Origin of the sequence: Bradyrhizobium sp. SZCCHNR1053 (assembly GCF_032381235.1) — a bacterium.
Lineage (GTDB): Bacteria > Pseudomonadota > Alphaproteobacteria > Rhizobiales > Xanthobacteraceae > Bradyrhizobium.
Genome location: NZ_JAUHJM010000008.1, coordinates 1 through 57,671, shown reverse-complemented (window position 1 = coordinate 57,671; position 57,671 = coordinate 1). Strand labels below are relative to the sequence as shown.

Genomic DNA, 57,671 nt, shown 5'->3' with positions numbered 1-57,671 from the left:
GGCCCTCTTCGGCCAGCCGCATCAGCGCGTCCCGGATCGGTGTCGAGCTGAGGCCGAACTCGGCTTGCAGCGCCGGCCGCGACAATGGCGCTCCCGGCGGCAGCGCCAGCGCGATGATCTGGTCGCGCAACCGCTCGAAGACCTGCGGTGCCGCGCGCCGGCTCGGATCGAGCCGTTCGGGCGGGAGAACCGCAGCAGGCGTCGCGGGCAATGCCATTTGGTCGGACGTCCGGCTCGAATGTCGCAGGGCAGAACAGCCCTTGTCAGAGATGCACTAATGCATTAGTGCATCTCTCCGCCGGCCGTCAAGAAGGAGCCGGCACGCGAGGAGGGATGTCCCATGTTCGAGAAGTTCGGGCGCTCGGCCGCACGAGCCGCCGGCCTGCTGGCCGCGCTGCTGGTCGCGGCGGCCTGGAATGACGCCGCACAGGCCCAGCAGAAGACCGAGGTCTCGCTGTCGCGCCAGCCCGGCATCTTCTACATGCCGAGCCACATCATCGAGAAGAACAAGCTGATCGAGAAGCATGCCGCGGCGCTTGGCGTGCCCGGCGTCACCACCAAATGGCTGACCTTCTCCGGCGGCGGCGCGCAGACCGATGCGCTGCTGTCGGGCAGCGTCGACATTCTCAACACCGGCACCGGCAATCTGCTGTTGTTGTGGGACCGTACCCGCGGCGGCGTGAAGGGTATCGTCGCGACCTCGGCCCAGCCGATGACCCTGATCAGCCGCGATCCCAACATCAAGTCGATCAAGGACTTCGGTCCCAGCGACAAGATCGCCGTGCCGACCGTCAAGGTCTCGACCCAGGCCATCGTGCTGCAGATCGCGGCCGCCGAGGCGTTCGGCGCCGATCAGTGGAACAAGCTCGACGCCAACACCGTGCAGCTCGGCCATCCCGACGCCTATACGGCGCTGTCGAACCCGCAGCACGAGGTGCACAACCATTTCTCGATCCCGCCCTACACGTTCCTCGAATTGAAGAACGTCCCCGGCGCGCACGTCGTGATGAATTCGCCCGACGTGATGGGTGGACCGCTCAGCCAGGCGCAGTTCTTCACCACGACGAAGTTCGCGGACGCCAACCCGAAGATCATCCAGGCGGTCCGCGACGCCACCAAGGAGGCGCAAGACCTGATCCGCAGCGATACCCGGACGGCGGTGGAGATCTACAAGGAGATCACCGGCGACAAGACCTCGGTCGAGGATCTGCTCGCCTGGCTCAAAGAGCCCGGCATGATGGAGTGGAACCTGGAGCCGCAGGGCACGATGAAGTTCGCCGCGCATCTCGCCAAGATCGGCACCATCAAGACCCAGCCCAAGGCCTGGACCGACTACTACCTGCCGGTCGCGCATGATCTGAAGGGCAACTGATGTCTGCGCTGCTCGACGTCGATGGCGTCACTTTGCGCTACAAGACCTCCAGCGCCGTGATCACGGCGACCGAACGCGTCGGCTTCTCCGTCGACCGCTCCGATCGCTTCGTGCTGCTCGGACCGTCCGGCTGCGGCAAGTCGACCCTGCTGAAGGCGGTCGGTGGCTACATCAAGCCGAGCGAGGGTCGGATGCGCATCAACGGCCGCGAGATCACCGGTCCCGGCGCCGACCGCATGATGATCTTCCAGGAGTTCGACCAGCTGCTGCCGTGGAAGACCGTGCTCGCCAACGTGATGTTCCCGCTGCTGACGGCGCGGCGCATGCCGCGCAAGGAGGCCGAGAGCCGAGCCCGCGCCTATATCGAGAAGGTCGGGCTGACGCGCGTCGTCGATGCCTATCCGCATACGCTGTCGGGCGGTATGAAGCAGCGCGTCGCGATCGCCAGGGGCATGGCGATGGAGCCGGACATTCTCTTGATGGACGAGCCGTTCGCGGCGCTCGACGCGCTGACGCGGCGGACCTGCCAGGACGAGCTGTTGCAGCTCTGGAACGAGACCAAGTTCACGGTGCTGTTCGTCACGCATTCGATCGCGGAAGCCATCAAGATCGGCAACCGCATCCTGTTGCTGTCGCCGCATCCGGGGCGGGTCAAGGCCGAGGTCATCGACGTTGACAAGGTCTCGGCCGAGGATGGCAGTGCCGCACGCCTGGAGAAGCAGATCCATGATCTCCTGTTTTCTGAACCCGCAACGGCACATTGAGGGCCGCTCCCATGGCTGACGCAAAGATCATCCTGCGCGACACGGCTGCGGCGAGCGCGTCCCCGGCCGAGGTCGAGCGCAAGCTCGGCATGCTCGAGCTGCTCTGGAACGACGGCTTCGTGCGCAAGACCCTGATCATCGTCGTGCTCGCCGCGATCTGGCAGGCCTACGGCAGCTATCTCGACAATCCGCTGCTGTTCCCGACCTTCTCCGACACCATCGCTGCGCTCTGGGAGAAGGTCCGTGACGGCACCATTCCGATGCGCGCCTGGACCTCGCTGAAGGTGCTGTTCATGGGCTATGCCGCCGGCATTACGCTGGCGGCCATCCTGACCATACTCGCGATCTCGACCCGCATCGGCACTGATTTCCTCGAGACCGTCACGGCGATGTTCAACCCGCTGCCGGCGATCGCGCTGCTGCCGCTGGCGCTGATCTGGTTCGGGCTCGGCAGCGGCAGCCTCGTCTTCGTGCTGATCCATTCGGTGCTGTGGCCGGTCGCGCTCAACACCCATTCCGGCTTCAAGAGCGTGTCCAACACGCTGCGCATGGTCGGCCGGAACTACGAGCTGAGCGGCTTCTCCTATGTCATTCGCATCCTGATTCCGGCGGCGTTCGGCGCCATCCTCACCGGCCTCAAGATCGGCTGGGCGTTTGCGTGGCGGACCCTGATCGCGGCCGAGCTGGTGTTCGGCGTGTCCTCGGGGCAGGGCGGCCTCGGCTGGTTCATCTTCGAGAACCGCAATTTGCTGGAGATTCCCGCCGTTTTCGCCGGCCTCTTGACCGTGATCGTGATCGGCCTCGTGGTCGAGAACCTGGTCTTCCGCACCATCGAGCGCCGGACCGTGCTGACCTGGGGGACGCAATCATGAGCGAGCGCAAGCAACCCGATCAGCTGCGCAGCGCGCGCTGGTTCGCACCCGACGATCTCCGCTCCTTCGGCCATCGCTCGCGCGTGATGCAGATGGGCTACGCCCAGGAGGAATGGAAGGGCCGGCCGGTCATCGCCATCATCAACACCTGGTCCGACGCCCAGCCCTGTCACATGCACTTCAAGCAGCGGGTCGACGACGTCAAGCGCGGCGTGCTGATGGCCGGCGGCTTCCCGATCGAGCTGCCGGCGCTGTCGCTGTCGGAGTCGCTGTTGAAGCCGACCACGATGCTCTATCGCAACATGCTGGCGATGGACGTCGAGGAGCTGTTGCGCAGCCATCCCGTCGACGGCGTCGTGCTGATGGGCGGCTGCGACAAGACCACGCCGGCGCTGCTGCTCGGCGCCACCAGCATGAACCTGCCGGCGATCTATCTCCCCGCAGGACCGATGCTGCGCGGCAATTGGAAGGGCAAGACGCTCGGCTCCGGCTCCGATGCCTGGAAGTACTGGGACGAGCGCCGCGCCGGAAAACTGTCGGACGCCGACTGGAATGCGATGGAGGCGGGCATCGCGCGCAGCCACGGCACCTGCATGACCATGGGCACGGCCTCGACCATGACTGCGATTGCCGAGGCCATCGGCATGACCTTGCCCGGCGCCTCGTCGATTCCCGCCGCCGATGCCGAGCACATCCGCATGAGCTCGGAGTGCGGCCGCCGCGTCGTCGAGATGGTGTGGGAGGACCTGACGCCGTCGAAGATCCAGACGCGGCCAGCGTTCGAGAATGCGATCGCGGTCGCGATGGCGATGGGCTGCTCCACCAACGCGATCATCCACGTGATCGCGCAGGCACGCCGCGCCGGCGCCGATATCGGCCTCGACGATTTCGAGGCCGCGAGCCGCAAGGTGCCGGTGCTCGCCAATGTCCGGCCGAGCGGCGACACCTATCTGATGGAGGACTTCTATTACGCTGGCGGGCTGCCCGGCCTGATGAGCCGGATGAAAGAGCATCTCCATCTCGACTGCCTCACCGTCAACGGCCGCACGCTGGGCGACAACATCACAGGCGCCGGCGTCTACAATGACGACGTCATCCGCCCGCAATTCAACCCGATCTACCGCGAGGGCGCGCTCGCCGTGCTCAAGGGCAACCTCGCGCCGGATGGCTGCGTCATCAAGCCCTCCGCCTGCGAGCCGCGCTTCCTCAGGCACACGGGCCCGGCGCTGGTATTCGACGACTATCCCTCGATGAAGAAGGCGATCGACGATCCCGATCTCGACGTCACGGCCGATCACGTGCTGATCCTGCGCAATGCCGGCCCGCAGGGCGGGCCGGGCATGCCGGAATGGGGCATGCTGCCGATCCCGACCAAGCTCGTGCGCGAGGGCGTGCGCGACATGGTCCGGCTGTCCGACGCCCGCATGAGCGGCACCAGCTATGGCGCCTGCATCCTGCACGTCGCGCCGGAGGCCTATGTCGGCGGTCCCCTGGCGCTGGTGAAGAACGGCGACCGCATCACGCTCGACGTCGCCGCGCGCACAATCAATCTTGATGTGCCTGAGGACGAATTGGCGCGCCGTCGCGCCGCCTGGACACCGCCAACGCCGCGCTTCGAGCGTGGCTATGGCTGGATGTTCGCCCGCCACATCAAGCAGGCCAATGACGGCTGCGATTTCGACTTCCTCGAGACCGGCTTCGGCGCCGCGGTCGGGGAGCCCGCGATTTATTAGTTCATAGCGCCGCGTTAGCCCGCGCTGTTCCGCGCACCCGGTGCGCTCCCTCCCCCCTTGCGGGGGAGGGTCGGGGAGGGGGGTACCCCAAGCGACACCGTTGATGTGGATCCCCACCCCCAACCCCTCCCCGCAAGGGGGAGGGGAGAACTGCGAGCACCGACCGCATGACCAGACTCAGCACCGCCACCCGCAACAAGCTCAAGACCGTTTCGACCGCGACCGTCGCCACCGCGCTGTTCAAGCGCGGCCTGCGCATCCAGTGCATCCAGAACGTCCACCCGCTCAATCCGGGGCAGCCGACCATGGTCGGCGAGGCCTTCACCCTGCGCTATATCCCGGCGCGCGAGGACCTCAACACCATCGAGGTGTTTCGCGACCGTGCCCATCCGCAGCGCAAGGCCGTGGAGGAATGCCCGCCCGGCGCCGTGCTGGTGATGGACAGCCGCAAGGATCCGCGCGCCGCCTCCGCCGGCGCGATCCTGGTGAGCCGCCTGCAGCAGCGCGGCGTCGCCGGTGTCGTCACCGATGGCGGGTTTCGCGATGCGGCCGAGATCGCCAAGCTCGGCATCCCCGCGTTTCATCAGCGCCCGAGCGCGCCGACCAATCTCACCCTGCATCATGCGATCGAGATCAACGGCCCGATCGCCTGCGGCGACGCGCCGGTGTTTCCCGGTGACGTCATCCTCGGCGATTCCGACGGCGTCATCGTCATCCCCGCCCATCTCGCGGACGAGATCGCGGAGGAGACGTTCGAGATGACCGCGTTCGAAGATTTCGTCGCCGAGCAGGTCGCGAACGGCCGCTCCATCCTCGGCCTCTATCCGGCGACCGATCCGCAGACGCCGGCGGATTTCGCCGCGTGGCGCGCGAAGAACGGCAGGTAACCGTCACACACTCCGCTGTCGTCCCGGCCTTGAGCCGGGACCCAGAAACACAGGCGGATGTGACTACGAAGAAAGCAGCTCCAGCCTGCCGAACAACCGGGGACGGTGGCTATGGGTCCCTGCGTTCGCAGGGACGACACTGTTGGTCGGGCGAGATCCCGCTACACATCTCGCTGTTGCTGTCAGTCGCCGCGCTCACGCGCTTCTATCCGCCAAGCCCACCGCCCACAGCGCGAACGCATAGGCGATCGCGACTTCGTCGAGGCGGTTGAAGCGGCCGGAGGCGCCGCCGTGGCCGGCGCCCATGTTGGTGCGCAGCACGACAGGGCCGCCACCGGTCATCGTCGCGCGCAGCCGCGCGATCCATTTCGCCGGCTCCCAATAGGTGACGCGCGGGTCGGTCAGGCCGGCCATCGCCAGGATCGCCGGATACGGCTTGGCGGCGACGTTGTCGTAGGGCGAGTAGGACAGGATGGTGCGAAAATCTGCCTCGCTCTCGATCGGGTTGCCCCATTCGGGCCATTCCGGCGGCGTCAGCGGAAGGCTGTCGTCGAGCATGGTATTGAGCACGTCGACGAACGGCACCTCGGCGACGATGCCGGCGAACAGCTCGCCCGCGCGGTTGGCGACCGCGCCCATCAGCATGCCGCCGGCGCTGCCGCCATGGCCGACGATGCGCTTGGCGCTGGTGTAGTTCGCCGTGATGAGGGCCCGCGCGCACGCCGCGAAATCGTCAAAGCCGTTGGTCTTCTTCTCGCGCTTGCCGTCGAGATACCAGCCCCAGCCCTTGTCGGTGCCGCCGCGGATATGGGCGATGGCATAGACGAAGCCGCGGTCGACCAGCGACAGCCGGTTGGTGGAGAACGACGCCGGCATGGCATGGCCGTAGGACCCGTAGCCGTAGAGCAGCAGCGGCGCGGCGCCGTCGGCCTTGAAGTCGCGCCGATGCAAGAGCGAGACCGGCACCTCGGCGCCGTCGTCCGCCTTCGCCATGATGCGCGTGGTGACGTAGTCCGCCGGATTGTGCCCCGACGGGATTTCCTGGCGCTTGCGCAACGTTCTAGCGCGCGTCACCATGTCGTAGTCCCACACCTCCGACGGCGTCGTCATCGACGAATAGGCAAAGCGCAGGTTGGTGGTGTCGAACTCGTAGGAGCCCATCGCGTCGAGCGAATAGGCGCCCTCGTCGAAGGCGATCGCGTGTTCCTCGCCGGATTCCAGGTCTCTGATCACGATCGACGGCAGCGCGTTGGCGCGCTCCAGCCGCACCAGATGGCCGGCATAGAGATCGTGGTCGAGCACATAGATGCCGGCGCGATGCGGAATGAGGTCGCGCCAATTGGCGCGCTCGGGCGCGGCCAGCGGCGCGGTCACGATCTTGAAGTCGATCGCACCGTCGGCGTTGGTCAGGATGTAGAGCTCATCACCGCGATCCGCGATCGAATATTGCACGCCGTTCTCGCGCGCCGCGACCAGCCGCGGCGGTGCCTCGGGAGCATCGAGGTCGATCAGGCTCTGCTCGGAGGTCTCATGATCGCCGCCGGCGATGACGCAGAACCGGCCGGAGGTCGACTCGTGCACATGGGTGAACCAGCCGGTGTCCTTCTCCTCATAGACCAGCAAATCGTCTGATTGGTTGGTGCCGAGCTTGTGCCGCCACACCTGCATCGGGCGGTGATTGTCGTCGAGCTTGACGTAGAAGAAGCTCTTGCAGTCACGCGACCACACCACGCCGCCGTCGGTCTCCTCGACGAGATCGACGAGATCGTTTCCACCGTCCCAGTCGCGGACGCGGATGGTGAAATATTCCGAGCCCTTGGTGTCGGCGCTCCAGGCGGCCAGCTTGTGGTCGTGCGAATGCCGGCTGCCGCCGAACTTGAAATACTCATGCCCGCGCGCCAGAGCATCGCCGTCGAGCCCGATGGTCTCCGCCCCGCCGTTGCGCGGCGTGCGGCAGAACAGCTCGTGCTGGCCGCCCTCGCGGTACTTTCGGAAGTAGGCGTAGGGCCCGTCCGGCGATGGCACCGAGGAATCGTCCTCCTTGATGCGGCCGCGCATCTCCGCGACGAGCTTCTTCTGCAGCGGTGCGGTGTGGCCGAGCACGGATTCCGCATAGGCGTTCTCGGCCTCGAGATAGGCGCGGATGTCGGCGTCGAGCAGCGACGGATCGTGCAGCACCTCCTGCCATCGCGCATCCTTCAGCCAGGCATAATCGTCGCTCACGGTGATGCCGTGGCGGGTGAAGGAATAAGGGCGGCGCGGCGCCACCGGCGCACTTGTGCTGCTGTCGGTCATGTCGTCCTTTACGGGGTCACGCTCTCGCCGAGCCATTGGATCGCGGCGTCGAGGCCGCCGCGGCCATGCGGAATCTTCAACGCCACCAGCGCCATTTCGATCACACCGAGCGTGCCCAGCACCATCGGCGCGTTGACATGGCCCATATGGGCGATGCGGAACGCCTGGCCCTGGAGGTCGCCGATCCCGGTGCCGAGCACGACGCCGCACTGCTCCTTGCAGTAGGTCTGCAGTACGGCCGGATCATAGCCGCCGCCGACCAGCACCGTGGTCACGGTGTTGGAACGCTCCGCGGCGTCTGCGATATTGAAGCCGATCACCTGGCCCTCGCTCCACTTCGCCACCGCGCGGCGCACGGCCTCGCCGAGCAGCTCATGGCGGCGGAACGCATGCGGCAGGCCTTCGGCGAACAGCATGTCCATCGCCTGGCGCAGCGCGAACAGCAGGTGCACCGGCGCGGTGCCGCCATATTTGCGATAGTGCTCGGTGCCCTCGCGCTCGCTCCAGTCCCAATACGGCGTGCGCATGTTGGCGCGCTTGTGCGCCTCGAGTGCGCGTGCGTTCGCCGCGACGAAGCCGAGGCCGGGCGGCGTCATCAGGCCCTTCTGCGAGCCGGACATCGCGACGTCGATGCCCCAGGCATCCATCTCGAACGGCATGCAGCCGAGCGAGGCGACGGTGTCGACCATATAGAGCGCCGGATGGCCCGCGGCCTTGATGGCGCGGCCGATCGCCTCGACATCGTTGACGACGCCCGAGGCGGTGTCGATCTGCGCCACCACGATGGCCTTGATGGTGTGCTCCTTGTCGGCGCGCAGCCGCGCCTCGACCTCGGCCGGGCGCACCGCGCGGCGCCAGTCGCCCCTGAGAACCTCGACCTCGGCGCCCATCGCGCGCGCCGCATGGCCCCAGCCGATCGCGAAGCGGCCGCTCTCCAGCACCAGCAGCTTGTCGCCGCGCGACAGCACGTTGGAGAGCACGGCCTCCCAGGCGCCATGGCCGTTGGCGATGTAGATGTAGGTCTTGCCCTTGGTCGCGAACAGGCGGCCGAGATCGGACATGATGCCGTCGGTCAGCTCGACCATCTGCTTGGAGTAGATGTCGAGCGCCGGGCGGTGCATCGCCTGCAGCACCTCGTCCGGCATCGTGGTGGGTCCCGGGATGGCCAGAAACTCCCGGCCCGCGCGAACGGTCATTGTCAGTGTCCTCGGCGATGTGGTTTGGCGGTTGAGGGTGGTGGCGGGCTCTCGCACACGGCTGGCCCATGGTCGTTTTACGTGGCGCGGCGCATTAAGAAAAGCCGGAGAAGCCGGGGGGCTGGCATGCCGCCGGCAGGCGGGCGCGTCAGGCCGTCAGCGCCTCGTCTCGCGGCAGCCGGCGGCCTCGGCCTCCTCGACCGAGCAGAACCAGCGCGTGCCCTTGGCGACGTGCATCTTGATCTGAGCGTACCAACGGCTCTTCGGCGTGTGATAGATGCACTCGCCGGCGCCGTTGACGTTGCCCTTGATGGTGCAGTCCGGTGACGGCGCGACCGGTCCCGAGGCCGAGGCGAGCAGGATGGCTTTCGCGCTGTCCGGTGGCTTGGTGGCGCCGAGGATCGTGGTCTTCTTGTTGCGCACGCGCCAGTCCCACGGCGCGATGAATGCACCCTGCCACATGCCGGCCTTGGCGGCGCGCGCCTCGGCCTCGTCGGGCTCGTAATCGTGCGAGATGGTGCGATAGGCCAGCGCCCAACCGCTGCGCACCAGCCATTTCTGGATGTCCTCGCCGTCGACGTCGCAGCGCGCGACCTGGCGACCGCGCCGATCGATCGAACGCGGATGACAGGTCCAGCTCTTGCCGTCGGCGTGCTTGATCAGTTCGTCACGCGCGGCCACGCCGCAGGTCCAGCGCTCGCCGTTCTTGTTCAGGCAGAGCTGATCGACGGCGGGCGCGTCGATGCCGCCGAGCCGGATGCGGGTGGTCCCGATCGTGATCCCGTCGGCCTCACGGATCTTGGGAATCCCGGCGATGTCGGCCGCGGACGCGACGGACGGCAGCAGTAGGAGGAGCGCGAGCAGGGCTGGTTTCATCGACATGAACGGGCGCGGATCGTCCTTGGGAAGGGCTGGGGCAATTGTGCGGCGGATCGCCCGGTTGTTCCAGCGCCGTGATTGCCTGACCTGCTCAACTTCACGCGATGGTGGGGACGTTTCGACTCGAGCTATCACAACAACGGTGGTGCGCTCCCCTCCCCGCAAGGGGGAGGGGAGTGGACCGACACCGTCGACACAGAGCTTCGGCCTCACCGCACCACGACCCTTCGCGCCAGCGCCAGGCCCATCAGCACGAAGGCGGATGTCACCTCGGGGCCGCCGACCAGGATGCGGGTCGGGGTCTTCATCTTGTTCCATTCATAGGCGCGGTACGGATGCCGCCGGCCGCCCTCGCCGAACGACGTCACGATGCAATGCACCGCGGGCGCGAAGCTCGCCGCAGCGCCGCCGAGATGTCCAAGCGCAATCAGCGCCAGCGCGGCGTCGAACGGGTTCATCTCGCGGCCGATCAGCTCGTCCTCGACATAGCCGAGCACGCGCAGACGAATGAGCTCGAACGCGCCGTCGGGATCGATCGCCCGCCGCGCGGCGGGCGGCAGTGCCATGAAGGCGTGGTAGCAGCGGCCGAAATAGGCGCAATACAGCTCCGGCAGATAATAGATGTGCGCGCGCGGGTCGGCGAAGGCGCCGCTCAGCACCAGCCGCTGCTGGAAGCCGACGATTCGCCTGACGACGTCGAGCCGGGCTTGCGTCTCCAGGACCTGCCAGCGTGCGAGGTTGCGGAACGACACTTCGAGCACGTCGAGATTCAGCGTCGGATCGAGATCGTTGCCGTAGGGCCGCTCGCCGGCCAGGCTGTCGATCCAGGTCGCGACGCCGCCTTCATAGTCGATGTTGTCGTTGATCGGCACCGTCACGCGCGGCTCGTTGCCGCCGGCGCGCACCTGGTAGCCGGCATAGAAATCCAGCAGCGGCTGGCTCAGCATCGGATCGTCCGAGCCGGCCTGCGTCGCGGCCGAGAACGAGCACGCCGTGGTGTCGCAATCCGGCACGTAGACGCCGAAGCCGAGGTCCTGCTTGATCTGGGTGAAGAAGCGCGAGAAGCGCGGATGCGGCGGCGGCGCCAGCGCGGTGACGACGTCGTAGCTCTTGCCGTCCGCGCCGCGCACCTCCTCGCGGCTGACGGTCAGGCAGAACTCGACCATGGCCGAAATCGCCGTGCGCGCCGCGGTCGTCTGCTCCGACGAGGCGAGGCCCGTCTCCAGATAGCTCAGCAGCGCCTCGGTGAAGAACGCGTCGTAATAGGCCGAGCGGTGGCGGATCTGCACCGGCTCCCACATCGGCTCGGCGATGCCGCGCCACGGCGGATTGATGACGGCCGCCGCCGGCGATCGCGCGATGAAGACGCGGGCGAGGTTGAACAGCAATGTCGAGTTCTTGTAGCCGCGCGCGTCCAGCCCCTGCAGCGCCATCAGCACCTCGCGGCCCTTCATGTCGGGATCGCCGATCAGGTTGAAGGCGGCATAGGTCGGGATGAAGCCATTGCGGCTGAACGAGCCGAGCAGGTCGGCGCCACAGGCCCGGATCACGCGGTCGATCTCGCCTTCCGGCGGCATGGCCGCCGCCGCGGTCCGGCGCGGCGGGGCAGGGTGATGCAAGGCGACGCTGTCGACCAGATCGGCGATCGGGCGGCCGACCTGCTCCCAGTCCGGCGTCGGATTGTCGCGGGCGAGAACCAGCGCGTCCCGCAGCGCATTGAGAACAGCGGGATCGTTCAACTCGGGCAGGCCGGCACGGCGCAGCAATGCGCGCAGCGCGGGGTTCCCCAGCGCGGTCCGGTAGAATTTCGACAGATGCGGGTCGCCGCTGCCGGGCCGGCGCAGGATGGGATCGCAGACCTCGTACAGCGAGGGCCCATCCTTCCGGGCCGTCAGTGCGCGGCAGGCCGCGCCGGCGAAATACTGGAAACTCAAGCGAGGACTCGCGGGTTGTCGGAGGCGGGACGAACGGCATGCGCTGCTCGAAACGCCCGGCAACGGCGCGTCACGCGCATGCATGGGGCAAACTGACACGCTGGACGGCCAAAGACAACGTGACGGCGGTCACGGCGCGAGGCGGATTGGGCGGCAATATGGCTTCCCGGCGGTCCGCCCAGGGCCCTTTGGAGATCGGCGCCATGGTTAAATTTGCGTTTCTCTTCAAGTGCTTGAAAAGTCAAGGCTGTTCCGATGTTGCTTGGGATGCGGGTTCGGGTTAAGCCTTTCCTCGTTGCGGTGCCGCAAATTGCGCGCAATTCGACGACACATCGTCTCGCAACCCCTCAAACCTCAGAGGCGCCAGCGCGACCAAAGGGTGCGCCCCTTTGGCCACGCTTGGGCAGGCTCGGACCAGGATTGACGTGATGACCGCAAGGCAGCCTTCTCTCTCCCGCCGATCGGCCGTGATCGCCGCCGCGCTTCTCTGCACGGTGTCGCTCGCGATCGGTGCGCATGCTGCCCTCAACAAGCGTTCGCTTGAGGCGCCCAAGGCGGCAGCCTCCGAGCAGAGCAGCGTGGCGACCGGCAACGGCGCGCGCCTCGCGCTGGTCATCGGCAATGGTCATTACCCCGATGCGAATGCGCCGCTCGTCCAGCCGATCAACGATGCCCGGGCGCTGACCGGCGCGCTGCGCCGTGACGGCTTCGACGTCGATGTCGTCGAGGATGCCAACAAGGACGACATGATCCGCGCGGTCGAGCGCCTCAAGGCCAGGATCAAGCCCGACTCGGTCGTGATGCTGTTCTTCGGCGGCTACGCCATCCAGGCGGGACGCGAGAGCTACATGATCCCGGTCGATGCCAAGATCTGGAAGGAGGCCGACGTGCGCCGCGACGGCACCAGCATCGAGGGCCTGCTCGATACGGTCCGCGAGCAGGGTGCGCGCGCCAAGCTGGTCGTGATCGACGCCGCGCGCCGCAATCCCTATGAGCGCCGCTTCCGCGCCTATTCGCACGGCCTGGCGCCGATCAATGCGCCTGCCAATGCGCTGATCCTGTCGTCGGCGACGCCCGGCAAGGTGCTGGACGATCCGAAGGGCCAGAACAGCGTGCTGGTCGGCGAGCTGCTCAATCAGCTCGGCAAGAGCCCGAGCGCCGAGGCGGTGTTCAACAAGACCCGCAACGCCATCGCGCGCAGCTCCGACGGCGAGCAGGTGCCGGCCGTGTCGTCCTCGCTGGTCGAGGACATCCGCTTCAGCGCCGACGTCGCGAACGCCGGCAGCTGAGGCGGCGGTTTTCCATCTCTCGTCCAACGCATCTGACGCTCGGAGCGTCTGCCCCGCTCTCACCAAGCTGACGGTCAGCTCCCCTCCCCCTTGCGGGGAGGGGTTGGGGGTGGGGGTTCGCAGGCGCCGCGCGTCGTTGGCTTGAGCCTTCCCTACAAGCCGCTTTGGCAGGGATAGCGGTTCCCCGCATGGCCCTGTCCTAGATCGCTGAAGATTTCCCTGGAGCTCGCGCGCTCATCACGTCGAGTGCGACTCGGAGAACCCCCACCCCCGACCCCTCCCCGCAAGGGGGAGGGGAGCGGACCGCGTCTGGCGCGGTCTCCCCGCTATGTCCCGCAGGACTCGGCCGTGTCCGTCAATTGCTCGCCATCACCGGCCGCACCGGGTCGCCTTCGCGCAGCAGCGCGCCGGCGCGGGTGACCACGACGTCGCCCTCGGCGAGGCCGTCGCGGATCTCGACCTGGCCGCCGGCCATCAGGCCGATCTCGACCCGCTTGGTCTCGATGCGCTGGGCGCGGACCACCTGCACCACCGTGCCGTCCGGGTCGTACAGCACGGCGGTCAGCGGCACCGCGACGCCGCAGCTCTGGCCGATCTTGATCACGGCACGCCCGAACGAATTCACCAGCAGCCGCGCCGTGCCGTTGATGCCGATGAAGGCCTGGCCGAGCTGGCTGTTCGGCTCGACGGTCGGCGCGACCCTTCGAATCTTGCCTTCGACCTCGCCGGCCCCGACGATGCGGATCCGCGCCGTCTGGTTGACCGCGAGCTTGGCGAGCTGCGCGCTCGGCACCAGGCCGACGAGATCATATTCGTTGCGGGCGAGAATGGAGAACAGCGCCTCGCCGCGACCGGAGGCAAACGCGCCGATGGTGGCGCTCGACGACAGGATGGTGCCCGCCACCGGCGCCTGGATCATGATCGTGCCGCCCTCCGGCGGCGTCAGCCGCGCCAGGTTCTGTCCGGCCGTGACGGTGTCGCCGGCATCGACCAGCACCTCCGCGACCTTCAGTCCGGGACGGTCGGGCCTGACCGCGGTCTCGTCGCGCGCCAGCACCATGCCGGACACCTCGACGGTGTTGTCGAAGCAGGCCTTGGTCGCCTTGAGCACGCTGACCGCGGCGCCCCTCGGCGCGGTGTCCTCGGCCGCCGCCGCAGCCTGGATCATCGCCAGCAGGCCGGCGGCGGCGAGCATCGGCATCCGGCGCATCGTGGCGGCAATTGCGGCATGTCCCATGCGAAACCGATCCTCGCGAAAACCCATTCATTGAACGGCCGTGGTCGAGATAGCAGACGCGCAGCCGCCGGGCCAGCCGACCCGCGTCCCTGGTAGTCGCGCCAGGACGCCGCGACGTTCAGCCGACGCCCCCCGAACTTCTCGGCAGCGTCCACGTTGACGCTGCCGATGTCAGCCATCTCCACTTGAGACTCACGCTCATGCTTCGGCCCTGGATACCGCTTCTGCTCTGCGCCGTCGTCGTCACGCCTGCGGTCTCCGCCGAGCTCACCGCCGACGCCGTCAACGGTGCCGAGCTGCGCAAGCGGCCGCCGGCCGAGGAGAAGATGGACCCAGTGGCGATCCGCGCCCAGGTGCTGCTCGATCGCGCGCGCGTCTCGCCCGGCGAGATCGACGGCCGCTTCGGCGACAATGCGCGCAAGGCGCTCGCCGCATTCGCGCGCGCCAAGGGGCTTGTGGGCGATCAGGGCCTTGCCGGTGATGCGAAGCTGACGCCCGAGCTGTGGGATGCGTTGCTGCGCGGCGACCAGGCGCCTGCCATCGTCTCCTACACGATCACCCGCGACGATGTGAAAGGGCCGTTCCTGAAGAAGCTGCCGCAGCACATGGAGGACATGAAGGACCTGCCGGCGCTCGGCTACACCTCGCCGCGCGAGGCGCTGGCCGAGAAATTCCACATGAGCGAAGCGCTGCTGTCGGCGCTCAATCCGAAGGCCGGCTTCGACAAGGAGGGCGAGCAGATCTCCGTCGCCAATGTGATGAAGCCGGACGACGCCGCGCCGAAAATCATGCGGCTCGACATCAGCAAGGACGCCGGCACCGTGCAGGCGTTCGACCGGGACGGCAAGCTGGTGGCGGTATTTCCCGCCACGGTCGGCAGCGAAGAGAAGCCGACGCCGGTCGGCAGCTTCAAGGTGATCTCGATCGATGCCAACCCGAACTACCGCTATAACCCCGACTACAAGTTCAAGGGTGTGAAGGCGCGCAAGCCGTTCACCATCAAGCCCGGCCCCAACAACCCGGTCGGCGCCTATTGGATCGGCCTGTCGGTCGGCATCGGCTACGGCATCCACGGCACCGCCGAGCCGTCCAAGGTCGGCAAGTCGGAGTCGCATGGCTGCGTGCGGCTGACCAATTGGGACGTGCGATTCCTCGGCGACCACCTGGCGAAGAAGGCGAAGGTGGAGCTGCATTGAATGTTCACAATCATTCCGGGGCGGTTGGATTGCTTCGTCGCTTCGCTCCTCGCAATGACGGAGCACGTCAATCTGCATCTGCGCGTAGCGGCCGATTTATCCAGTCATCTCAACTTGATCTGGGCTGTCCAGATGTTCGGTAAAAAAGAAATCGCTTGCGCCGTCGGGCAAATCAGGACGAGATTTCCGCCCGTCCCGCCTCATTGACGAGGGGCGCTTCGCGAACGTCACGATGCGTTGGGGTGGGATGCGATGGCCGCGATGTGGCGCAGCGTGCAGGGCACGCCGACGTACGCCATGCCGCGGACGGTGAAGTCGCAGGGTCCTGGCCTCCCGACGCTGAGGTCCGCGCAACGTGCGTGATGCGCGCGTTGTCGTTACGGTGACAAACAAGCCCGGTCACCGGGGAGACTGCGTATAAATCGTAAAGCCATCGCGCAGGGAGGGCCGGGTCATTCCGGCTGTACCTGTGGTTCTGCCGCCTGCATTTTTTCTCGCAGGCGGACCGCAGGCCTCAGCCGAGGCCTGGCTCTCCCTGCGCCCTCTGCTTCAAGAGGGTGTCCCGATGATCACAGCTCGGATGCGAAATGCGTCGCGAGAACGCGGTCGTGCGGCAGCGTGGGCTGTTTGACAATCACATCAGAAGAACAGGTCTGAGGCATCACCTCGCAAACGACCGCGACGGCGCCACATGCAGTGCGTAGGCGTCGGCCGCCTCGCTCACGCGCGGATAGAGCTCGGTCACCAGCGGATCGTGGCCCGGAATGAATCGATCCGGATGCCCGGCGAGGCGCTCGATGATCTCCCAGCCCTGGATCATGTCGCCGATATTGAGCACGATCGGAAACGGGCTGCGGCGCTGCAGGTTGGCGTAGTAGTGCGCGGCGTCGGAGGCGAGCACGACCGGGCCGCGCGCGGTCTCGACGCGCACCACCTGCAGCCCGTCGGAATGGCCGCCGACCCGGTGCACGGTGACGCCGGGCGCGCCCTCGCCGTCGCCGTTGTGGAAGGTGACGCGGTCGCCATAGACGTGGCGCACCATGGTGGTGACGTGCTCGACGGTGAACGGGTAGCGCAGCATGCCGTTGCACATGCAGCGGCCCGTGGCATAGGCCATCTCGCGCTCCTGCAGGTGAAAGCGCGCGTTCGGGAAGCGGTCGAGATTGCCGGCGTGATCGTAGTGCAGATGGGTCACGATGATGTCGCGGATGCCGGCCGCCGCGACGCCGAAGGAAGCGAGCGCGTCGATCGGATCGCGCGTCAGGGTGCGGTGGCGGATCTCGGCCTCCGCGGCGTTGAAGCCGGTATCGACCAGGATGTCGAGCTCGTCACGGCGGATCAGCCACACGAAATAGTCGAGATCCTGCGCCGTGCTGTCGTGCGGATCGGGCTGCAGGAAGTTCATGTGCGGCGTGCGCGGCGACATCGTCGCATAGCGCAGCGCGTAGATCTCGGCAGCGTTCCCCATGATGGCCTTCTCGTTGGTTGGGCACGGCCGCCATCGAGCCATCGGCAGGGATCGAGGTCAATCGCATCGAGGTCAATCGCGGTGCTCGTCGAACCGGACGGCGCGCTGCCGCGACACAGCGTGAGGCATCTCACATTTCAAGCCATTGGGATCGTTGCATGGTCCGCTCGTGTCATGACCCGCAGCTCGCAAGAGGCTCCTGCGGGCGGTCGCCGCCTCAGACGATTCTTCAACCTCTGCAAGCGGTTGACGTGCCGTCACGGCGATTTGATAATGCCTGACGCGTGGGATATGGTCGCCGCGGCGCAAGCTGGACGGCGCCTGATTGCTGACCGCTGGACCGCCATCGTGATGACTTTCCGCCTGCTGTTGCCGCTCGGCCTGATGTTCTCCGTCGCGTTCTCGGCCGTGGTCTCGGCCGTGGTCTCCTGGCCCGCGCGCGCGGCCGGCGACCGTTTCGCGCTGGTGATCGGCAATGCAAAATATCCGGATGCCGAGGCGCCGCTCAAGGAGCCGGTCAACGATGCCCGCGATCTCACCGACGAGTTGAAGCGCGACGGTTTCAGCGTCGAGACGCTGGAAAATGCCGGCGGCGACGCGATGCGCCGCGGCCTCGATCGGCTCTATGGCAAGATCAAGCCGGGCTCGGTGGCGCTGCTGTTCTTCTCCGGCTACGGCATCCAGTCGAGCCGGCAGAGCTACATGATCCCGGTCGACGCGCAGATCTGGCAGGAGGCCGACGTGCGGCGCGACGGCATCGGCCTCGAGCAGGTGCTGCAGGAGATCAACAGCCGCGGCGCCGGCGTGAAGATCGCGCTGCTCGATGCCTCCCGGCGCAATCCCTATGAGCGCAGGTTCCGCACCGCCTCGGCCGGCCTCGCGCCGGTCATCGCACCGAGCGGTACTTTGGTGATGTACTCGGCGGCGCTGTCCGCTGTCGTGACGGATGGCGGGCGCGATCGCAGCCTGTTCGTGCAGGAGCTCCTGAAGGAGATCCGCGTTCCCGATCTCACCGCCGAGGAGACGCTGAACCGCACCCGCGTCGGCGTCACCCGTGCGTCGCGCAGCGAGCAGGTGCCGTGGATCTCGTCGTCGCTGGCGGAGGACTTCTCCTTCGTGCCGGGCAATGGCGTCAGGCCGACGCCGCCGGCCGAGAGCAGTGTCGCACCTGCACCTGCGCCTGCGCCGACCCCGACACAGGTCGTGGTGGCGCCGCCGGTACCGTCACCGCTGCCGCCGGCTCCGCCCGCGCCGCAGCCGACGCCGGTGCAGAAGGTGGATACCCCGCCGCCCGCGCCGCCGATTGCTCCAGTGCCGCCGGCCCCGGCGCCATCTCCTGTGATCGCGAACGTGGCGCCCGCCGCTCCGGCTGCGCCCGCGGCCCCCGCCGCTCCGGCAGCGCCCGCGCAGGATCCGTTCGCCGACGATCCGACGATCAAGAGCCTGAGCGCCAAGATCGCGGCCAATCCGGAGGATGCCGGCGCGCTGTACCGGCGCGGCCAGGTGTATGCGAGCAAGGGCGCCTACGCGCAGGCGATCCGCGATTTCGACGACACCATCCGGATCAATCCGAAGGACGTCGAGGCGCTCAACAACCGCTGCTGGGCCCGCACCGTCGTCGGCGAGCTGCAGCCTGCGCTGCGCGATTGCAACGAGGCGCTGCGGCTGCGGCCGAATTTCGTCGACGCGCTCGACAGCCGCGGGCTGGTCAACCTCAAGAGCGGCGCGGTCAAGAACGCGATCGCCGATTTCGATGCGGCGCTGAAGATCAATCCGCGGCTGACGTCGTCATTGTACGGCCGGGGCCTCGCCAAGCAGCGCAACGGCGCCGCGCAGGAGGGCGCGCTCGACATCGCCAACGCCAAGGCGATGGACCCCAACATCGTCCGCGAGTTCGAAGCCTACGGCGTGCGCTGATTTCTTGCGCGCGTCGGCCGGCCGGCTCGAACCATGCGGCAGGCCGGACCGACATAACAGCGGACAGCCGGGTGTCGCGAGCGGGCCTTCGCGGCGGACACCGGGATGATCAGTTCGCGTGAGGAGGGATGGCAATGACCGCACCGAAAACGAATTCGACCAGGACCGCCGGCCTGACGGCTCTCCTGGCCGCGACGGTCCTGAGCGCGGCCGCGTCGCTGAGCGCGATGCCGGCGTTCGCGGCCGATGATGTCAGCGAGGATCAGATCGTCCGCGCGTTGGCCGGGCCGAAGAGGCCGCTGACCCGCGGACTGTCGATGTCGCCGCCGTCCGAGGCCGCGCCTGCGGTCGCGCCCGAACAGGACAAGTTCCTGCAGAGCATTCGCGGCCGCTCGACGCGGTCGCTGTCCACGGCCGAGCGCGAGGAGATCGCGGCGGTCGCCAAGACCAAGCCGAACATCGACCTCGAGATCACCTTCGACTACAACTCCGCCAACATCAGCCAGAAATCGCTGCCGTCGGTGCAGGCGCTCGGCCGGGCGCTGACGAACGCCGAGCTGAAGGGGTCGACCTTCGTCGTCGCCGGTCATACCGATGCCGCCGGTGGCGAGGCCTACAATCAGGACCTCTCCGAGCGCCGCGCCGATTCGATCAAGCGCTATCTGGTCGAGAAGTTCGGCATCGCCGGCGCCGACCTGGTGACAGTGGGCTACGGCAAGAGCAAGCTGAAGGATCCGAGCCAGCCGCTCGCCGAGGTGAACCGCCGCGTTCAGGTCGTCAACATGCAGAGCAAGACGGCGGCGGCCAAGTAGCGTCGCGTCCATCAAGCGCCGTCGGGGGTCGCGTGGCCGGAGATCGAAGTGAACGGATGCGTCCCGCAGGATTGTGGGGCGCATCGCCTTGTCGGGGCGCCCCGCGCCAAATTCGCAGCATCCATAACCCGCATCTCGCGCCGACCGGATCCACCTGCCGATGAAGCTGCCAAAATCCCTCAAAACTGCGGCCAGCGCGGTCGTCTTCGTGGCTCTGTTCGCCGGCTATTACTGGTACGAGCATCGTTCCCATCACGCTGCCGAGGAGCCGCCGATGCAGGCCCAGGTGCTGGTGACCAAGGCGGTGAAGGCCTGCTTCTCCGATCTCGTGCGCGTCACCGGCTTCGTCATGGCCCGCCGCGAGGCGGTGGTCGGCGCCGACCAGGAAGGCTCGCGAGTCATCGACGTCCTGGTCAAGGAGGGCGACACCGTCACCGAGAACCAGGAGCTGGCGCGCCTGACGCCGTCACCGCCGCAGCCGGGAGCGCCGGCGGCGGCCGCGAACCGGCCGGTGTCGCTGCGTGCGCCGGCGGCAGGACTCGTCACCGAGGTCCGCACGATCGCCGGTGCGCCGGCCTCGCCGCAGGCCGGTCCGATGTTCCGTATCGCCGTCAACAACGAGCTGGAGCTCGACGCCGAAGTTCCGAGCATTCATCTCCTGAAGCTCGGCGCGGGCGCGCCGGTGCGCATCACCCGTGACAACCTTCCCGACATTGTCGGCCGCCTGCGCGTGGTGGCACCGCAGGTCGACCGGACCACCCAGCTGGGCCATGTCCGCATCGCGCTGACCAGCAGTCCGTCGCTCAAGCCTGGCATGTTCGCGCGCGCCAATATCGATGCCCGGCGGAGCTGCGGCGTCGCCGTGCCCAACACGGCGATCGATCATCTCACCATCCAGGTCGTGAAGGGCAACACGATCGAGACCCGCCGGGTGCGGGTCGGCCTGGTGTCGGATACATCGAGCGAAATCCTCGACGGTCTGACAGAGGGTGAAATCGTGGTGGCCGACGCCGGCAGCTCGCTGCACGACGGCGACCAGATCAAGACCATGTTTGCCGAAGACATCGATCGCACGCGGGTACGCTGATGGCACTGAATATTTCGGCATGGTCGATCCGGAACCCGCTGCCATCGATCCTCTTCTCCATCATCCTGCTGATCCTGGGCTGGATGAGCTTCACCAAGCTCGCGGTCACGCGGCTGCCGAACGCCGACATTCCGGTGATCTCGGTCGCGGTGGCGCAATTCGGCGCGGCGCCCTCGGAGCTTGAATCCCAGGTCACCAAGATCATCGAGGACGGCGTCTCCGGCGTCGAGGGCGCGCGCCACATCCAGTCGCTGATCACCGACGGCCTGTCGGTGACGACGATTACGTTCGCGCTCGAGACCAACACCGATCGCGCCATCAACGACGTCAAGGACGCCGTGACCCGGGTGCGCTCCGACCTGCCGCAGAACGTCACCGAGCCGCTGATCTCGCGCGTCGACAAGATCGGCCTGCCGATCGTCACCTATGCGGCGATCTCGCCGGGCAAGACGCCGGAGCAGCTGTCGTTCTTCGTGGACGATGTGGTCAAGCGCGAGCTGCAGGGCGTGCGCGGCGTCAGCCAGGTCGAGCGCATCGGCGGTGTCGAGCGCGAGATCCTGGTCTCGCTCGATCCCGACCGGCTGCAGGCCATGGGGCTCACCGCGGTCAATGTCAGCCAGAGCCTGCGCGGCACCAATGTCGACGTCGCCGGCGGCCGCGCCGAGATCGGCAAGAACGACCAGGCGATCCGCACGCTTGCCGGCGCGAAAACGCTGAACGAGCTGTCCAACACGATGATTCCCTTGTTCGGCGGCGGCGAGGTCCGGCTCGCCGATCTCGGCACCGTGACCGACACGATCGCCGATCGCCGTACCTTTGCGCGCTTCAACGGCGAGCCGGTGGTCGCGCTCGGCATCAAGCGCTCCAAGGGCGCCAGCGACGTGGTCGTCGCGGCCGCCGTGCAAAAGCGCATCGACCAGGTGAAGGCCGCCCATCCCGACGTCGATCTGAAGCTGATCGACACCTCGGTCGAGTTCACCAAAGGCAACTACGAGGCCGCGATCTCGACCCTGTTCGAGGGCGCGATCCTGGCCGTCATCATCGTGCTCCTGTTCCTGCGCGACTTCAGGGCCACGGTGATCGCGGCGATCTCGCTGCCGCTGTCGATCTTCCCCGCCTTCTGGGCGATGGACATCCTCGGCTTCTCGCTGAACATGGTCTCGTTCCTGGCGATCACGCTGTCGACCGGCATTCTCGTCGACGACGCCATCGTCGAGATCGAGAACATCGTGCGCCACATGCGGATGGGGAAGTCGCCCTATCGCGCCGCGCTCGATGCCGCCGACGAGATCGGGCTCGCGGTCATCGCGATCAGCCTCACCATCATCGCGATCTTTGCGCCGGCGAGCTTCATGTCCGGCATTGCCGGCCAGTTCTTCAAGCAGTTCGGCATCACCGTCTCGGTGCAGGTGTTCTTCTCGCTGCTGGCGGCGCGCTTCGTCACACCGATGCTGGCGGCCTACTTCCTCAAGCATCACGACCATGACGATCCGCCGCCGGGGTTCATCCTGCGTGCCTATCAGCGCATCGTGACCTGGTCGGTAAAGCACTACTTTGTCACGGTGCTGCTCGGCATCGGGATCTTCGCTGCCTCGATCTGGAGCACGACGCTGCTGTCGCAAGGGTTCTTGCCGGCGCAGGACGCGGCGCGATCGCTGCTCGCGATCGAGCTGCCGCCGGGCGCGCAGCTCGCCTACACCGAGAAGGTCACCGAGGACATCGTCGCGCGCCTGCGCAAGCGGCCAGAGGTCCGCAGCGTGTTCGTCGACGGCGGCCGGCTCCAGGGCGCGATGGAGGTTCGCCGCGCCGGGATGATCGTCAACTACACGCCGAAGACCGAGCGCAAGATCACCCAGAAAGAGCTCGAACTCGAGATCACCAAGGATCTCGAAACCATTCCGGACATCCGCTTCTGGTTCACGGACGAAAACGGTCTGCGCCCGATCAAGCTGGTGCTGACGGGCTCGGATCCCAAGCTGGTCGACAACGTTGCGAGCGAGCTCGCCTCGCAGATGAAGCGGATTCCGATCATCTCCAACGTGGTGTCGGACACTTCGCTCGACCGGCCGGAATTGCGGGTGCAGCCGCGCGCCGACCTGGCCGCTCGTCTGGGCGTGTCCACCGAAAGCCTGTCGCAGACGATCCGCGTCGCCACGATCGGAGATGTCGGACCGGCGCTGGCGAAGTATGACGCCGGCGGCCGGCTGGTCCCGATCCGGGTGCAGCTCGAGGATGCAGCGCGCAGCGACGTGAAGATCCTCGAACAGTTGCGGGTGCCGCTCGGCCAGTACGGCGAAAAGGGCGGCGTGCCGCTGGCGGTGGTCGCCGACATCAAGCTCGACCAGGGGCCGACCAGCATCAGCCGCTACGATCGCGGGCGGCAGGCGACCGTCGCCGCCGACCTCGTCGGACTGGCGGCGCTCGGTGATGCAACCAAGCAGATCGATGAGCTGCCGGTCAGAAAGAGCATGCCTGCCAGCGTCAAGCTGATCCCGTCCGATGACGCCGAAAGCCTGAACGAGCTGGCCTCCGGCTTCATCGCGGCGATCACGGCGGGCCTGATGATCGTCTACGCCGTGCTGGTGCTGCTGTTCGGCACCTTCCTGCAACCAATCACGATCCTGTTCTCGCTGCCGCTGTCGATCGGCGGGGCGATCGGAGCTCTGATGCTCACGGGCAAGCAGCTCACGATCCCGGTCTATATCGGCATGATGATGCTGATGGGTATCGTCACCAAGAACGCGATCATGCTGGTGGAGTTCGCGGTCGAGGCGATCCATGCCGGGATCAGGCGCGACGAGGCGATCATCGATGCCGGCATGAAGCGGGCGCGTCCGATCGTGATGACCACGATCGCGATGGTCGCCGGCATGATGCCGAGCGCGCTCGCGGTCGGTGCCGGCGGCGAGTTCCGCTCGCCGATGGCGCTGGCGGTGATCGGCGGGCTGGTGTTCTCGACCGTGCTGTCGCTGTTGTTCGTGCCGGCGATGTTCCTGGTGATGGACGATGTCGGCGCGTTGTTCGCCCGGCTCGGCCGCAAGCTGATCGTCTCCTCCGGCGAGGCCGCCGACGAGGCGCAGTCCGGCCATGAGCCGGAGGCGGCGCATCAGCCCAAGTCGCCGCCGTCGGCGATGTCGCCGGCTGCGGAATGAGATGACGTGCCGGAACGAGCTGTTTCAGTTCGCGGTCGAGGGCATGCGGCGGCGTGCGCTGAGATCGTGGGCCTCGCTCGGCGTGCTATCGAGCGGCGCGGCGGTCTCAGGCGGAACGATCAGGGCAACGAAGCCCTGGCTCGCGCCCTCCAGGCCGAACAGCTTGGTCCGGAGCGTGAAGTCGGCCCGCACCGAACGTCGCGCCTGCGCCGCCGCAGCTTGCATGCCCGAGATGCAGGAGATGTCGGAGTCGTAGCACAGCGCCGCCCAGCCCTGCGCGGTCAGCACTTTGGACGGAGGCTGCAGCTCGTGCGGGTGCACCAGCGCCATTTCATAGCGCGGATGGTCGGGACTGTAGAACGCGGCGGCAAAAGCAAGGCCGTCGTCGCCGCCGACGGCGGGAAGGACGCCGTTCGACGCCGTCCGCCACAGGCGGTCGAGCTCGGTCACGGCCGGCTCATAGAAGTTGCGGCCCTCGTTCAACGGAACGTAGTTCCGGTACAATGCATGGAGGGGCGCCACGACGGTGGCCGCGAATGCCGCGATCGCGATCGTCGCGGCGGCGAGATTGATCGTGATGTCGCGGGGAGCGTGATAGCTCGCGCCGCACACGATCACGATGACGAACAGGAAGATGCCCTGCAGGCCCCACAGCGGCGGCATGTCGGTGCCGAACACGACCGAGACCAGCGCGGGGAACACAATGGTCCAGATGCTGATTGTCGCCAGCAGCCGGAGCCCGGGTTCGAGGCTGAGCGCATCGTTCAGCACGCGGGTGGGGCGAGACCGCGTCATGGCGAGCCATATGAGGCCGGGGATACCGGCGATGCCGGCCATCGCCAGCAGGAAACCGCTGCCCTCGACCAGCGCGGCCCCAGCGGTCTTGCCGACGTGATGCTCGATCGCATGCGAGAACGGCTGGGCGCCGGTCGTGGCCAGCCAATAGATGTGAGGTGCGAGCGCGGCCAGGCCGGACAGCGCCGCGATCCAGGGCGCGGACGAGGTGAAATAGGCGCGACGCTCGCCGTGACACAACGCTGCGACCGCAAAGCCCGCGATCAGGAAGACCGCGTAGTACTTGCCGAGCATGGCGAGTGCCGCGGTCAGGCCGGCCGCGACGGCCCAGCCGACGTGACGCGTCTCGAAGGAGCGCAGGAAGCACCACGTCGCCAGCGGCCAGCTCGACAGCAGCACGGCGTTGGCGTTGAAGCGCTGCGCATGCAGTTGATAGACCGGCAGCAGCATGAGCAGCAGCAGTACGACCAGGCGCTTGTCACCGCGCGCGAAACGCCGGGTGATGAGGTCGACGGCCCAGAGGCCGACCGCGGCGTTGGTCAGCGCCAGCAGGTTGAACGACCAGTTGGTCAGCGGAAACACGGTGGTCCAGGCCCGCGCGGCCCAGCCCATCAGCGGCGGATGCTTGGTCGAGCCCCAGTCGAAGCTGCGTCCGAGCGACCAGGTCTCGATCACGTCCTGGTGGAGATCGCCCGCCAGATAGGCGATCGAGAAATACACCATCCAGACCGCGACGAACCCGACGATCAAGGCCGGAACGGCCCAACCATCCTCTACGGCGTCGATCCAGACCGCGAGAGCTTTGCGCCAACGGCCAACCGAACCACTGGCCTCGATCGCGATGGCCGGCAACGCAAGACTCATGATGTTACTTCCAACCACGCTCGCCTGGCGCGTAAAGCTCCACCCGCGCGCAGCCGCGCGCGAGCAAATGGAACTCTCCGCCGCCGGATTGAACCCTGTTAGAATTGTTAAAAAGAGTTCATGTCGCAAATTGTGAGGCGTGGTGGCCCAATTGCGATCATGTTTGGCCGATGCCGATACCAAACGATGCACGACGGGCGGTTCCCGCCATGGACCGGACCCGCAATCGACAAATTCGCGGTGAACGAAGCTGGGCGCCCGGCTTGCTACTCGTTGCGTGCGATCGTGTTCAGCTTCGTCAGGTCATGCAGCAGGATGCGGCCGCGTTGCAGATCCAGGATCTTGTCCTTGCGCCAGGCCTGCAACTGGCGGTTCACGCTTTCACGCGCCGCGCCGACGAAGACGCCGAGCTGTTCCTGCGAGATATGAACCTCGGAGCCGAAATCCTCCGCCAGCGCGCACAGCCGGCGTGCCAGCCGGACCGGCAGCGGCTGCAGCACCGATTCCTCCATTCGCTCGCTCTGCCAGCGGATGCGCTGGCACAGCAGCTGAATGATCCTGATCGCCACCTTGGGCTCGCGTTCCAGGAAGCTGAGGAAATCCTCGCGGCGAAGCACGAACAGCTCGGACGCTTCACCGGCCGTGGCGTCCGCCGTGCGCTCCTGCCCGTCGAGCACGGCGACCTCGCCGAACAGATCGCCGGGTCCCATGAAGTTGAGGGTCAGTCGGCTGCCGTCGGTGGCGCCGGTCTCGATGCGAATCTGGCCGCGCCGCACCCCGAACAGGGCATTGCCGGGATCGCCCTTCTGGAACAGCACCTCGCCCGACGACAGGTGCTGAGTGTGACAGAGGCTCGAGATTCGCTGCAGCTCGTCCGCGCCGAGGTCGGCGAACATCGGGTTCATCTTCAGAATGACCGCAAATTCGGCCTGCTTGCTCATCACTATACCTTCGGCAGTGGTTCAGAGCCCGAGTTACAGAATCCGCCCGGGCGGAAGTGTGTCATAAGTCACATAATGGCGCACGCGCTCACGACTATGTTGGTCGCTCTCGGAGCGGTCTTCGTTCCGAGAAAAATTCGGATTGAACCGGGTCGGCGTTGCCGCACGCTAACCCGTGGAGACCGCTCGCGCCTTGCGCTTGGGACATCGACATGAAGGCATTGAAGATCGCAGGCGGTTTGATTGGCGCCGTCATCGTCGTGCTCGCTCTGGCGCTCGCTTTTGGACTTCCGGCGAGCTTCCTCACGGTCGCCATCCAGGACCGCGTCGAGCGTGACACCGGCTATCGCCTGAGCATCGCCGGCTCGGCAAGCGTCAGCCTGTGGCCGTCGCTGCATGCGACCCTGACGGACATCACCCTGCAGGATCCGAAGGAGCGGGACGGCAACAATCGGCTGACGATCGGCAAGCTGCAGGCCGACGTGGCGCTGTCGAGCCTGTGGTCCGGCCGGCCCGACATCGGCGAGATCATCATCGACAAGCCCACACTCTATCTGCCGCTGCTGCGCGAACGGCTGCGGGACAACGCGCCGCGTAGCCGTGCCTCGGCGAAGTCGGAAGCGGCGCCTGCGGTCCGGATCGAACGGGTCACCGTCAGGGACGGCGCCGTCATCCTTTCCAACCCGCGCGACCGCGTCGAGAATCGGCTCGAGGGCATCGGCGCGACGGCGTCTCTGTCCGACGGCAAGGTCAAGATCACGGGCGCGGCCCGTGCCGGCGGCCGCCCGGTGACGTTCGACGTCACGGCGGCGGCGCCTGCGCTGCCAATTGACCGCCAGACGCTGCCGGTCGACTTCAAGATCGACGTGGCCAATGCATTTCGCGGAGTCCTTGCTGGCCGCGCCGACGTTCGGCTGAATGGCCCGGTGGTGTTGATCAACGGCCTCAGCGGTACGCTTGGCGATGGCGATTTCAACGGCTGGGCCTCGGTCGATCTCGCGAGCAAGCCGCTGGTGAAGGTCGATCTCGACGTTCGCCGGCTCGACTTGGGAGCGCTTGCGGGGCAGGGCTCTGCCGGCGCGTCGGGATGGAGCACGGCGGCAATCGACTTGCGCGGTCTCAACTACGTCGATGCGCGCGTGAAGTTGTCGGCGACGGATGTCGTTCTCTCCGGGGCTCGCCTCGGTCCGCTCGATCTCGAAGCCTCGCTGGCCGGCGGCCTGCTGAAGGCGACCGTCGCCAATCTCGGCGCCTATGACGGGCAGGCCAGTGGCGAGGTCGTGATCGACGCCTCCACGGGCAATCCGGCCTATGCGATGCACTGCGATCTCGTCGGCATCCGCGCGCTGCCGCTGCTCTCGAGCGTCGCCGGATTCGACAAGCTCGATGCGCGGATGCAGGGCAAGCTGGCCTTGCGCTCCAGCGGCGCCAGCCAGCAGGCTCTCATGAGCAACCTGAGCGGCTCGGCGTTCCTGCTGTTCCAGGACGGCGCTATCCGCGGCATCAACGTCGCGCAGATGATCCGCTCATTGACGGCCAATCCGCTGTCGGGATGGCAGGAATCGAAGGAGCTGACGACCGATCTCACGCAGCTCTCGGCCTCGTTCCAGGTCGAGCGCGGGCAGGCCGCCACCAGTGACCTCAACCTGGTCGGACCGCTGGTCAAGGTCACCGGTGCGGGGACGATCGATCTGGGCAATCGGGCGCTGGCGATGCGCGTCGAGCCGAAGCTCGTGATGACGACCGAGGGGCAGGGCCGCACCTCGGAGCCGGTTGGTCTCGGGATTCCCATCGTCATCGACGGCCCCTGGAGTCAGCCGCGCTTCTACCCCGACATGGCCGGCATCCTCGACAATCCGGATGCTGCCTACGCCAGGCTCAAGCAGATGGGCCAGGGCCTGTTCGGCAAGGACGGAGCCGGGCTGAACAATCTGATCAACGGCATCGGGGGCCTCATCGGAAATGCTGCGCCCAACGCCGGTTCGAACGGCGCGCCATCGACGGTGGCTCCGAACGCGCAGGCCCCGGCGGCCGGCCAATCCGACCTGCTTGGCGGCGATCTCGGATCGGCGATCGGCAATCTGATTCAGCAAGGGCTGCAGCAGGGCGCGCAGCCGCAGGCCAAGGGCCGCGGCCGTACGCTGGTTGCGCCCCAGGGCGGCGCTGTTCCGCCGTCTTCGGGCGATGCCGGCCAGGGCCCGGCGGAGGCCGCCCCCGCCGAGCCTCGGCAGGACGGCGCGCAGGACAGTCAGCCGATGAACGATGTACTGAAGCGAATCTTCAATAGGTAATATAGAACCGTGTGGGCAATCGAAGCCACGGTGATCTCATCCGCACGGCGGAGCGGGTGAGGGCCAACCGCGCAAACGATGGCCGGCGCGGGTGCGCACTGCGCGCGCGGCTCTGCTTGTCATTATGTGCTAAACGGATGCCGGCGACGGACCGTCTCGCACTCGAGCGGTCCCGTCTCCGAGGTGTCGCTGCCGCGAGGACGGCAGCGGACGCGCTTGTCCGAGGCTGACCTCGGCGATGACGCGCGTGAGGGGTCCGGATGAACGAGGTCGAGAACAGAGGCTGGTCGTTGCGGCAGGGCCTGTTCGCCAAATACGTCGTGTCGCTGGTCGGGCTCGTCGTGTTCGTCCTGGCCGTGAATGGCGCGACCGAAACTTGGATCAGCTATCAGTCCACCAAAGCGAGCCTGACCGCCGCCATGGCCGAAAAGGCCGACGCCAGCGCCCGGCGGATCGATCAGGCGCTCTCGGATCTGCAGCGACAGATCAGCTGGGTGACGCGGGCGAGCGCCAATACGCTGGAGCTCCGCCGCGCCGACTATGTGCAACTGCTGAGTCAGGCGCCGGCCGTGCGGCAGCTCTATCAGCTCGACGGCCAGGGTCGCGAGCAGCTCCGGGTCTCACGCACCTCGATCGCGTTCTCCTCGGGCAACGATCTGTCGCGCGATCTGCGCTTCACCGACACCGTCACGCACGGTAGCAATTTCTCCGCTGTGACCTTCAAGGGTGCGCAGCCGATGATGTCGATCTCGGTCGCGCATTCCGGCTTCAATGCTGGTGTGACCGTGGCCGACATCGACCTCGACTTTCTCGAAGACTTCATGACCGAGGCGCAGATCGGCAAGGTCGGCACCGCCTACGTGGTGGATCCGCGCGGCCAGGTGCTGGCGAGCTCGGCGAGGGGGCCGGCGGTCGGTCAGGATCTCTCCAAGCTGCCGCAGGTCGCGGCGATGCTCACGCCGGATGGCCAGCCGCTGGCCTCCGGCACGGACAGCGCCGGGCACGCCGTGCTCTCGGCGGTCGCGACGCTCCCCAAGCTCGGCTGGTCCGTGTTCTTCGAACAGTCTACCGCGCACGCATTGGCGCCGATCCGCGATCAGCTGTTGCGCGGTGCGCTGTTGATCGCGCTCGGTCTTGCCGTTGCGATCCTCGCGGGCTCGCTGCTGGCGCGACGCATGCTCGTCCCGATCACCGCGTTGCGCGCCGGCGCGCGCAAGCTCGGCGCCGGAGATTTCGCCCAGCGCATCGAGGTGAAGACGCATGACGAGCTGGAGGAGCTCGCCGATCAGTTCAACAGCATGGCCGGCCAGCTCGCGCAGTCCTATGCCGTGCTGGAAGCCAAGGTCGAGGAGCGTACGCGCGATCTGGCTCAGTCGATCAATGAGCTGAAGGTGCTCGAGGAGGTTGGCCGCGCGGTGGCCTCTTCGCTCGATCTCAATGCGGTGCTGCCGACGGTGGCGGCCCGGGCGCTGGAGATCACCAAGACCGACGCCGTGCTGATCTATTCCTATGAGGCCGCCGAACGCCGCTTCAGGCTGGTGGAGGCCAAGGGCGTCGACCGGGACGGCCCGCACAATGTGCTGGACGAGCGGACGAGCCTGCTCTCCGACTCCGTGCGTAGCGGCGAGCCGATCGCGATCGCCGAGCTCGAAAGCGCACCCGATCACCCGCTGCGTGACGTCGCGGTCGCCGCCGGCTTTCACGCCGTGCTGTTCACGCCGCTGGTCGATCAGCAGGGTGTGCTCGGCGCGCTCGTGGTGCTCCGCCGGTCGGCCGGCACGTTCCCGCCGAACCTGATCGGACTGATGCGAACGTTTGCCAACCAGGCCGTGCTGGCGATGCGCAACGCACGACTGTTCACCGAGGTCGATCAGAAGGGCCGCGAGCTCGCGCTGACCCACGCGACGGTGCAGCAGCAGGCCGCCAAGCTCACCGAGCAGACCGAGCAGCTGCGCGAATGGAACAAGTCGCTCGAGGAGCGCGTCGAGAAGCAACTGGCGGAGATCGAGCGGATCAGGCGGCTGGAGCGCTTCCTGGCGCCGCAGGTGGCGCAGATCATCGCGTCGTCGGATGGTCACGATGCGCTGCTGGAAAGCCACCGCCGCGAGGTCACGGTCGTGTTCTGCGATCTGCGCGGCTTCACCGCGTTTACCGAGACGACCGAGCCCGAAGAGGCGATGAACGTGCTGCGTGAATATCACGCCGCGCTCGGCAAGCTCATCTTCAAATATGAGGGCACGCTCGATCGCTATGCCGGCGACGGCGTGATGATCCTGTTCAATGCACCGATCCCGTTCGAGGATCACACCATGCGCGCGGTGAAGATGGCGCTCGAAATGCGCGACGAGATCGGCCAATTGACGGAGCGCTGGAAAAATCGCGGCCACAGCCTGGGGTTCGGCGTCGGCATCGCACTGGGATATGCGACGCTCGGCCAGGTCGGCTTCGAGCACCGGCTCGAATACGCCGCGATCGGCAGCGTCACCAATCTCGCCTCGCGGCTATGCGACGAGGCCAAGGCCGGACAAGTGATCGTGTCGCGCCGAGTGTTCGGCGTGGTCGAACAGTCGGTCGACGCCAGGCCGATCGACGACCTGCATCTCAAGGGCTTCAATCACGCGGTGCTGGCGATGGAGATCCTGCGCTGGCACGGGGAGGGCGCCGATTTGATTGATGCCCCTGCAGAGCGGCGGCGATCATCTTCGTGACGACATGTAGGGATGACGTGTAGGGTGGGCAAAACGATGCTGAAGGCGTCGCGTGCCCACCGCTTTTGCCAAACCACGGTGGTGGGCACGGCGCGCAAGACCGTCGTCGACCACGGAGAGCGTGGCAGGCGCCTTTGCCTGCCCAACACATCCGTAACTAATACGCCTGCTTCGCGTCGGCTTCCTCGCTGGTCTGGATCAGGTCGAGGCTCGCCTCGATCTTGCCGATCAGGCGGTCGAACGTCTTGCGCTCGTCGGCGGACAGGCACGCCATGATTTCGCGCTCGCGCTGCTGCAAACGCGGGATCAGCTCCTCATAAAGCGTCTTGCCCTTACGTGTCAGGCGCAGACGGAACTCGCGGCGATCCTCGGCGTTCTCGACGCGCTCGATCAGCCGCCGCTCCAGCAACGACGTCACGGCCCGGCTGATGGTCGATTTGTGCGTGCGGGTGCACGCCGCGACATATTGCGCGCTGCAGGCCTCGCGGCGGAAGCCGAGCGTCGCGAGCACGCGCCATTCCGGAATGTCGAGCCCATAGCGCTCCCGATATTCGACGGCGAGCGCCGCGCTGACCTCGGCGGCCAGACGGTTGAGCCGGAATGGCGCGAACTTGAACAGGTCGAGCCGCTCGTCTTCCTGCGGCACTGCGGCATTTCGGTCATCCTCGACCGGCTTCGCCTGCCGCCTGGACGCCGCGGTAGATGGCTTCGCCAAAATCGCGCTCCGATTTTTGAGTTGACGCGGCCGAAGCCGTCGGCTTTAGAATAGTTGCAGGTGAGACTATCTGGCAAGACGGCCGAATGGCCTCGCCCGAGGAAATGTCGGTCGCTTCGAAAGTCGTCGCTTCGAAAGTCCAAGAAAACCACAAGGCGAGCAAGCCATGGTGCAGGCCAATCCGGGGCAGGGCGCGAGCCAGGCGAAGGTTCAGTTCGGCTATCATCGGCACGAAGACCAGGATCAGGCCACGCCGGCCGCGCATCCGGTCGTCGTCGTGGGTGCGGGTCCCGTCGGGCTGTCGTTCGCGATCGATCTTGCGCAGCGCGGCCATGCCGTCGTGGTGCTCGATGATGCCGACCGGATCGGCGAGGGCTCGCGCGCGATCTGCTTCTCCAAGCGCTCGCTGGAATATTGGGATCGCCTCGGCGTGGGCGACCGGATGGTCGACAAGGGCGTGGTGTGGAACGTCGGCCGCATCTTCCACGGACCGTCCGAGCTCTATCAGTTCAACCTGCTGCCGGAGCCCGGGCACAAGCGGCCGGCCTTCATCAACCTGCAGCAGTTCTACGCCGAGGCCTATCTGGTCGATCGCGTCAACGCGCTGCCGGAGATCTCGCTGCGCTGGCGCAACAAGGTGACGGCGCTGGAGCAGCGCAACGATCATGTCGTGCTGACGATCGAGACGCCGGATGGCGCCTATCGGCTCTCGGCGCAATACGTGATCGCCTGCGATGGCGCGCGCTCCTCGCTGCGCCAGATGGTCGGCGCGGGTTTTTCCGGCAAGGTGTTCGAGGATCAGTTCCTGATCGCCGACGTCAGGATGACGGCTGAATTCCCCACCGAGCGCTGGTTCTGGTTCGATCCGCCGTTCCATGCCGGGCGCTCGGCGCTGTTGCACCGGCAGCCGGACAATGTCTGGCGCATCGACCTGCAGCTCAGTCGGTATGCCGATCCCAACGTCGAGAAGCAGCCGGAGAATGTGCGGCCACGGATCGCGCGCATGCTCGGCCATGATCAGTTCGAATTCGAATGGATCTCGCTCTACAAATTCCAGTGCCGGCGCATGGAACGCTTCATTCATGGTCGCGTCGTTTTCGCCGGCGATTCCGCCCATCAGGTCTCGCCGTTCGGCGCGCGCGGTGCCAATTCGGGGCTGGAGGATGCCGAGAACCTGGCCTGGAAGCTCGATCGCGTGCTGCGCGGTACCTCGCCCGCGGCGCTGCTCGAAACCTATCATCTGGAGCGAAGCGCAGCGGCTGACGAAAACATTCGCGAGTCCACGCGGGCGACGGATTTCATGGCGCCGAATTCGCACCAGGAGGCGCGGCTGCGCAAGGTGGTGCTCGCGCTCGCCAGGGACACCGAATTCGGCAAGCGCATGGTCAATGGCGGCCGGCTGTCGGTTCCCTCGGTCTACCAGACGCCGCTGTCGACCGAAGACGACGAGGCTTGGCACAGTGGCCCTCGTCCGGGAACATCGATGCCGGATGCTCCGCTCGAGACGGCAGACGGACGGCACCTTCATCTCACAGATGCATTCAATGCTCAGGGCCGGCGTTTCACCCTGCTGTCCTTTGCCAATGGTGAGGCGATCGATGTGCCCGACGATGTCGGTGTCGTCAGCATCGGCGGTCCGAATGGACTTGCCGATGGCGAGGGGTTCGCGGGCAAGCGTTACGGGGCCGAACCCGGCACATCCTATCTGCTGCGTCCGGACGGCTATGTCGCGGCGCGCTTCCGGCATCCGCGCCGCGCCGCGATCGCGGCGGCGGTCGCACGCGCCTCCGGCCTGAGCTGAGGAGCCGCAACGATGACACTCTCGACCGCTTCCAATTTCGCCAAGCCCGACGATGCCTTTCGCGCCATCGTCGAAGCCCATCGGGGCCTCTCGGACCTCGAAAGCGCCGACCTCGATGCGGCATTGGTCCTGATCCTCGCCAATCACATCGGTGACATCGGTGTGCTGGGCGAGGCGATCGCGCTGGCGAAACGCAGCATGGCGGATGCCGGCCAACAGCAACAACAGCAGCAGCAATAGGCTGCTGCGCACACAAGGAATGAAGTGATGGCGAAAGGTTTCGCATCGACCACGGATCTCGCCGAGAAGAAGGTCACCTTCTCGGAGATCGGCCCGGATCTCTATGCTTTCACGGCGGAGGGCGACCCGAACTCTGCGGTCATCGTCGGCGACGACGGCTGCATCGTGTTCGATGCCCAGGCGACGCCGGCGATGGCCAACAAGGTGATCGAGCGCGTCAGGACGGTGACCGACAAGCCGATCAAATATGTCGTGCTGTCGCACTACCACGCCGTGCGCGTGCTCGGCGCCTCGGCCTATCATGCGCAGGGCATCGTCGCCTCGCAGGAGACGCACCGGCTGATCGTCGAGCGCGGCCAGCAGGATTGGGACTCCGAATACGGCCGCTTCCCGCGCCTGTTCCAGGACGCCGAGAGCATTCCCGGCCTGACCTGGCCGACGCTCACTTTCGATGGCGAGATGACGATCCATCTCGGCAAGCGCGAGGTGCAACTGATCCAGCTCGGCGCCGGCCATACGTCCGGTGACATCGTCGCCTGGGTGCCGGATGCCGAGGTGATGTTCTCCGGCGATCTCATCGAATATCACTCGGCCTGTTATTGCGGCGATGCCTATTTGCGCGAATGGCCGTCGACCCTGAACGAGATCCGCGACTTCAATCCCAAGGCGATCGCGCCCGGCCGCGGCGACGCGCTGAAGGGCGAGGCCACGGTGCGCGAAGCGATCGCGATGACGCGCGACTTCGTCTCGTCGTTGTATGGCGCGGCGGAGATGTCGGTCGCCAAGGGACGCAGCCTCAAGGAGTCCATGGCCGCCACGCGCGACGTGATGGATCCGAAATTCTCGAGTTTCGCCATCTATGAGCACTGCCTGCCGTTCAACGTGTCGCGTGCCTATGACGAAGCCAGCGGCATCGACGATCCCGTGATCTGGACCGCCGAGCGCGACCGCGAGATGTGGGCCCGCCTGCAAGGAGAAGGATGATGAACATCAACACATCGCCTGACCGGTTGCACCGCGCATCGGGACAGGTCACGCCGGGCTACATGTCCGGCTTCGGCAATTCGTTCGAGTCCGAGGCGCTGCCGGGCGCGCTTCCGATCGGCCGCAACTCGCCGCAGCGCTGCGCCTACGGGCTCTACGCCGAGCAGCTGTCTGGCTCGCCGTTCACCGCGCCGCGCGGCTCCAACGAGCGCTCCTGGCTGTACCGCATCCGGCCCTCGGTGAAGCACTCCGGCCGATTCGCCAAGGTCGATGCCGGGTTGTGGCGCACCGCGCCGTGTCACGAGCAGGAGATCACGGTGCAGCAGCTGCGCTGGGATCCGACGCCGCTTCCGGCAGGCGATGTGACGTTTCTGCAGGGTGTGCAGACCATGACCACGGCCGGCGATGCCACGACCCAGGCCGGCATGGCGGCGCATGTCTACGTCATCACCAAGTCGATGGTCGACCAGCACTTCTACGATGCCGACGGCGAGCTGATGTTCGTGCTGCAGCAGGGCCGTTTGCTGTTCGTCACCGAGTTCGGCCGCATCGACGCCGAGCCTGGCGAGATCGTCGTGATCCCGCGCGGCGTCAAGTTCCGGGTGGAGATTCCGGCGGGACCGGCACGTGGCTATCTCTGCGAGAATTATGGCGGCGCCTTCACCTTGCCGGAGCGCGGCCCGATCGGCGCGAATTGTCTTGCCAATGCGCGCGACTTCCTGACCCCGGTGGCCTCGTATGAGGACAAGGATACGCCGACCGAACTCTACGTGAAATGGGGCGGCGCGCTGTTCAAGACCGAGCTCAGGCACTCGCCGATCGACGTCGTTGCCTGGCACGGCAACTACGCGCCGTATAAATATGACCTGCGCACCTTCTCGCCGGTCGGCGCCATCGGCTTCGATCATCCCGATCCGTCGATCTTTACCGTGCTGACCTCGCCGTCGGAAACCGCCGGCACGGCCAACATCGATTTCGTGATCTTCCCCGAGCGCTGGATGGTGGCCGACAACACTTTCCGTCCGCCGTGGTATCACATGAACATCATGTCGGAGTTCATGGGTCTGATCTACGGCGTCTACGACGCCAAGCCGCAGGGCTTCGTGCCTGGTGGCATGAGCCTGCACAATTGCATGCTGCCGCACGGTCCGGATCGCGAGGCGTTCGATCACGCCAGCAATGGCGAGTTGAAGCCGGTCAAGCTCACGGGCACGATGGCCTTCATGTTCGAGACGCGCTTCCCGCAGCGCATCACCAAGCACGCCGCGGAGTCCGGCACCATGCAGAGCGACTACGCCGATTGCTGGAACGGACTGGAGAAGCGTTTCGATCCGAACAGGCCTTGAACTGGGAGAATGCCGTCATGGCCGGGCTTGACCCGGCCATCCACGACATTCTCTGTGCGGTGAGAGATGGATGCCCGGGTCAAGCCCGGGCATGACGACGTAGTCCGGAGAAGCATTTTGACTCATCCCAACGATCCCTCGCTTCGCTCCTTCATCCCGGTCGATCCGGCCTCGGACTTCCCGATCCAGAACCTGCCCTACGGCGTGTTCTCCGCCGCCGATTCGCCAAAGCCGCGCGTCGGTGTCGCCATTGGCGAGTTCGTGCTCGACCTCGCCGTGCTCGAGGACGAAGGCCTGCTCGATCTGGCGCCGGCCTATGAGGTGTTCGCGCAATCCTCGCTGAATGCCTTCATGGCGCTCGGCCCCGACGTGTGGTCGAAGACGCGTGCCGCGATCAGCGCGCTGCTGCGCGACGACAATCCGCGGCTGCGCGACGACAAGCCGCTGCGCGGCCGCGCGCTGCTGCCGCGCCAGGACGTCACGCTGCATCTGCCGTTCCACGTCGCCGGCTACACCGATTTCTATTCGTCGAAGGAGCATGCCACCAATGTCGGCGTCATGTTCCGCGGCAAGGACAATGCGCTGCAGCCGAACTGGCTGCACATGCCGATCGGCTATAACGGGCGCGCGTCGACCGTGGTCGTCTCCGGTACCAAGGTGCGCCGGCCGCGTGGGCAGTTGAAGCCGCCGAGTGCCGATGCCCCGAGCTTCGGCCCTTGCAAGCGGCTCGATTTCGAGCTGGAGATGGGCGTCGTCATCGGCCAATCGTCGCCGCTCGGCGAGATGCTGAGCGAGGCGCAGGCGGAGGCGATGATCTTCGGCTTCGTGCTGCTCAACGACTGGAGCGCACGCGACATCCAGCAATGGGAATATGTGCCGCTTGGGCCGTTCCAGGCCAAGGCGTTCGCGACCTCGATCAGCCCGTGGGTGGTGACGCGGGAGGCGCTGGAGCCGTTCCGCGTGTCGGGGCCAACGCAGGATCCGACGCCGCTACCCTACCTGCAGCAGAAGGCCGCGCAGAACTACGATCTCTCCCTCGACGTGGCCTTGCGTGCCTCCGGCAGCAACGCCGCGCAGACCATCGCGCAGACCAATTTCAAGTATATGTACTGGTCGAGCGTGCAGCAGCTGATGCACCACGCCTCCTCCGGTTGCGCGATGAGCGTGGGCGATCTCCTCGGGTCCGGCACGATCTCCGGCCCGGAGAAGCATCAGCGCGGCAGCCTGCTGGAGATCAGTTGGAATGGCACCGAGCCGGTCGAGCTCGCCGGCGGCGTGAAGCGCACGTTTCTCGAGGACGGCGACTCTCTGGTGATGCGCGGCTGGTGCCAGGGGCAGGGCTATCGCGTCGGCTTCGGCGAGGTCGAAGGCACGATCGTAGCGGCCGTGTGATGCGAGCTGCCCTTGGCTGAGCTTTCGATGCACGATGTCACGTCGTGGTTATCGATTCCGGGCTCGCGCTGCGCGCGCCCCGGAATGACGAGGAGAGAGGTCAGCGCTCTTCCGGCGCGACGTTCTTCACGCCTCCGACGAACGCCGCGACCTCCTCCGCCGCATATTTCAGATGCACGCGCTTGTCCGACGGCAGCTGTTTTGTGACGCAGGCCCCTGGCCGCCATTCGCGCGACGGCCGGATCGGCCGTGGCGCAAAGCCGCCGCCGCAGTTCGGGCGAAGCTGCAGCGCCATGTTCGTCTCGCAGATGTCGGAATGATGTGACTGTCGCAAAAGCCGCGACGGTGTTGAATGGCGCAATTCCCTCGATTTGCGCCACGTCGTCAGCCAGCAGACAGCGACGCCAGCGGCAGCTTCGCGCTCTCCTTCAGCCGGTCGAGCACGATCGACGACCGCACATGCGCCACGCTCTGGTGTGGCATCAGCACATTGTTGACGATGTCGGACAGGCTCTTGAGGTCGCGCAGCACGACCTTGAGCAGATAATCGGAGTCGCCGGTCAGCGCGTAGGCCTCCTGGATGTCGTCGACGCGGTTCACCAGCGCACGGAACTTCTGCGCGTTGTCGGGCGAATGCGTCGCCAGGGTGATCTGGATGAAGGCGATCAGCTCGAAGCCCAGGGACGTGCCGGATAGCTGCGCGCGATAGCCCGCGATGACGCCGTCCTCCTCCAGCCGCATCCGCCGTCGCGAGCATTGAGAGGCCGAGAGCCCGGCGAGGTCGGCCAGCTCCTGGTTGGTGAGCCGGCCGTCGTCCTGCAGCGCGGCCAGGATACGGAGATCGAAGCTATCGACCGAAATCATGCGTCATTTCCTCTGAATGTGCATGGATCGTGCATACTCGGACGAAAATGACAATGGTTTGCATGCCCCGTGCGCGGAATTCGGGAGATGATCCGCCCATCAAGCTGAAGGAGCTTCCCCCATGGGTCCATTTCCGCACGATGCGCCTCCTGCCACCATCTCCGCCGACAACCCGATGGGCACGGACGGCTTCGAGTTCGTCGAATATGCGCACCCCGAAGCAAGCGAGCTGCACGCGCTGTTCAAGCTGATGGGCTTCGCCGCGGTCGCGCGCCACAGGACCAAGGCGATCACGCTGTACCGCCAGGGTGACATCAACTACCTCGTGAACGAGGAGCCCGGCAGCCACGGCCACGAGTTCGTCGCCGCGCACGGGCCGTGTGCGCCGTCGATGGCGTTTAGGGTGGTCGACGCGAAGAAGGCCTATGCGCGGGCGATCGCGCTCGGCGCCGAGCCGGCCGACCTGCCGCCGGCCCAGAAGACGCTGGACGTGCCCGCACTCAAGGGCATCGGCGGCAGCCTGCTCTATCTCGTCGATCGCTACGGTGCCAAGGGCTCGGCCTACGATCTCGAATTCGAGTGGACCGGCGAGCGCAACCCGCGCCCGACCGGGGCCGGCCTCTACTACATCGATCACCTGACCCACAACGTGCATCGCGGCCGCATGGATGTGTGGACCGGCTTCTACGAGAAGCTGTTCAACTTCCGCCAGATCCGCTTCTTCGACATCGAAGGCCGCGCCTCCGGATTGTTCTCGCGCGCGCTGACCAGCCCCGACGGCAAGATTCGGATTCCGATCAACGAGGATGCCGGCGAGTCCGGGCAGATCGAGGAGTATCTCAAGATCTATCGCGGCGAAGGCATCCAGCACATCGCCTGCGGCGCCCGCGACATCTACTTGACCGTCGAGGGCCTGCGGACCGCGGGCCTGCCGTTCATGCCGTCGCCCCCGGACACCTATTTCGAGCGCATCGATAGCAGGCTGCCCAAGCATGGCGAGGACCTCGCCCGTCTGAAGAGAAACGGCATCCTGATCGATGGCGAGGGGGTCGTTGCAGGCGGTCATACCAAGGTGCTGCTGCAGATCTTCTCGGCCAATGCGATCGGCCCGATCTTCTTCGAGTTCATCCAGCGCAAGGGCGACGACGGTTTTGGCGAAGGCAACTTCAAGGCGCTGTTCGAATCGATCGAAGAGGACCAGATCCGCCGCGGCGTGCTGAAGGTGGAGGCGGCGGAGTAGGTGGAGGAGATGCGCCCGTCATTGCGAGAAGCAGAGCGACGAAGCAATCCAGACTTCCGTCCGCACCCTGGATTGCTTCGCTTCGCTCGCAATGACGGCGTGATTGGAGGCAGGATGTCGCCAAACCCTCAACTGTCGTCCCGGGCAAGCCCGACGACGCGCCAGCGGCGTCGGGCGCCGACCCGGGACCCATACCGCGTGATCTATCGATAGGGCATAGTCGCAGACGATTTTCGCCAAACTGCGGCCGGTGGTTATGGGTCCCCGCGTTCGCGGGGACGACACCGAGGGTGAGGCGCGGGCGTCGTCAACTCACTGGCATCGGGATTGTCGCGCAGCGTTGATCGGCGCGACCGCGCCGCAATCGCTTACCCGCCAGCCTTCCACGCACTCACGACAGCCCCAATCTCCACCACCTCCGGCTCCCGTATCGTCGACGGCGTGCGCGAGAAGCGTGGGGCGGGGGCGGGCTGGGTGATGCCGTGGCGCTCGACGAAGACGCCGCGGGCGGCCATGTGGGCGTGCTTTGGCGCCTCGGACATGGTGAGCACCGGCGCGAAGCAGATATCGGTGCCCTCCATGATCGCGCACCATTGCTCGCGCGTCTTGCTCTTGAACACGGCGACCAGCTTCTCCTTCAGCGCCGGCCAGGCGCGCGGGTCCATCTGCGCGTCGAAGGCGGGATCGGAGAGGTCGGCATGCTGCCGCAGCAGCGCGTAGAACTGCGGCTCGATCGAGCCGATGGAGATGAAGTTTCCACAGGCGCATTCGTAGACGCCGTAGAAGTGCGCGCCGCCGTCGAGGAAGTTGCGCTCGCGCCCCTCGGTCCAGCGGCCCATCGCGGTGAGGTCGAAGAACATCGCGAGCAGCGAGGCCGCGCCGTCGCACATCGCGGTGTCCACCACCTGGCCCTTGCCGGACTTCGACGCTTCGAGAAGCGCGGCGAGCACGCCGACGACGAGATAGAGTGCACCGCCGCCGAAATCGCCGACCAGATTGAGCGGTGGGACCGGCCGCTCCTTCGGGCCGATCGCGGCGAGCGCGCCGGTGATCGAGATGTAGTTGATGTCGTGGCCGGCCGCTTGCGCCAACGGTCCCTGCTGGCCCCAGCCGGTCATGCGGCCATAGACCAGCTTGGGATTGCGCGCGAGCACGACGTCGGGGCCGAGGCCGAGCCGCTCCATCACGCCGGGCCGGAAACCTTCGATCAGCGCGTCGGCGCCGGCGAGCAGGTCGAGCACCTCGGCAATGACGGCCTTGTCCTTGAGGTCGAGCTCGATGACCTTGCGGCCGCGACCGGCGACCGACTTCATGGTCTTGTGCGCGCCGACGCGATCGAGCGTCACCACCTCCGCGCCCATGTCGGCCAGCAGCATGCAGGCGAACGGTCCCGGTCCGATGCCGGCGAACTCGACGATGCGAAAGCCCGCGAGCGGTCCGGTGGCGCGGGTCTCGGTCTGTGGGGCGGTCTTGTCGAGCACGTTGTCTTGTCCCTGCGGTGCTTCGGCGCGTGACGAGGTCGATCGGACAAAGACGGTCGCCGCGACCTTACACCCTCCCCTGGAGGGGGAGGGCTATCGCATTTGACGATCGAAGTGTTGCGCTCGTCTGTCTCCGCGTCGTCATGGCCGGGCTTGTCCCGGCCATCCACGTCGTCCGGCATGCTGAGAACGACGTGGATGCCCGGGACGGAGCCCGGGCATGACGATGTGGAAACGGTTTCGCGAAAAACTCAGATTAGTCATATGCGATAGCCCTGCCCTCCAGGGGAGGGTGGGTGTGCTTGGCTGCTGTCCGCATCAATCAAACATCATCACGCGCGATGCGTTTCCTGATCCGCGATTGTCCCGCGTCTATCCAGCCAACGCAAGCGCGCCGTATGCCGCAAAGTAAAGCGGCGCGCATCGCTGCGCGCCGCATGGAATGTCTCGTGCCGTGACGCGGAATGATCCGCGCCGCGACAATCAGCCCGCGGCTTGCACCGCGCGCTGCGCCATCACCTTCACCAGATTGGCGCGGTAATCAGCCGAGCCGTGGATGTCGCTGAGCAGGCCGCTCGCCGGGATGCTGACGCCGTCGATCGCCGAGGCCGACCAGTTCGACTTCAGCGCCGCCTCGATCGCGGCCACGCGCATCACGCCGCTCTGCGAGGCGCCGGTGGCCGCGACGCGGACGTCGCCGCCCTTCGTCTTGGTCACGAACACGCCGGTCAGCGCGAAGCGCGACGCCGGATGGCGCATCTTGGCATAGCCCGCCTTCTCCGGCACCGGGAACGACACCTCGGTGATGATCTCGCCGTCCTCGAGCGCCGTGGTGAACAGGCCCTTGAAGAAATCATCCGCCGAGATCGTGCGCTTGTTGGTCTTCACGGTCGCGCCGAGCGAGATCAGTGCCGCCGGGAAATCCGCGGCCGGATCGTTGTTGGCGATCGAGCCGCCGATGGTGCCGCGGTGACGCACGGCGGGATCGCCGAGCACCGAGGTGAGATAGGAGATCGCGGGGATCGCCTTCTTCACGTCGGCATTGGTCATGATGTCGTAATAGGTCGTCGCCGCCTTGATCACGAGCGTGTCGCCGGACAGCTGCACGCCGATCAGGTCCTTGATCTTGCCGATGTCGATGACATCGGACGGGCTGGCGAGGCGCTGTTTCATGACCGGAAGCAGGGTGTGGCCGCCGGCCAGGAACTTGGCTTCGCTGCCCTTGGCGAACAGCGCCGCCGCTTCGTCGACCGAGGAGGCGCGATGGTAGGTCGTCTCGTACATGGGAATCTCCCTGAATTTTTCATCGAGATCATTCCGGGGCCACGCCTGCGCGCGCCCCGGAGCGATGATCAACCGTGGATCGCATGCCAGACGCGGTCGGGCGTCGCCGGCATTTCCAGCTTGTTGTTGCCGATCGCATCCGTGATCGCATTGATCACGGCGGCGGATGCGCCGATCGCGCCGGCCTCGCCGCAGCCCTTCACGCCGAGCGGATTGCCCGGGCACAGGGTCGTGGTGTGGCTCAGCTTGAACGACGGCACGTCATCAGCGCGCGGCATCGCGTAGTCCATGAAGGACGCGGTGACCGGCTGGCCGTTGCTGTCGTAGATCGCGTGCTCGAGCAGTGCCTGGCCGATGCCCTGGACCAGACCGCCATGAACCTGGCCCTCGACGATCATCGGGTTGATCAGCCGGCCGAAATCGTCCGCCGCGACGAAGTTGACGAACGACGTCTTGCCGGTGGCCTCATCGACCTCGAGCTCGCAGATATAGGTGCCGGCCGGGAAGGTGAAGTTGGTCGGATCGTAGAAGGCGGTCTCCTTCAATCCGGGCTCCATGCCGTCCGGCAGGTTGTGCGCGGTGTAGGCGGCGAGCGCGACCATCGGCAGCGCGATCGACTTGTCGGTGCCGGTCACCTTGAACTCGCCGTTCTCGATGACGATGTCGCCTTCCGACGCTTCGAGTGCGTGGGCTGCGATCTTCTTGGCCTTGGCCTCGACCTTCTCCATCGCCTTCAGGATCGCCGTGAGACCGACGGCGGCCGAGCGCGAGCCGTAGGTGCCCATGCCGAACTGCACCTTGTCGGTGTCGCCATGGACGATCGAGACCTGGCTGATCGGCACGCCCAGGCGTTCGGCGATCAGCTGGCAGAAGGTGGTCTCGTGGCCCTGGCCGTGGCTGTGCGAGCCGGTGAGCACCTCGATGGTGCCGACCGGATTCACGCGAATCTCGGCCGATTCCCACAGGCCGACGCCGGCCCCTAAGCTGCCGACCGCCTTCGACGGCGCGATGCCGCAGGCTTCGATGTAGCAGGACAGGCCGAGGCCGCGCAGCTTGCCCTGCGCCTTCGCCGCCGCCTTGCGGGCCGGGAAACCGGCATAGTCGATCGCCTTCATCGCCGCGTCGAGCGAGGCGTTGAAGTCACCGGTGTCGTAGGCCATGATCACCGGGGTCTGGTGCGGGAACTGGGTGATGAAGTTCTTCCGCCGGAGATCGGCCGAATCGACCTTCAACTGGCGCGCCGCCGTCTCGATCAGCCGCTCCAGCAGATAGCTCGCCTCCGGGCGTCCGGCGCCACGATAGGCGTCGACCGGCGTGGTGTTGGTGTAGACGCCCATCACCTCGGCATAGATCGCCGGAATGTTGTACTGGCCCGACAGCAGGGTCGCGTACAGATAGGTCGGCACCGACGACGAGAACAGCGACATGTAGGCGCCGAAATTGGCGTGGGTCTTGACCCGCAGGCCAAGGATCTTGTTGTCGGCATCGAACGCCATCTCGGCCTTGGAGATGTGGTCGCGGCCGTGCGCGTCGGTCAGGAACGCCTCGGTGCGGTCGCCGGTCCATTTCACCGGACGGCCGACCTTCTTGGAGGCCCACAGCGCCACCATCTCTTCCGGGTAGATGAAGATCTTGGAGCCGAAGCCGCCGCCGACGTCAGGGGCGATCACGCGCAGCTTGTGTTCTGGTGCGATGTTGTAGAACGCCGACAGCACCAGGCGAGCGACGTGCGGGTTCTGCGACGTCGTATAGAGCGTGAAATGCTCCTCGGCCGCATCGTACTCGGCGATCGCCGCGCGCGGCTCCATCGCGTTCGGTGCCAGCCGGTTGTTGGTCAATTCCAGGGTGACGACGTTGGCGGCCTTGGCGAAGGCGGCGTTGACCGCGGCCTCGTCGCCGATCGACCAGTCGTAGACGACGTTGCCGGGGGCTTCCGGGTGAAGCTGCGGCGCGCCGGGCTTCAGCGCGGAGGGCATGTCGGCGACGGCCTGCAGCTCCTCGTACTCCACCACGACTGCCTCGGCGGCGTCACGTGCGAGGTTCTTGCTTTCGGCGATCACCACGGCCACGGCCTGGCCGACGAAGCGCACGGTCTCCGGCGCCATCGCCGGCCATGCGCCCATCTTCATCGGCGAGCCGTCCTTGGAGGTGATGGCCCAGCCGCAGATCAGGTTGCCGACCTTGTCGTCGACGATCTGGCGGCCGGTGAGCACCGCGACCACGCCAGGCATCGCCTCGGCGGCCGAGGAGTCGATGCTCTTGACCTTGGCGTGCGCGTGCGGGCTGCGGATGAAATGGGCAAAGGTCATGCCCAACAGCTTGACGTCGTCGACGTAACGGCCCTTGCCGGTAATGAAACGCTTGTCCTCCTTGCGGACGACGCTGGCGCCAATGCCTTCCATACCCATGCGAATCTCTCCCCTACCGGAGTTCTGTTGTCCCGCCGCGGCCATCGCGCGCAGCGGTCGTGGTCTCGGTATTGCGGTAAACGGCGGCTCTCGCCGGCCTCATTCGGCAGCTTGCGCGACCTTCATCCGTCCGGCAGCGTCGAGCACGGCCTTGACGATGTTGTGATAGCCGGTGCAGCGGCAGATGTTGCCTTCCAGCTCCTCACGCACCGTGCTCTCGTCGAGCTCGCCTCCGTGGCGGTGCACAATATCGATGGCCGACATGATCATCCCCGGCGTGCAATAGCCGCATTGCAGGCCGTGATTGTCGCGGAAGGCCGCCTGCATCGGGTGCAGCTCGTCGCCCTTGGCGATGCCTTCGATGGTGGTGACGTTGGCGCCGGCGGCCTGGCCGGCCAGCACGGTGCAGGATTTCACGGCACGGCCGTCGATATGGACGACGCAGGCGCCGCATTGGCTGGTGTCACAGCCGACATGGGTGCCGGTGAGGTTCAGATGATCCCGCAGGAGGTGAACGAGCAGGGTGCGATCCTCGGCCTCGACCGAGACCGCCTTGCCGTTCACCGTCAGTTTGACTGTCGACACGAGTAACCTCCCGATGAATTATTCTTATTCTGATTAGAAACAGCGCCCTCAGGACTTTGCAACTCGAATTTTCGTCTCCGATGTCATTGCGACGTCTTGCGCGCGGCATCGGCGATCCGGTCGCATGTGGCGCGCCACGCGAGGCCGGCACCGGCGCAGGTGAAGCGCAGGCCGTAGGCCGACGCTGCCCATTTACCGCCCCTTAGCCATTGTGACGTAGTTTTGATCACGCTCTGGTGCGTTGCCGCCGGGCGGTTTGGTTTCTGGCCAATATAAAGAATGGCGTGTCGGGGGTGGGAATGTCTGCGCAGCTTGCGCCGCAGTCGCGGCGTGCCAATTTTCTGACCCTGCGTTTTCGCGGCAAGATCGTCCTTGGCTTCGCCGTTGTGCTGGCGATCTCTGCTGCCAGCATCGGCTTCTCCTATCTGGGATTCGAGCGGGTCGCCGCGGCGGTGGCAGCCTATCGCGGCAGCGTTGCCGAAGCCGACACCACCCGCACCATCGATCGCGAGCTGGTCTCGTACCAGGCGCTCGCCCGCTATTATGCCCTGACCGGCAAAGCCGACGACGAGGCGGCGGCCACCGCTGCCCAGCAGGCACTCCAGGCCGCGATCGACAAATCCATGGCGGCGACCGGCGCCGAGCGGCGGGCGCAGGTCGGCAAGCTGCAGGCGCAGTTTCAGGCCTTCGCCAAGACATTCTCGAGCATCGTTGCTCTGACCCGCGAGAACGCGAAGCTGGCGACCGACCAGATCGGCCTCATCGGCAACAAGATCCGCTTCAAGTTCGATGATCTGGCAGACACCGCCGCGCTGGCCGGCCTGCCGTCGGTGCAGACCACGGCCAAGGACCTCACCGGCCAGTACCTGACCGTGTCCGCGCTGGTCGGGACCTACATCGCCAAGCCCGATGCCAAGACGGCCGACGGCGCCATCGCGCGCACGCGCTTCCTGGAAACCTCGCTGGTGACGATCTATGCCAATGACGAGAAGATCACCCAGCGCGTCGCCGAGCTCGGCGACCTGATCAAGCAGTACCGCGCCGCCTTCATCAAACTGTCGGAGAACATGAAGGCGCTCGGCAAGCTCGAACAGGAGATGAGCGTCGTCGGCACCGAGATCATCGCGCTGTCGAACGGGCTGAAATCCGAGGTCGCCTCCGACCAGCAGCGCATCGAGGCCGCCACCAACACCACCATCGCGGACATCGAGCGGCTGATCGCAATGCTGGCGATCGGCGGGCTGACGCTCGGCGCCGTGCTGGCGCTGATGCTCGGCAACGGCATCTCCAAGCCGATGATCACGATGTGCAAGGCGATGCGCGAGCTCGCCTCGGGCAATTTCGACGTCCGGCTGCCCGGCCTCGGGCGTGCCGATGAGATCGGCGAGATGGCGGCGGCGGTCGAGGAGTTCAAGGTCCAGGCGGTGGCCAAGGCCGAGCGCGACGCTGCGACGCAGGACGCCCAGAACAAGGCGGCGGGCGCCGCGCGGCGGGCCGAGCTCATCCGCTTCGCCGACGAGTTCGAGACCGCCGTCGGCTCGATCGTGTCCAACGTCTCGACCTCGGCCGAGCACCTCGAGCAGGCGGCCTCGACCCTGACGCGCACCGCGGAGACCACGCAGTCGCTGGCGAGCCGCGTCAGCGGCACCTCCGACCAGGCCACGGGCCGCATCCACTCGGTGGCGAGCGCAACCGACGAACTGTCGGCCTCGGTCAACGAGATCGGCCGCCAGGTCCGCGAGTCCAGCCGCATCGCGGAGTCCGCCGTGGCCCAGGCCGAGGAGACCGACGGGCGCATCGGCAAGCTGTCGCGTGCGGCGCAGGAGATCGGCGACGTCGTCAAGCTGATCACCGCGATCGCCGAGCAGACCAACCTGCTGGCCCTGAACGCGACCATCGAGGCGGCCCGCGCCGGCGATGCCGGCCGCGGGTTTGCGGTGGTGGCTTCCGAGGTCAAGTCGCTGGCCGAGCAGACCGCCAAGGCGACCGACGACATCTCCAACCACATCTCCGGCATGCAGGCGGCGACCCAGGAATCCGTCACAGCCATCAAGCAGATCGGCGGCACGATCCGCCAGATCTCGACCATTGCCGCGTCGATCGCCACCGCGGTCGAGCAGCAGGGCGGCGCGACCCAGGAGATCGCCAGGAACGTGCAGAGCGTCGCGGCAGGTACGCAGGCCGCCGCCACCGACATCACGCAGGTCAATCGCGGCGCGACCCAGACCGGCGAAGCCTCGGAGGAGGTGCTGCGCTCGGCCCAGTCGCTATCCTCGGAGAGCGCGCGGCTGCGCGCGGAGCTCAACCGCTTCATGGCCAACATCCGCGCGGCGTGAGTTTTGCGGCGACAGGCTGGTCTTCACCGCTCGCCAATGCGTTGGCGAGCCCGCGGCCAAACCCTCCGCTGTCATCCCGGCGAACGCCGGGATCCATACGCCGCGGCAGATGTGTGGCGGGCGGTATTGATCGCGTGCCCCAATCTTGCATCACGCGGTATGGATGCCGGGTCGCGCTCGCTTCGCTCGCTTGCCCGGGACGACAGCTGAAATAAGGCGCGCCTGGGCCTCACCCAGGAAACGCTGCGGCCCCCAGGCGGGTCGAGCGCCGAACCCCGCCCCACTCCGGGAACCCTGCGCGCGACGAGACGTTGAGTCGCAGCGGCAGGCATTCGCTGCCGCATTTGCTTCATCCTCTCGGTCGAGCATGCGGTGCGACCCGCGCCGTCGCATTGGGATTCCATGGCACTCCGACAGGCATCCTGTCCCAACCTCCGCGTCGTCACGTCAGCGCCGCAATCCGGCGCTCCGCCGGGCGACATGGCAGGCCGGGATCGCGTCATCGAAACCAACATCCCCGCCCGGCTCGACGATCTCCGCTGGAGCGCCTTTCACACCCGCGTCGTGCTGGCGCTCGGCATCACCTGGGTGCTCGACGGGCTCGAGGTGACGCTGGCAGGCGCCTTGTCGGGCGCGCTCAAGCAGAGCCCGGCGCTGCATTTCTCCAATCTCGACATCGGGCTTGCCAACAGCGCCTATCTCGCCGGCGCCGTGCTCGGCGCGCTCGGCTTCGGCTGGCTGACCGACCGCATCGGCCGCCGAAAGCTGTTCTTCGTCACGCTTGCGCTCTATCTGTCCGCGACGGCCGCCACCGCCTTGTCCTGGAACATCGCGACCTACGCGCTGTTTCGCTTCCTGACCGGCGCCGGCATCGGCGGCGAGTATACCGCGATCAACTCGACGATCCAGGAGCTGGTGCCGGCGCGCTATCGCGGCTGGACCGATCTCATGATCAACGGCAGCTTCTGGCTGGGTGCCGCGCTCGGCGCGGTCGGCGCCATCGTGCTGCTCGATCCCGACGTCACCGGCCCGGATGTCGGCTGGCGGCTGGCCTACGGCATCGGCGCCTGTCTCGGCCTCGTCGTGCTGGTCATGCGGATGTGGATTCCGGAAAGTCCGCGCTGGCTGATGATTCACGGCCATCCTGAAGAGGCGCATCGGATCGTCGCGGAGATCGAACGCGACGTCACCGGCCACGACCGCGAGGCGCGCGCCAAGGAATTGCCGAGGATGCGGCTGCGGATGCGTAGCCACACGCCGTTACGAGAGGTCGCGCATACGCTGTTCTCAGTTTATCGCCAGCGCTCCCTGGTCGGGCTCACCTTGATGATCGCCCAGGCGTTCTTCTACAACGCGATCTTCTTCACCTTCGCGCTGGTGCTGACCGACTTCTACGGCATCAAGTCCGATCATGTCGGCTGGTACATCCTGCCCTTCGCGGCCGGCAACGTGCTCGGGCCGCTGCTGCTCGGCCGCCTGTTCGATACGCTCGGGCGCCGCGCCATGATCACCTTCACCTATGGCGTCTCCGGCATGCTGCTTGCGCTCACCGGCTATCTGTTCTCGATCGGCGTGCTGAGCGCCGCGACGCAGACTGCGGCCTGGATGGTGATCTTCTTCTTCGCGTCGCCGGCGGCGAGCGCCGCCTATCTCACCGTGTCGGAGAATTTTCCGCTGGAAGTGCGCGCGCTCGCGATCGCGCTGTTCTACGCCGTCGGCACCGGGATCGGCGGCGTCGCGGGACCCGCGCTGTTCGGCGCGCTGCTCGACAGCGGGGCGCGCGGCGCGGTGTTCGGCGGCTATCTGTTCGGTGCCGCGCTGATGCTGGTGGCGGCGCTCGTCGCTTGGCGCTATGCCATCGCGGCCGAGCGCAAATCGCTCGAACAGGTGGCGCGTCCGCTCGCTGTCATGGAGTAGTTGATGATGTCCGAAAACTCCGATCTGATCGCTTCTCCTGCGTCGGAGCCCGCCGAGATCGTTCCGGCGCCCACCAGTCTCGTGCCGCATCTTCGCGAGGTGGCGATCCTGCTCGATATCGACGGCACCCTGCTCGATCTCGCGCCGACGCCGCGCGAGGTGTGGGTGCCGCCGGGCCTGGCCGAGACCCTGAACGCATTGCTGCAACGAACCTCCGGCGCGCTGGCGCTGGTCTCGGGCCGCTCGCTCAACGACATCGATCTCATCTTCGCGCCGGAGGTCTATCCCGCCGTCGGCGGCCATGGCGCGGAGATGCGGCTCGGCGGCGGCGGCGAGGCGGACGCCATCAAGGCGCCGCCGCTGGACAAGGAGCTGAAGCGCAGGCTCGCTGCGATCGCCCGGCTCAGCCCCGGCATTCTGCTCGAGGACAAGGGCTACTCGCTGGCGCTGCATTATCGCCTCGCGCCGCAGGCTGAGAAGGCGATCTACGAAGAAGTGTCGCGCATCCGCGCCGAGTTGCCGGGGGCGCCGATCGAGGTGCTGCCCGGCAAGTGTGTGTGCGAGATCAAGCATGCCGGCTTCACCAAGGCGAGCGGCGTGCGCGAGCTGATGCGGAACGCACCGTTCAAGGGACGCAAGCCGTTCTTCATCGGCGACGACGTCACGGATGAGACGGTGTTCGCGATCATGCCGGATTTCGCCGGCCTCTCGTTCTCCGTCGGCCGCCGTGCGCTCGGCGTCGACGGACATTTCGACGCACCGGACGACGTGCGCGCATTCCTGGCGCGCCTCGCCGGCGGTGGAACTAATTCATCGACCTAGCGATCCGTGCAGTGGTTCCGCATCGCTACGTTGTTAGTTCCATTCGCCATGCGGTCGCATGTTGAATGCGTCGCTGTTGATTAGAACAGTTCTGACTTGATTTGACGCTGTGATTACACCGCGCGAATGCCCGAATTTGGTTTCAATTGGTTGAAAGGGTGGCCCGGAACCATATTGATGAACAGCTGTTAACCGACATGACCAACAGGAGGGAGCTGTGAACCTCGTCGTGGTTTCGAATCGGGTGGCCCGTGGCAAAGCCAATGAGCCAATGACCGGCGGACTTGCGGCAGCATTGCTGCCCGTTGTGGAGAAATCGGGGGCAGTATGGGTGGGTTCCTCGGGTCGTGTGCGCGACGGCGCGCAGACGGAACCGATCGCGGAGATCGAGCAGATCGGTGAAGGCGCGCTCGCGCTGCTGGATCTGCCGGCTGCGCACTATGCCGGCTACTACGAAGGCTTCGCCAATTCGGCGCTGTGGCCGGCGCTGCATTCACGCAGCGATCTGATCAGCGTCTCGCATGACGACTATCGCTCCTATCGCGAGGTCAACGCCTTCGTGGCGCGCGCGCTGCTCCGGTTCCAGAAGCCGGACACCTTGTTCTGGATCCAGGACTATCACTTCCTGTCGCTCGGCGCGGAGTTGCGCACGCTGGGCGTGAAGAGCCCGATCGGCTTCTTCCTGCATACGCCGTGGCCCGCGCGCAGCGTCATCGACAGCGTGCCGAATCACCGCGATCTCGTCACCGCGATGCTCGCCTATGATCTGATCGGCTTCCAGACCGAGGATGATCGCGAGAATTTCACCGCCTGCATCCGCGCCGATCTCGGCTTGCAGGTGCGTGACGGCGTGGTCAGGTCGCTGCACGGCCGCACACGTCTGGCCGTGTTCCCGATCGGCATCGACGCCGACAAGTTTGCGCAGCAGGCGGCAAAGGCGGTGGCGCATCCGGATGTGTCGCGGCTGCGCCGCAGCCTGAATGGCGAGAAGCTCGCCATCGGCGTCGACCGGCTCGATTACTCCAAGGGTCTGGTCAACCGCATCAACGCCTTCGACCGGATGTGGACGATGCACCCGAGCCTGCTGCGCGCCGCGTCGCTGCTGCAGATCGCAACGCCGTCGCGCGAATCGATCGAGGCCTATGGCAATCTGCAGAGCGAGGTCGCGCGCCTCGTCAGCGAGGTCAATGGCCGCCATGGCGAGGTCGACTGGACGCCGATCCGCTACCTCAACAAGGGCTATGGTCAGGGCGTGCTGGCCGGCCTCTATCGCAGCGCCCAGGTCGGCGTCGTCACGCCGCTGCAAGACGGCATGAATCTCGTGGCGAAGGAGTATGTCGCGGCGCAGAGCCCGGTCGATCCCGGCGTATTGGTGCTGTCGAAATTCGCCGGCGCCGCCAACGAGCTCGATGCGGCGCTGATCGTCAATCCGCATGACATCGACGGCATGGCGCGGACGATCGCGATGGCGCTGTCGATGCCGCTCAACGAGCGCCGCATGCGCTATGAGATCATGATGACGAAGCTGCGCCGCCATTCGATCCAGCAATGGTTTGCCGACTTCGTCGAGGCGCTGCAGGACGGTGACGCTGCCGAGGTCGAGATCGAACCCCTGCCTGCCACTCCGGCGGGTTTTCTGGCCGGCCGCATGCTGTCGCCTGGCGCGCGCTATCACTGAACCGGACTTGCTCCTCGCCGCTCCGTGCGGCGAGGCTCAATGGCAGTAGGAGACGCCGTCGAGCACGGCGCAGCGCAGCTTGTTCGGCGAGCTCGGATTGTCCATCGGCACCATCCCGTTGCCCTGTCCGACGAACACTCCGGGTCCCACCACCACGGATGCCTTGTTGCCGACGATGACGGACGGGTGCGGCTTCAGGCTCGACTTCGTCCCGTCCGGCCACAGGATCGCATCACCCTGCCAGATCCCCTTGCGGCCGTCGTCGCAGGTCACGTCGACGCCCTGCTTGGTGCATTGATCGGCGCGGGCCGGGCCGGCGGCGAGGCTGAGCACCGCCGTCAGCAGGATGGCGAGACGGGCATGGGAGGATGACGGCATCGCGAATCCCTCAGTCGGCAGCCGGACCGACGGGCTGCAAAACAGTGGTCGTGCCGCCCGGCCGGCCGGTTCATGATGGGCCGGCCGGGCCGCAGGGCCTCCTGATCGAGCCCGCGACCAGGGCGGATTGATGATTTTTATCAGCGATTTGGGGGAAATTTAGCCCTTGAGCCCCCGCCCGGCTTGCAAAACGCCGCCGACCCCGCCAAGAGAGGGCCGCCGGAGAGATGGCCGAGTGGCTTAAGGCGCACGCTTGGAAAGCGTGTGTGCGGGAAACCGTACCGTGGGTTCGAATCCCACTCTCTCCGCCAGCCGGCCATCCCAGCCATTCCGTTCAGTTGCGAGAAGATGAAATCGCTGCGGGCTGTCAGCCCTCCGGCTTCTTCCGCGCGAGCGTGCGCGGGGGCACGCCGTATCGACGGCGGAAGAGGCGGCTAAAATGCGAGGGGTCGTTGAAGCCCCAGCGCAGGGCGATGTCGGTGATGCTCTCGGTTCGGCGCGCGGCTTCGAGGTCGCGGCGGCAGCGGTCGAGGCGGCGCTGGCGGATGCATTCCGAGGGCGTGGTGCCGTGCTCGGCGAACAACAATTGTACGGAGCGGACGGATAGTCCGAAGTGGGCGGCGATCTCGGCGCTGTCGAGATCGGGGTCGTGCAGTTGTGCGTCGATGTAGCTCATGATGCGCGCGAACTGTGCGGATGCGCGTCGCGGTGCCGCGTCGCGGCGTACCAGGCGGGCCGCCCTGGCGACGATCTCGAGCCCGGCATCGACAGCGGCATGGACCTCGCTGTCGTCCATCTCGGCCAGCGTGCCGGCGAAGCCCTCGAAGTAACCGGACACGGCGGCGCCGAAGCCGTGTCGGCCGGGCAGATGCAGGCGGCCGCGTCCGATCAGGTCGGGGTGAAAATTCCGGATCACCGCTTCAGGGCAGGCGATCATCATCTTGCGCAGCGGACTGAGCGTGGCGAAGGCGAGCGTCTCGCGCGTGTTCCAGACGATCACGTCGCCGGGTTCGAACAGCACCGTGCCGGTGGAGTCCTCGCCGCGCTCCCGGCCTTCGATCACGATCATCACGACCACCAGACCGGCATCGGAAGCGCGGCGCATCCCGGCGCAGCCCTGTGCGACCTGCGCTTCGATCACGAGAGCATCGCCTAGCTGCCTCAACTGCTGACGGTGCGATTTGGCCGCGTGAATGCTCCAGCCGAGCAGTGGGTCGAGGGAGGTCGTGGGCGCGGCAAACCCTTGCACGTTCGGCATCTGCAACGCTCTCCCTTGGTCGCCCGAGACCCTCGCTTGCGGCGGCTGCGTCCGCCCACGTTTCGCTGTCGTCCGGGTTCGCCTTCGCTGCCGTCCGGGACGTCGGTGCCGCGCTTGGCCTAGAGCCTAGGCTGAGACCGCCGTGCAGACAAGGCGGAGAGGCGAGAGCACAGGGAGGTTGCAATGGTCGGTTCGGATCTGCGGGCTGGATTCGAGAAGGTGGCCTTCAAGGCCGACGATGGTACGGTGCTGCGCGGCTGGCACGTGCCGCCGCAGGGGGACGCGCCGACAGCGCCCATCGTCGTGCTTCATCACGGCTTCAGCGCGCTCAAGGACAGCTATCTCGACAAATATGCGGCCGCGTTCAGCGCGGCCGGTCTCGGCGCGCTGGTCTATGATCCCCGCAATTTCGGCGAGAGCGAAGGACGCGTCCGGCAGGAGATCGACCCGATGCAGCAGCTGGCCGACTACCGCGATGCCATCACCTTCGCGATGACCCTGCCGCGCGTCGATCCCAGAAGGATCGGCGCCTGGGGCTCCAGCTATGGCGGCGGTGTCGCCATCCAGGCGGCGGCGATCGATCAGCGCATCCGCTGCGTGGCAGTGCAGGTCTCGTTCCTCAGCGGCGGCGCGATCTGGAGCCACATTCCGGCGGAGACAAAGGCGCAGCTGTCGCAGCTGTTCGTCGGCGAGCGATTGGCCCGTGCCGCGGGCGAGCCGCCGATGACCATGCAGGTGGTGGCGCAGGATCCGGCGACGACGCCGTGCATCCTCGGGACGTCGGACGCCTACGACTGGTGCATGGAGGCGGCGAAGATCTCGCCGCTGTGGCGCAACGAGGTTACCGTGCGCAGCCTGGAGCTCACCTTCAGCTTCGAGCCGGCCGCCTTTTTGCATCGCATCGCGCCGCGGCCGCTGATGTGGATCGCGGCCGAGGGCGACATGCTGATGCCGATCGAGGCGTCCCGGGAGGCGTTCGCACGCGCCGGCGAGCCAAAGCAGTTTGTCAGTCTGCCTTGCGGGCATTTCGCGCCCTATGTCCAGCACTTCGAACAATCATCCTCGGCTGCGCGTGACTGGTTCCTATCACACCTCCTGTAGGCGCGCGAAGCTCGAGCTCCGGAGGTAGGGTAGGGCGATCGCAGATGAGGCAACAAGCTGTGGCGAGCGCTCGTTTCGCGGCCATCCTCCGCGACGGCCGCCTACGGCGGCCTCGCATGGTTTTTTTTGGCCAAAATCTAACCCCTCCATCGTGAGGAGCACCGCTCCGCGGCACGTTAGGCGATGCTCCTGCATCGACTTGAGACCCATGGGGGCTGACGATCGGCTGCTCCCGTGCGGCGCTGCTCATGCTGCTCATGCTGCTCCTGCTCCGGGGCCGGCGGCCCGTGCGTGCAGTTGCCGGCACCTGGCACGAGCACCCCGCCGGTGGCGGGGCGGCAATTCCCAAACAGCGGGGCTGATTCGGCGCGAATGCTCTAGAATTATGGTTGCAACGCGCGTCGCGCGTCACCTCCGTGCAGTGCCCCCGCCCGAAATGCCCCCCGTCATCGCCGACCCCTCCCTCCTGCGCGTCCTGATCGTGCTCGCCATCACCCAGCTCATCGCCTGGGGCACGCTCAGCCTGCCGGCGGTGATCGGCCGGGCCATGGCGGTCGATCTGGAGATGGATCTGACTGCGATCTTCGCCAGCACCTCGGTGCTGTACATGTCGATGGGGCTGTGCTCGCCGCTGCTGGCGCGGCCGTTCGTCAAGCATGGTGGCCGGCGGGTGATGATCGCGGGCACCGTGCTTGCCGCGCCCGGCTATGCGCTGCTGTCAGCCGCGCAGGGCGCGCTCTCTTACTATGCCGCGTGGCTGCTGCTCGGCGTGGCCGGCAGCGCCACGCTCTCGACCGCCTCCTACATCGTGCTCAACGAGATCGCCGGCCTGCGCGCGCGCAGCGCCATCGGCGCGCTGATGCTGGTCACGGGGCTGTCGAGCAGCATCTTCTGGCCGGTCACCTCGGCGCTCTCGGCGCATATCGGCTGGCGCAGCACCTGTCTCGTCTACGCCGGCCTGCTGCTGCTGGTCTCGCTGCCGCTGTTCGTGTTCCTGCTGCCGCGGCGCGTCCATGATCATCTGCCGCCGTCATCATCGGATGCGGCGGCGTCCGTCCCCGCAGCGACGCCGTCGCGCGGCACGTTCTATCTGCTGGTCGGCGCCTCCGGCCTCAACGCCTTTGTCGCGTTCGGGATGGGGGCCGTGCTGATCGAGCTCCTGAAGGCCGAAGGCCTGTCGGCGGCCGAAGCGGTCGGCTTCGGCTCGATGCTGGGGGTGATCCAGATCAGCGCCCGCGCCATCGATTTTCTCGGCGGCGGCCGCTGGGACGGCATCACCACCGCGATCGTCGCCGGCCTGGCGCTGCCGGTGGCGATGCTGCTGCTGATGCTGAGCGACGGCTCGCATGCCGCGATCGGCGCCTTCATCCTGATCTACGGCCTCGGCAGCGGCGCGCTCGCCGTGGCGCGGGCCACCATGCCGCTGGTGTTCTACGACAAGGCGGCCTTCGCCAAGGCGTCCGCCCAGATCGGACTGCCGCTCAACCTGTTGTCGGCGGTGTCGGCGCCGATCCTCGTCGAGCTCTTGACCCGCTACGGCAGCAACGCGCCGCTGGCGCTGAGCCTGGCGTGCTCGTGCGCGGCCGTGGTCATCCTGTTGCTGCTGCGGCAGCGCCGTCCGATGCGCGCGGCGGTCTCGTCCTGAGACGTCCGACCGAGTCGCCCGTCGGGCCGGACCTGCGCCCGCCGGAAGCGCCGGGACATGCCGCATTCGCCCTGCGCCGAAACACGAAGTTCATTCGCCGTCTCAACGACATCGGCGCCACCGCGCCCGCCGGCGCAAATTTTGTTCTTTCGTTTTATCGGAATTCGTGCTTCTCTATCGCTGTCCCGCCTCATCGACGAGGGGCGCTGCGCACCGTCAGGAGCGTTGGGGTGGGATGTGATGGACGGGCAGGCGCCGACTGACGAGCGGCGCCGGCACGGACGGTCAAGTCGCATGGTCCTGGCATCCCGATGCTGATGCCTGCGTGGCGTGCCTTTGGCGCGCTGTCGCAAACGGGGGCAAGAACGCCGGTCCCCGGGGAGAGTGCGAAGCAGCCGTAACACCATTGCGCGGGGAAGGCCGGGCAGACCCGGCTGAACCTTGTATGGGGAGTAAGTTGTCAAGAGGGGCGTCGTTTGTTGGGGGCGGTCTTTGGCGCCAAGGAGA

At 66.5% G+C, this 57,671-nt stretch carries 43 protein-coding genes, 1 tRNA gene and 1 pseudogene (1 of these 45 running past the window's edge); 27 read left to right on the top strand and 18 right to left on the bottom strand.

The window, feature by feature from the left end:
- Nucleotides 1-217: the start of a GntR family transcriptional regulator gene (locus tag QX051_RS19330; RefSeq protein WP_315777230.1), read on the bottom strand. 494 nt of this gene lie to the left of the window's left edge; only the first 217 of its 711 coding nucleotides appear in the window; the start codon lies at nt 215-217; the stop codon falls past the left edge of the window.
- Between the two features lie 123 nt (nt 218-340).
- Between QX051_RS19330 and QX051_RS19325 the strand changes: the two genes are divergently transcribed.
- From QX051_RS19325 to QX051_RS19305, 5 genes are all read left to right on the top strand, one after another.
- Entirely contained in the window at nt 341-1,372 is a 1,032-nt protein-coding gene (locus QX051_RS19325; protein WP_315740783.1) for an ABC transporter substrate-binding protein, read from the top strand.
- The gene (locus tag QX051_RS19320) at nt 1,372-2,136 is read left to right on the top strand and encodes an ABC transporter ATP-binding protein (RefSeq protein ID WP_015663656.1); all 765 of its coding nucleotides are present in this window, start codon (nt 1,372-1,374) and stop codon (nt 2,134-2,136) included. The genes QX051_RS19325 and QX051_RS19320 overlap by 1 nt, the downstream gene beginning before the upstream one ends.
- A gap of 11 nt (nt 2,137-2,147) precedes the next feature.
- Nucleotides 2,148-3,008 (top strand): ABC transporter permease, encoded by an 861-nt coding sequence (locus QX051_RS19315; RefSeq protein ID WP_315777229.1) that lies wholly within the window; start codon nt 2,148-2,150, stop codon nt 3,006-3,008.
- Nucleotides 3,005-4,741 carry an L-arabinonate dehydratase gene (gene araD, locus QX051_RS19310; RefSeq protein ID WP_315777228.1) on the top strand — a complete coding sequence of 579 codons (1,737 nt, stop codon included), beginning with the start codon at nt 3,005-3,007 and terminating at the stop codon, nt 4,739-4,741. Before QX051_RS19315 ends, araD begins: the two co-directional genes overlap by 4 nt.
- A 167-nt stretch (nt 4,742-4,908) precedes the next feature.
- The gene (locus QX051_RS19305; RefSeq protein WP_315777227.1) at nt 4,909-5,628 is read left to right on the top strand and encodes a ribonuclease activity regulator RraA; all 720 of its coding nucleotides are present in this window, start codon (nt 4,909-4,911) and stop codon (nt 5,626-5,628) included.
- Between the two features lie 195 nt (nt 5,629-5,823).
- Here the strand turns inward: QX051_RS19305 and QX051_RS19300 are convergent, their stop codons facing one another.
- The 4 genes from QX051_RS19300 to QX051_RS19285 all read right to left on the bottom strand — a co-directional run bounded on the left by QX051_RS19300 (nt 5,824) and on the right by QX051_RS19285 (nt 11,932).
- On the bottom strand, nt 5,824-7,923 hold the full coding sequence (locus tag QX051_RS19300) for a S9 family peptidase (RefSeq protein WP_315777226.1): 2,100 nt from the start codon (nt 7,921-7,923) through the stop codon (nt 5,824-5,826).
- Nucleotides 7,924-7,931: 8 nt separating this feature from the next.
- The gene (locus tag QX051_RS19295; protein WP_315777225.1) at nt 7,932-9,119 is read right to left on the bottom strand and encodes a pyridoxal-phosphate-dependent aminotransferase family protein; all 1,188 of its coding nucleotides are present in this window, start codon (nt 9,117-9,119) and stop codon (nt 7,932-7,934) included.
- Nucleotides 9,120-9,275: 156 nt separating this feature from the next.
- On the bottom strand, nt 9,276-10,001 hold the full coding sequence (locus QX051_RS19290) for a thermonuclease family protein (RefSeq protein WP_315777224.1): 726 nt from the start codon (nt 9,999-10,001) through the stop codon (nt 9,276-9,278).
- Between the two features lie 206 nt (nt 10,002-10,207).
- Nucleotides 10,208-11,932 carry a hypothetical protein gene (locus QX051_RS19285; protein WP_315777223.1) on the bottom strand — a complete coding sequence of 575 codons (1,725 nt, stop codon included), beginning with the start codon at nt 11,930-11,932 and terminating at the stop codon, nt 10,208-10,210.
- A 428-nt stretch (nt 11,933-12,360) separates the two neighbouring features.
- Here QX051_RS19285 and QX051_RS19280 point away from each other — a divergent pair, with 428 nt between their 5' ends.
- The gene (locus QX051_RS19280) at nt 12,361-13,221 is read left to right on the top strand and encodes a caspase family protein (protein ID WP_315777222.1); all 861 of its coding nucleotides are present in this window, start codon (nt 12,361-12,363) and stop codon (nt 13,219-13,221) included.
- 355 nt (nt 13,222-13,576) lie between these two features.
- On the opposite strand, the gene QX051_RS19275 is transcribed toward QX051_RS19280, so the two are convergent.
- Nucleotides 13,577-14,458, bottom strand: a complete 882-nt coding sequence (locus QX051_RS19275; RefSeq protein WP_315740774.1) for an efflux RND transporter periplasmic adaptor subunit — start codon at nt 14,456-14,458, stop codon at nt 13,577-13,579.
- A gap of 200 nt (nt 14,459-14,658) precedes the next feature.
- Here QX051_RS19275 and QX051_RS19270 point away from each other — a divergent pair, with 200 nt between their 5' ends.
- A complete protein-coding gene (locus QX051_RS19270) occupies nt 14,659-15,654 on the top strand; it encodes a L,D-transpeptidase family protein (protein ID WP_315777221.1) in 996 nt (331 codons plus the stop codon).
- A complete protein-coding gene (locus QX051_RS19265; protein WP_315777220.1) occupies nt 15,655-15,861 on the top strand; it encodes a hypothetical protein in 207 nt (68 codons plus the stop codon).
- Nucleotides 15,862-16,315: 454 nt separating this feature from the next.
- On the opposite strand, the gene QX051_RS19260 is transcribed toward QX051_RS19265, so the two are convergent.
- Nucleotides 16,316-17,122: an N-acyl homoserine lactonase family protein gene (locus tag QX051_RS19260; RefSeq protein ID WP_315777219.1), complete on the bottom strand. Its 807-nt coding sequence runs from the start codon at nt 17,120-17,122 to the stop codon at nt 16,316-16,318.
- A 351-nt stretch (nt 17,123-17,473) separates the two neighbouring features.
- Between QX051_RS19260 and QX051_RS19255 the strand changes: the two genes are divergently transcribed.
- The 4 genes from QX051_RS19255 to QX051_RS19240 all read left to right on the top strand — a co-directional run bounded on the left by QX051_RS19255 (nt 17,474) and on the right by QX051_RS19240 (nt 24,090).
- Nucleotides 17,474-19,039 carry a caspase family protein gene (locus tag QX051_RS19255; RefSeq protein ID WP_315777342.1) on the top strand — a complete coding sequence of 522 codons (1,566 nt, stop codon included), beginning with the start codon at nt 17,474-17,476 and terminating at the stop codon, nt 19,037-19,039.
- Between the two features lie 134 nt (nt 19,040-19,173).
- The gene (locus QX051_RS19250; RefSeq protein WP_315777218.1) at nt 19,174-19,851 is read left to right on the top strand and encodes an OmpA family protein; all 678 of its coding nucleotides are present in this window, start codon (nt 19,174-19,176) and stop codon (nt 19,849-19,851) included.
- Between the two features lie 160 nt (nt 19,852-20,011).
- Complete coding sequence (locus QX051_RS19245; protein ID WP_315777217.1) at nt 20,012-20,938, top strand: efflux RND transporter periplasmic adaptor subunit; 927 nt, start codon at nt 20,012-20,014, stop codon at nt 20,936-20,938.
- Nucleotides 20,938-24,090, top strand: coding sequence for an efflux RND transporter permease subunit (locus QX051_RS19240; protein WP_315777216.1), 3,153 nt, complete (start codon nt 20,938-20,940; stop codon nt 24,088-24,090). Before QX051_RS19245 ends, QX051_RS19240 begins: the two co-directional genes overlap by 1 nt.
- 24 nt (nt 24,091-24,114) lie before the next feature.
- Here the strand turns inward: QX051_RS19240 and QX051_RS19235 are convergent, their stop codons facing one another.
- Together QX051_RS19235 and QX051_RS19230 are read right to left on the bottom strand one after the other, a co-directional pair.
- Nucleotides 24,115-25,749: a glycosyltransferase family 39 protein gene (locus QX051_RS19235; RefSeq protein ID WP_315777215.1), complete on the bottom strand. Its 1,635-nt coding sequence runs from the start codon at nt 25,747-25,749 to the stop codon at nt 24,115-24,117.
- A 266-nt stretch (nt 25,750-26,015) separates the two neighbouring features.
- Nucleotides 26,016-26,690 (bottom strand): Crp/Fnr family transcriptional regulator, encoded by a 675-nt coding sequence (locus QX051_RS19230; RefSeq protein WP_315740764.1) that lies wholly within the window; start codon nt 26,688-26,690, stop codon nt 26,016-26,018.
- A gap of 212 nt (nt 26,691-26,902) precedes the next feature.
- Between QX051_RS19230 and QX051_RS19225 the strand changes: the two genes are divergently transcribed.
- Together QX051_RS19225 and QX051_RS19220 are read left to right on the top strand one after the other, a co-directional pair.
- Nucleotides 26,903-28,981 (top strand): AsmA family protein, encoded by a 2,079-nt coding sequence (locus tag QX051_RS19225; RefSeq protein ID WP_315777214.1) that lies wholly within the window; start codon nt 26,903-26,905, stop codon nt 28,979-28,981.
- Between the two features lie 260 nt (nt 28,982-29,241).
- Nucleotides 29,242-31,689, top strand: a complete 2,448-nt coding sequence (locus QX051_RS19220; protein ID WP_315777213.1) for an adenylate/guanylate cyclase domain-containing protein — start codon at nt 29,242-29,244, stop codon at nt 31,687-31,689.
- A 157-nt stretch (nt 31,690-31,846) separates the two neighbouring features.
- On the opposite strand, the gene QX051_RS19215 is transcribed toward QX051_RS19220, so the two are convergent.
- The gene (locus QX051_RS19215) at nt 31,847-32,404 is read right to left on the bottom strand and encodes a MarR family winged helix-turn-helix transcriptional regulator (RefSeq protein ID WP_315777212.1); all 558 of its coding nucleotides are present in this window, start codon (nt 32,402-32,404) and stop codon (nt 31,847-31,849) included.
- A gap of 166 nt (nt 32,405-32,570) precedes the next feature.
- Between QX051_RS19215 and QX051_RS19210 the strand changes: the two genes are divergently transcribed.
- The 5 genes from QX051_RS19210 (at nt 32,571) to fahA (ending at nt 38,167) form a co-directional block, all read left to right on the top strand.
- On the top strand, nt 32,571-34,205 hold the full coding sequence (locus tag QX051_RS19210) for an FAD-dependent oxidoreductase (protein WP_315777211.1): 1,635 nt from the start codon (nt 32,571-32,573) through the stop codon (nt 34,203-34,205).
- Between the two features lie 12 nt (nt 34,206-34,217).
- Complete coding sequence (locus tag QX051_RS19205) at nt 34,218-34,445, top strand: DUF2783 domain-containing protein (protein ID WP_315750764.1); 228 nt, start codon at nt 34,218-34,220, stop codon at nt 34,443-34,445.
- A gap of 27 nt (nt 34,446-34,472) precedes the next feature.
- Nucleotides 34,473-35,429 carry an MBL fold metallo-hydrolase gene (locus tag QX051_RS19200; protein WP_315777210.1) on the top strand — a complete coding sequence of 319 codons (957 nt, stop codon included), beginning with the start codon at nt 34,473-34,475 and terminating at the stop codon, nt 35,427-35,429.
- Nucleotides 35,429-36,775, top strand: coding sequence for a homogentisate 1,2-dioxygenase (gene hmgA, locus QX051_RS19195; protein ID WP_315777209.1), 1,347 nt, complete (start codon nt 35,429-35,431; stop codon nt 36,773-36,775). The genes QX051_RS19200 and hmgA overlap by 1 nt, the downstream gene beginning before the upstream one ends.
- Before the next feature lie 117 nt (nt 36,776-36,892).
- The gene (gene fahA / locus QX051_RS19190; RefSeq protein WP_315777208.1) at nt 36,893-38,167 is read left to right on the top strand and encodes a fumarylacetoacetase; all 1,275 of its coding nucleotides are present in this window, start codon (nt 36,893-36,895) and stop codon (nt 38,165-38,167) included.
- 100 nt (nt 38,168-38,267) lie between these two features.
- On the opposite strand, the pseudogene QX051_RS19185 reads toward fahA, so the two are convergent.
- Nucleotides 38,268-38,447, bottom strand: a pseudogene (locus QX051_RS19185) (DUF1272 domain-containing protein); the annotation flags it as partial.
- A 104-nt stretch (nt 38,448-38,551) separates the two neighbouring features.
- Nucleotides 38,552-39,031 carry an Lrp/AsnC family transcriptional regulator gene (locus QX051_RS19180; RefSeq protein WP_315777206.1) on the bottom strand — a complete coding sequence of 160 codons (480 nt, stop codon included), beginning with the start codon at nt 39,029-39,031 and terminating at the stop codon, nt 38,552-38,554.
- A gap of 121 nt (nt 39,032-39,152) precedes the next feature.
- Between QX051_RS19180 and hppD the strand changes: the two genes are divergently transcribed.
- Nucleotides 39,153-40,271 (top strand): 4-hydroxyphenylpyruvate dioxygenase, encoded by a 1,119-nt coding sequence (gene hppD, locus QX051_RS19175; protein ID WP_315777205.1) that lies wholly within the window; start codon nt 39,153-39,155, stop codon nt 40,269-40,271.
- A 368-nt stretch (nt 40,272-40,639) separates the two neighbouring features.
- Here hppD and QX051_RS19170 read toward each other — a convergent pair whose 3' ends face one another.
- The 4 genes from QX051_RS19170 to QX051_RS19155 all read right to left on the bottom strand — a co-directional run bounded on the left by QX051_RS19170 (nt 40,640) and on the right by QX051_RS19155 (nt 46,029).
- Nucleotides 40,640-41,752, bottom strand: a complete 1,113-nt coding sequence (locus QX051_RS19170) for a CaiB/BaiF CoA-transferase family protein (protein ID WP_315777204.1) — start codon at nt 41,750-41,752, stop codon at nt 40,640-40,642.
- A gap of 483 nt (nt 41,753-42,235) precedes the next feature.
- Complete coding sequence (locus QX051_RS19165; RefSeq protein ID WP_315777203.1) at nt 42,236-43,036, bottom strand: xanthine dehydrogenase family protein subunit M; 801 nt, start codon at nt 43,034-43,036, stop codon at nt 42,236-42,238.
- Nucleotides 43,037-43,104: 68 nt separating this feature from the next.
- Nucleotides 43,105-45,444, bottom strand: a complete 2,340-nt coding sequence (locus QX051_RS19160; RefSeq protein WP_315740751.1) for a xanthine dehydrogenase family protein molybdopterin-binding subunit — start codon at nt 45,442-45,444, stop codon at nt 43,105-43,107.
- A 99-nt stretch (nt 45,445-45,543) separates the two neighbouring features.
- Entirely contained in the window at nt 45,544-46,029 is a 486-nt protein-coding gene (locus QX051_RS19155; RefSeq protein ID WP_315717018.1) for a (2Fe-2S)-binding protein, read from the bottom strand.
- 299 nt (nt 46,030-46,328) lie between these two features.
- On the opposite strand from QX051_RS19155, the gene QX051_RS19150 reads away from it, so the two are divergent.
- From QX051_RS19150 to QX051_RS19135, 4 genes are all read left to right on the top strand, one after another.
- A complete protein-coding gene (locus tag QX051_RS19150; RefSeq protein WP_315777202.1) occupies nt 46,329-48,365 on the top strand; it encodes a methyl-accepting chemotaxis protein in 2,037 nt (678 codons plus the stop codon).
- Nucleotides 48,366-48,767: 402 nt separating this feature from the next.
- The gene (locus tag QX051_RS19145) at nt 48,768-50,282 is read left to right on the top strand and encodes an MFS transporter (RefSeq protein WP_315777201.1); all 1,515 of its coding nucleotides are present in this window, start codon (nt 48,768-48,770) and stop codon (nt 50,280-50,282) included.
- A gap of 3 nt (nt 50,283-50,285) precedes the next feature.
- Nucleotides 50,286-51,104 carry a trehalose-phosphatase gene (gene otsB, locus QX051_RS19140; RefSeq protein WP_315740748.1) on the top strand — a complete coding sequence of 273 codons (819 nt, stop codon included), beginning with the start codon at nt 50,286-50,288 and terminating at the stop codon, nt 51,102-51,104.
- A 217-nt stretch (nt 51,105-51,321) separates the two neighbouring features.
- Nucleotides 51,322-52,782: a trehalose-6-phosphate synthase gene (locus QX051_RS19135; RefSeq protein ID WP_315757256.1), complete on the top strand. Its 1,461-nt coding sequence runs from the start codon at nt 51,322-51,324 to the stop codon at nt 52,780-52,782.
- 36 nt (nt 52,783-52,818) lie between these two features.
- Here QX051_RS19135 and QX051_RS19130 read toward each other — a convergent pair whose 3' ends face one another.
- Nucleotides 52,819-53,160: a hypothetical protein gene (locus tag QX051_RS19130; protein ID WP_315777200.1), complete on the bottom strand. Its 342-nt coding sequence runs from the start codon at nt 53,158-53,160 to the stop codon at nt 52,819-52,821.
- 221 nt (nt 53,161-53,381) lie between these two features.
- On the opposite strand from QX051_RS19130, the gene QX051_RS19125 reads away from it, so the two are divergent.
- Nucleotides 53,382-53,471, top strand: a tRNA-Ser gene (locus QX051_RS19125).
- A 56-nt stretch (nt 53,472-53,527) separates the two neighbouring features.
- On the opposite strand, the gene QX051_RS19120 is transcribed toward QX051_RS19125, so the two are convergent.
- Nucleotides 53,528-54,418 (bottom strand): helix-turn-helix domain-containing protein, encoded by an 891-nt coding sequence (locus QX051_RS19120; RefSeq protein ID WP_315777199.1) that lies wholly within the window; start codon nt 54,416-54,418, stop codon nt 53,528-53,530.
- 183 nt (nt 54,419-54,601) lie between these two features.
- On the opposite strand from QX051_RS19120, the gene QX051_RS19115 reads away from it, so the two are divergent.
- Both QX051_RS19115 and QX051_RS19110 read left to right on the top strand, forming a co-directional pair.
- On the top strand, nt 54,602-55,519 hold the full coding sequence (locus tag QX051_RS19115) for an alpha/beta hydrolase (RefSeq protein ID WP_315777198.1): 918 nt from the start codon (nt 54,602-54,604) through the stop codon (nt 55,517-55,519).
- Between the two features lie 436 nt (nt 55,520-55,955).
- A complete protein-coding gene (locus tag QX051_RS19110) occupies nt 55,956-57,164 on the top strand; it encodes an MFS transporter (protein WP_315777197.1) in 1,209 nt (402 codons plus the stop codon).
- Nucleotides 57,165-57,671 lie beyond the last annotated feature (507 nt).

Coding starts and splice junctions, on each gene's coding strand:
- QX051_RS19325 (WP_315740783.1), top strand. CDS start 341: ATGTTCGAGAAGTTCGGGCGCTCGGCCGCACGAGCCGCCGGCCTGCTG.
- hppD (WP_315777205.1), top strand. CDS start 39,153: ATGGGTCCATTTCCGCACGATGCGCCTCCTGCCACCATCTCCGCCGAC.
- QX051_RS19300 (WP_315777226.1), bottom strand. CDS start 7,923: ATGACCGACAGCAGCACAAGTGCGCCGGTGGCGCCGCGCCGCCCTTAT.
- QX051_RS19145 (WP_315777201.1), top strand. CDS start 48,768: ATGGCACTCCGACAGGCATCCTGTCCCAACCTCCGCGTCGTCACGTCA.
- QX051_RS19150 (WP_315777202.1), top strand. CDS start 46,329: ATGTCTGCGCAGCTTGCGCCGCAGTCGCGGCGTGCCAATTTTCTGACC.
- QX051_RS19225 (WP_315777214.1), top strand. CDS start 26,903: ATGAAGGCATTGAAGATCGCAGGCGGTTTGATTGGCGCCGTCATCGTC.
- QX051_RS19250 (WP_315777218.1), top strand. CDS start 19,174: ATGACCGCACCGAAAACGAATTCGACCAGGACCGCCGGCCTGACGGCT.
- QX051_RS19305 (WP_315777227.1), top strand. CDS start 4,909: ATGACCAGACTCAGCACCGCCACCCGCAACAAGCTCAAGACCGTTTCG.
- QX051_RS19240 (WP_315777216.1), top strand. CDS start 20,938: ATGGCACTGAATATTTCGGCATGGTCGATCCGGAACCCGCTGCCATCG.
- QX051_RS19295 (WP_315777225.1), bottom strand. CDS start 9,119: ATGACCGTTCGCGCGGGCCGGGAGTTTCTGGCCATCCCGGGACCCACC.
- QX051_RS19230 (WP_315740764.1), bottom strand. CDS start 26,690: ATGAGCAAGCAGGCCGAATTTGCGGTCATTCTGAAGATGAACCCGATG.
- QX051_RS19165 (WP_315777203.1), bottom strand. CDS start 43,036: ATGTACGAGACGACCTACCATCGCGCCTCCTCGGTCGACGAAGCGGCG.
- araD (WP_315777228.1), top strand. CDS start 3,005: ATGAGCGAGCGCAAGCAACCCGATCAGCTGCGCAGCGCGCGCTGGTTC.
- QX051_RS19275 (WP_315740774.1), bottom strand. CDS start 14,458: ATGGGACATGCCGCAATTGCCGCCACGATGCGCCGGATGCCGATGCTC.
- QX051_RS19245 (WP_315777217.1), top strand. CDS start 20,012: ATGAAGCTGCCAAAATCCCTCAAAACTGCGGCCAGCGCGGTCGTCTTC.
- QX051_RS19120 (WP_315777199.1), bottom strand. CDS start 54,418: ATGCCGAACGTGCAAGGGTTTGCCGCGCCCACGACCTCCCTCGACCCA.
- QX051_RS19290 (WP_315777224.1), bottom strand. CDS start 10,001: ATGTCGATGAAACCAGCCCTGCTCGCGCTCCTCCTACTGCTGCCGTCC.
- QX051_RS19320 (WP_015663656.1), top strand. CDS start 1,372: ATGTCTGCGCTGCTCGACGTCGATGGCGTCACTTTGCGCTACAAGACC.
- otsB (WP_315740748.1), top strand. CDS start 50,286: ATGATGTCCGAAAACTCCGATCTGATCGCTTCTCCTGCGTCGGAGCCC.
- QX051_RS19270 (WP_315777221.1), top strand. CDS start 14,659: ATGCTTCGGCCCTGGATACCGCTTCTGCTCTGCGCCGTCGTCGTCACG.
- QX051_RS19260 (WP_315777219.1), bottom strand. CDS start 17,122: ATGGGGAACGCTGCCGAGATCTACGCGCTGCGCTATGCGACGATGTCG.
- hmgA (WP_315777209.1), top strand. CDS start 35,429: ATGAACATCAACACATCGCCTGACCGGTTGCACCGCGCATCGGGACAG.
- QX051_RS19220 (WP_315777213.1), top strand. CDS start 29,242: ATGAACGAGGTCGAGAACAGAGGCTGGTCGTTGCGGCAGGGCCTGTTC.
- QX051_RS19235 (WP_315777215.1), bottom strand. CDS start 25,749: ATGAGTCTTGCGTTGCCGGCCATCGCGATCGAGGCCAGTGGTTCGGTT.
- QX051_RS19210 (WP_315777211.1), top strand. CDS start 32,571: ATGGTGCAGGCCAATCCGGGGCAGGGCGCGAGCCAGGCGAAGGTTCAG.
- QX051_RS19115 (WP_315777198.1), top strand. CDS start 54,602: ATGGTCGGTTCGGATCTGCGGGCTGGATTCGAGAAGGTGGCCTTCAAG.
- QX051_RS19130 (WP_315777200.1), bottom strand. CDS start 53,160: ATGCCGTCATCCTCCCATGCCCGTCTCGCCATCCTGCTGACGGCGGTG.
- QX051_RS19255 (WP_315777342.1), top strand. CDS start 17,474: ATGACTTTCCGCCTGCTGTTGCCGCTCGGCCTGATGTTCTCCGTCGCG.
- QX051_RS19200 (WP_315777210.1), top strand. CDS start 34,473: ATGGCGAAAGGTTTCGCATCGACCACGGATCTCGCCGAGAAGAAGGTC.
- QX051_RS19160 (WP_315740751.1), bottom strand. CDS start 45,444: ATGGGTATGGAAGGCATTGGCGCCAGCGTCGTCCGCAAGGAGGACAAG.
- QX051_RS19265 (WP_315777220.1), top strand. CDS start 15,655: ATGTTCACAATCATTCCGGGGCGGTTGGATTGCTTCGTCGCTTCGCTC.
- QX051_RS19110 (WP_315777197.1), top strand. CDS start 55,956: ATGCCCCCCGTCATCGCCGACCCCTCCCTCCTGCGCGTCCTGATCGTG.
- QX051_RS19205 (WP_315750764.1), top strand. CDS start 34,218: ATGACACTCTCGACCGCTTCCAATTTCGCCAAGCCCGACGATGCCTTT.
- QX051_RS19280 (WP_315777222.1), top strand. CDS start 12,361: ATGACCGCAAGGCAGCCTTCTCTCTCCCGCCGATCGGCCGTGATCGCC.
- QX051_RS19315 (WP_315777229.1), top strand. CDS start 2,148: ATGGCTGACGCAAAGATCATCCTGCGCGACACGGCTGCGGCGAGCGCG.
- QX051_RS19180 (WP_315777206.1), bottom strand. CDS start 39,031: ATGATTTCGGTCGATAGCTTCGATCTCCGTATCCTGGCCGCGCTGCAG.